We start from the raw sequence: 55,388 nt of genomic DNA on the forward strand, positions 1-55,388 counted from the left end.
CGCCAAAACGGGGGTAGGGGGAAAGAGCGAACCTCTCCAATTCCTCCCCCACGAAAAGAGGGGGGGGGGGCCCGCCGCTGAAAGCGGTGGTGGAGGGGAATTTCGGCGGTTGCGCCTCTTCCCCTCCACCCCGCTTCGCGCGGTCCCCCTCCCCACGCTGCGCGCAGGGAGGAATTAATGGCAGCTATTAGCCATTTCCAAACCCCAATAGGTAGCCCAACGGCCACACCCTCCCGAAGAACCATCCTATTCCCCCAACAGCCGTCCATTTCCCCTGTCCTATTCCCCGCCCATTGCTCATCCCTCTTCGAAATGCCCCCCTACGGCACCCCCTCGCACACGCGCGCTCAGGCACGCGCGCGCATACACTGTGAACTTCGACCCAAAACGCCCATAAAACCGCGCAATCCACTTCCCCCTTTCCCAAAGCCCCCGCCATTCACCACCAATTCAAACAGCCCGCCCTATGCATGGTGGATATGCATGATGAAGGAGAAGGGCGATGGCCTGGACCGGACAGAGTTTCCTCGCCGCGATCGGCCTAGCCGGTGCGCTGGCCTTGGGCGGGTGCGGCTATGACGACGGCTATTATGGCGGCGTCAGCGTCGGCACCGGCTATTATGGCGGCGGCTATTATGACGATGGCTGGGGGCGGGGCTATTACCGGCCGGGCTATTATAGCGGCTGGTATGACGGTTATTATTACCCCGGCAGCGGCTATTATGTTTACAATCGCAGCGGCCACCGCCAACGCTGGAACGAAGGCCAGCGCCGCTATTGGGAGGGCCGCCGCGAAGCCCGCCGGGACGATGGCAGGCGCAGCGACTGGAACAATGGCGCGCCGCGCCAAAGCTGGCGGGAACGGTCCGGCGGCGATGGCAATCGGTGGAACGGAAATTGGCGGAACGCCCGTCAGGGCAATCCCGCCGCGGGCGCCCCGGCGCCCCAGCCAGGAAGAGGGCAAGGGGATATGACGACGCCACGGACCGAACGAAATTGGGGCAACGCGCCCAGAGTGCGTTCCGATAATGGCGCGCGTTCCGACGGTGGCAGCCGGTCGCGTCGCGACGGCTGGCGGAGCCGGCGCGACTGATGCGGATTCGGCATAGCGCGGTCATTTCCCTGCTCCTCCTCGCGGCCTGCGACGGCCGGGAGGAGAGCGCGATCGACAATCTGGCCAATGGCGCGAACGCCGCGCAGGTCGAAAATAACGTCCGGGCCGAAGCGCAGGCGGCGCTGGAGCCGCTCAACCCGCCCGCGCCCGGCACGCCCGGCGGCCTGCCCATCGATCCGAAACCGGTGGCGGAGGAAGAGTCCATCGACCCCAAGGGCGCGCAGGGCGCCGCCCAGGTGGTGCAGGGCTATTACGGCCTGCTGGAGGAAAAGCGCTACGACGACGCGCAGGATCTGTGGAACGACAACAGCGCCATCGGCGCCGAGGATGACGTCCGCTTCGCCGCCCGCTTCCGCAATTTCAGCGAAGTGCACGCCCATGTCGGCGCACCGGGAGAGATGGAGGGCGCGGCGGGATCGCTGTTCGTGACCGTGCCGGTGCAGGTCTATGGGCGGCTCGCCGCCAATGGCAAGCCCTGGTATCGGCTGCGCCAGGTGACGCTGCGCCGGGTCAACGACGTGCCCGGTTCCAGCGAGGCGGACCGCCGCTGGCATATAGAGAGCATCGGTCCCTATACGCCGCCCACCGAAGAAGCGGCGGAGACGGGCAATGCCATCTCCGCCACCGACGGGCTGCTTAAGAAATAGTCGCCTTCACGATCTTGCCGGGGGTCTTGGGCGGTTCGCCCTTGGGCAGGGCGTCGACATGTTCCATGCCTGACGTGACTTCGCCCCAGACGGTGTACTGGCCGTCCAGGAAGGTGGCGTCGTCGAAGCAGATGAAGAACTGGCTGTTGGCGCTGTTCGGGTTCATGGCGCGGGCCATGGAGCAGACGCCCCGGACATGCGGTTCGCGGCTGAATTCGGCCTTCAGGTCGGGCAGCTTCGACCCGCCCATGCCGGTGCCGGTCGGGTCGCCGCCCTGCGCCATGAAGCCGGGGATGACGCGGTGGAACACGACGCCGTCGTAGAAGCCGTCCTTGGCAAGCTGGGTGATGCGCTCGACATGGCCGGGGGCGAGGTCCGGGCGCAGCTTGATGACGACGTCGCCGCCGCTGTCGAGGGAAAGGGTCAGGGTGTCGTCGGCCATGAAAAATCCTCTCTTGGGGGAAAAACGCGGATGACCGTCCATATAGAGGGTTGGGACGGGGATGGAAGCGTCTTGGGGCATTGCAATTATGACGGGCATCGGCAAAAGCGGGCAGATGCTACAGGAACCGGACAGTAGGGGACGCGATGAGCGAACGAGCCGATACGGCCGAACCCCGGCCGGACGAATTGGGCGATATCGCCGCTGAACAGGCCGAATCCCGCCATGACGAGGACGACCGGCTGAAGGGGCAATTCGTCTCCGCCGTGCTGGACGCGGTGGAGGCGGACGACCGCGACCGGGCGCGCGAACTGGTCTCGCCGCTGCACCCTGCCGACATTGCCGACCTTCTGGAACTCACCCCGTCCGAACGGCGCGGCGAGGTGGCGGCCGCGCTCGGCGATCTGGTCGGCGCGGAGGTTCTTTCCGAACTCAACGACTATGTCCGCGACGACCTGCTCGACGCGCTGCTGCCCGAACAGGTGGCGGAATTCGCCGCCGAACTGGACACCGACGACGCCGTCGCCATCATCGAGGATATGGAGGAGGCCGACCAGCAGGCCGTCCTCGACGCGATGGAGCCGGAAGACCGCGCCGCCATCGAAAGCGCGCTCTCCTACCCTGAGGAATCCGCCGGCCGCCTGATGCAGCGCGATCTGGTCGCTGTGCCGGAACATATGACCGTCGGGCAGGTGATCGACTATCTGCGCGACAACCGCGATCTGACGACGGATTTCTGGGAAATCTTCGTCGTCGACGAAGCGCACAAGCCGATCGGCACCTGCCAGCTAAGCTGGGTGCTGACCTGCCCGCGCAGCGTCGCCATGGCGGACCTGATGAAGCGCGAACAGACGCTGATCCCGGTCGACATGGATCAGGAAGAGGTCGCGCTGCGCTTCCAGAAATATGCGCTGATCTCCGCCGCGGTGGTCGACGGCAGCGGACGGCTGGTCGGCATGATCACGGTCGACGACATCGTCCACATCATCTCCGAGGAAGCGGGCGAGGACATACTCCGCCTGTCCGGCGCGGGCGAGGGCGATATCAACCAGCCGATCCTGGAAACGGTGCGCACGCGCCTCCAGTGGCTGGTGGTCAATCTGGGCACGGCGATCCTGGCGGCGTCGGTGGTCGGGCTGTTCCAGGCGACCATCTCCAAATATGTGGTGCTGGCCGTTCTGATGCCCATCGTGTCGGGCATGGGCGGCAATGCGGGGACGCAGACCATGGCGGTCGCCGTGCGCGCGCTCGCCACCAACCAGCTCACCAGTTCGAACACCATCCGCCAGATCGTCCGCGAATTCCGCATCGCCAGCGCCAACGGCACGGCGCTGGGCATATTGATCGGCGTCGCGGTGGGGCTGATCTACGGCAATCACGACCTGGGCATCGTCATCGCGCTCGCCATGCTGATCAACAATCTGGTCGCCGGGCTGGCGGGCATATTGGTGCCGGTGACGCTGGACCGGCTGAATGTCGACCCCGCCGTCTCCTCCGCCGTGTTCGTCACGACGATGACCGATGTGATGGGTTTCTTCTCCTTCCTCGGCCTCGCCACGGTATGGGGCCTGTAACGGGGTTTGTAATCCGACGGTCAGCGCCCATCTTCAAACCATGCCTCTCCATCTCACCAAGATCGCTTTCCGAAGCGAAAGCCCCGCCACCCTGCGGACCTGGCTGGAAGGCCATGCGGAGGAGGCGCGCCTCACCACCCGCTATCTGCCCAAGCGGATCGAGGAGCTGGCGGGCGGCTCGCTCTTCTGGATTCACGGGCATCAACTGGTGGGCCGCAGCCCGATATTGGGCTTTCAGGAAACCGGTCAGGGCCGCTACTGGATCAGGCTGGAGCCTCGCCTGATCCCGGTCCGCGCCCTGCCCAAGCGAGCGCATCAGGGCTGGCGCTATCTGGAGGACAAGGACGCGCCGGCCGATCTGGGATCGGGGGAGGCCAATGATCTGGATGCGATGTCGCCCAAATTGCTGGGCGAATTGTCGCGGCTCGGGCTGCTTTAACATCCGGTCGCGGCGCGCACCTTATATCAGCGCCTTCATCTGCTCTCCAATCTCCCGCAACTCCTCGACGAAGCGCTTCCTTTCCTCCGCTTTGCGCGCTTCATCGGGCACGCGCAGCAAATAGCTGGGATGCACCGTGATCCAGCCCTGAGCGCCGCCCTCCAACGCAATCGGCGCGCCGCGAACCCGGCTGATCGTCACCGCCTTGCCCAGCAGCGCGCGTCCTGCGGTAGCCCCCAAGGCGACGATGATCCGGGGCCGGATCAACTCCAACTCCTGCGTCAGCCACCAACGGCAGGCCTGGATTTCCGGCGTCTCCGGCGTCTGATGAATGCGCCTTTTGCCGCGCCTCTCATGCTTGAAATGCTTCACCGCATTGGTGACATAGGCCTGGCGACGGTCGATCCCGGCTTCCTCCAACGCCCGGTCGAACAACTGCCCGGCAGGCCCGACAAAGGGCCGCCCCGCCAAATCCTCCTGATCGCCCGGCTGTTCGCCGATGAACATCAGCGGGGCGTCGACCGGCCCCTCCCCGAACACCGTCTGCGTCGCATCCCGGTATAGCGGGCAGCGGGTGCAGCCCATCGCCTCCTCACGCAGCGCCTGCCAGGCGGGGGCGGCATTGCCGCGTCGGGCCGCAGGCCTGGCGGGGGTCGCGATCATGGCCGCCTCCCGCGCCTGCGCGCCCGCCACCAATTCCGGAATGAGGGTGGCTTCGGGCAGGTTGCGCCAATATTTGCGCGGCATTTCAGACAGCATGGCGCCAATCTTGAGCCGCGCCGGATTGAATATTGCCGCATAATAGCCCTTCCAGATGTCCTCGACCGGGTCGTCCGCCGGCACGTCGCCGCGGGTCGCGCCCGGCCCCTCGGTCAACGTCTCTCCATCCCAATGGATGCCGATCTCCGGCGTCAGGATCGACCAGCGCATGGATGCGAAGCGGCGGACGAAGAAGCCCGCATTGGCCCGGACGATGTGATGCTCCGGTTCGAACCAGGCGATGAAGCGCGGCCCTTCCGCATCCGCCAGTTCCCGGAAGCGGACGAAGGCGCGCATCTTGTGCATGTCCCGCCGCACGGCCTTTGCCAGCCCTTCCACCCGGCGGACCAACGGATCGGCGCGGTCCTCCAGGCTGGCCGGGCGCTCCCGCAACTGCATGAGCAGCGTGTAGAGCAGGGCAAAGCGTTGCGGGTCGCGATGCAGGATCGCTCTTTCCGCCAGTTCGACAAAGGCGCGTGGGACGGAAAAGCGGGCGTCGTCCGCAGTCGGCGGCGGTGCCCCAGCGGCGAAAAGATCGCCAGCCTCCGCATCCCCCTGCCAAACGATGTCGGCCGGAGCAATTCCCGCCAGCGCGAAGGCGCGGGCGGCGCGGCGCCATCCATCGAAATCGTCCGGGCCGTTCAGCCGAACGCGATACATGGCATGTCAATCGCCCGCATCGGCTTCCGCACGCTGGATTTCCGCCGGTTTGCGCTGGGCGAACAGGGCCGCCAGCTTATGCTCCTCCTCAGCCGTCAGTTCCCTCGCCGCGTCGGGAAACATCTCTTCCTCTTCCTCATCGATATGATGGAGGTAGCGCTTCTTGAGCTGGGCGAAGACGCCGTTCCATTCCTCGCCGTTGAAGGGGAGTTTCTCCAGTTCCTCCAGATAATCGTCGATTTCCTTATGTTCGGAAACGCTGTGCTGGGCGTCCTCGCGCAGGTCGGGGCGCGCCAGCATGGTGGCGTAGAGCGTCTCCTCTTCCGCCGCGGCATGCGCCGTCACCTCGACCTTGAACTGTTCGAACAGCTTTTCCAGCCGGTCGGGCTGGTCCTTCGCATCGGCCATCTTCTCGAAAAGCTGGCGATGCGCGTCGTGATCCTGTTTCAGTCGGTCGAAAATGCTGGTGTCGGCCATGAACTTGCTCCTTCTCGTCAGGAAGGAACAACGACGGATCGCCGCTTTGGGTTCAGCCGAAGATGGCGCGGAAGATGATCGAGACCGGAATCCAGAGCAGCCCGCCAATGATGCTGGCGGACCAGAGCTGCATCAGGTCGCGGCGGAACCGCAACGCCAGGCCTTGCGACGACAGGCCGCTGCGGTCGAGCATTTCCCAGCGCTGTTCCAGCCCCCGCGCCGCGACGGCGAAGCCGCCGATCGCGATGATGATGCCCAGATGCAGCAGCAGCGATCCGCCCATCTTGGCGACGATGAAGATCTGAAGCAGGCAGAAAATGACCAGCGCGGTAGCCAGATGGGTACTCATCCGTCGGGCATATCCCGTCCGGTGCGTTACGCCATCGTTCCACTGCGTCGCCAAAAAACCATCCCTTTCCTTGCGCCGGACAAGGAAAACATGAACCGCGGGTCCGATCAACGGCAAAATGGACGCGGCTCACCGAAAAAGCTCATATTGCGCGTCGGCTGGCGGAAGCTGCGGGCGCAGGTCGATCCGATCGGCCAACTGAACCGGCCGCCAGTCGGCCGCGATCAGAAAGGGGCGCAGTTTCGCGATGCTTTGCGTCAGCCGCGCGACATCGTCCAGACCGAGCCGCCGGTGGCGGCGGCTCACGATGATCCGGTCCACCGCCTTGACGCCCAGTCCCGGCACCCGCAGCAGCGCTTCGCGCGGGGCGCGGTTGACATCGACGGGAAAGGCTTCGCGATGCCGCAGCGCCCAGGCCAGCTTGGGATCGATGTCGAGCGGCAGGCAGCCGGTCTGCGGATCGGTGGCGCTCTCCAGCTCGACCGCCGAATAGCCGTAGAAACGCATCATCCAGTCGGACTGGTAGAGCCGATGTTCACGCATCAGCGGTGGTCGCTTCAGCGGCAATATGCTGCTGGGCGAGGGGATGGGGGAAAAGGCGCTGTAATAGACCCGGCGCAGTTTGTGACGGCTGTAGAGCGAACTTGCCCGCCGGATGATGGCGCAGTCATCGGCCTGATCGGCGCCGACGATCATCTGCGTCGACTGGCCGGCGGGGGCGAAGCGGGGCGCGTGGGCGTAGCGGCGGCTGGCGTCCGATCCATCCTCGATAGCGCTGCGCATCCCGGCCATGGCGGTTTCGATCTGCCGCCTGTTCTTTTCGGGGGCCAAAGTCCGCAGCCCCTGTTCGGTCGGCAGTTCGACATTGATCGACAGCCGGTCGGCATACAGCCCTGCCTGATGCGCCAGTTCGGGATCGGCGTCGGGAATCGTCTTCAGGTGGATATAGCCGCGAAAATCATGCTCCTCCCGCAGGCTGCGCGCGACCTCGACCATCTGCTCCATCGTATAGTCGGAGGAACGGATGATGCCCGACGACAGGAACAATCCCTCGATATAGTTGCGGCGGTAGAAGCTGATCGTCAGGTCGACCACCTCCCGCGCCGTGAAGCGGGCGCGCCGCACGTCGCTCGACCGGCGGTTGATGCAATAATGACAGTCGAAGATGCAGCTATTGGTGAGCAGAATCTTCAACAGCGAAATGCAGCGGCCGTCGGGCGCATAGGCATGGCAGATGCCCATGCCCTCGGTCGAACCGATGCCGCCCTTCCGCCCTGACGCGCTGTCGCGCTTCGCCGTGCCTGACGAAGCACAGGACGCATCATATTTCGCTGCATCGGCAAGGATTTCGAGTTTCTGACAAGTGGTGAGCGCAGCCATTTGTTCATGTTACGTTCCTGGGTTGCGCCTGTCCATAATCTCGATCAGTTTTTTCCTAGGCTGCGTGGACAAATTCAAAATTTGCCAAACGGAGGATTTGGGTGGAGAGCGAACCTCTCCTATTCCTCCCCATCGAAGATGGGGAGGGGGACCATGCGAAGCATGGTGGAGGGGAATGGGGCACGACCTGCGAATTTCCCCTCCACCATTCGCTTCGCGAACGGTCCCCCTCCCCACGCTTCGCGTAGGGAGGAATTGATGTCCGCTCATGGCCATTTCCCGACATCCCGAATTTGTCCACGCGGCCTAATCCCGCCAGCTTGGATCTATGCGGTCAATCAGGCGGACCAACGCCTCGAAATCCGGCACGCCGGGGCCGGTCGGCAATTGCACGCCGCTCAGGTCGCGCTGGTGCACGGCGATGACCTCCGGCGGGATGTCCACCGGCGTCCCGGCCGCGCCGGTCGCCACCTGAATCTCGCAGGCGCGCTGGAGCAGCCATTGCGTCAGGAAGGCTTCCGGTAGGGACTTCGCCATGACCAGCGTGCCATGGTTGCGCAGCATCATGATGCGCCGATCGTCCAGATGGGCGATCAGCCGCTCTCCCTCTTCGGGACGGATCGTGACGCCCTCGAAGTCATGATAGGCGATTCGGCCGATGAAGGCGGCGGCATAGAAATTGGTCGGCGTCAGCCCCTCCCGCGTGGCGCTGACGGCCATGCCCGCGGTGGTGTGGGTGTGGATGATGCAATGCGCGTCGGGCAGGTGGCGATGGAACAGGCTGTGCTGGGTGAAACCGGCGCGGTTGACCGGATAGGGGCTGCCGTCCAGCACATGGCCGTCAATGTCGATCTTGACCAGGTTGGACGCGGTCACTTCGCCGTAGAGCAGGCCGAAGGGATTGATCAGGAAGGCGTTCTCCTCATCCGGCACGCGCAGGGTGATATGGTTGTAGATCAGTTCCGACCAGCCCAGATGGTCGAAAATGCGGTAACAGGCGGCGAGTTGCTGGCGCGCTGCCCATTCCGCCGCCGACATGTCGGGACGTTTGCCGGTGGTCCTGGCGGCTGTTGCCATGGCGATCCTCCTTATCGTTGATGGGCGCGACTATCTGCCTATCCCGCGTCCGTGTCGAGAAAAACGGCTTTTGGGTTGAATTTGCGCGACTCTGCTGGTAGGGCGCGCCCCACACGGCGCAGGGTGACCTGCGGCGACTCACCGCTATTTCATTCGGGCGGCCCGTCGGGAAGGGTTATGTTTCCTGGCGATCCGTCCGTTTTCGACTGGAGTTTGACTGGCTTATGCAAATCATCGTTCGCGACAACAATGTCGACCAGGCCCTGCGCGCGCTCAAGAAGAAGCTGCAGCGTGAAGGCGTGTATCGCGAGATGAAGCTGCGCCGTCACTATGAGAAGCCCTCGGAAAAGCGCGCCCGCGAAAAGGCTGCCGCCGTTCGCCGCGCCCGCAAGCTGGAGCGTAAGCGCGCCGAGCGCGACGGCGTCCGTTAAGGATCGCCGTTTCGGGGCGGTCGCCCGGCCGTCCCCTTCTTCGCTGAAAACATCACCCGCACCAATTTGCGAGGCTTAAGCCATGTCGACCACGGCCGTTCCCCTTCGTCCTATCGCCAAGGGGTCGCTGACGCGTCTCTGGGTGGGCATCGCCGCGGTGGCTCTGGCGGCTGGCGGTCTGGCCTGGGCCGGGCAGCAGGGCGTGAAGTCCTCGCCCGCCGGCTTCCTCGCGCAGAATGGCGGCGAGGACGGCGTGGTGACGACCGAATCGGGCCTGCAGTACAAGGTGCTGGAGGAAGGCGCCGGTCCCAGCCCGACGGCCGCCGACGTGGCGCTGGTGGGCTATAAGGGCGCGCTGCTCGACGGCACCGTGTTCGACGAGAATCCGCAGACCGCCATGCCGGTGGACGGCGTGGTTCCGGGCTTCTCCGAAGGCCTGCAGAAGATGAAGAAGGGCGGCAAGTACCGCCTGTGGATTCCGCCGCAGCTTGGTTATGGCGAGCAGGCGGCGGGTCCGATCCCGGCCAATTCGGTGCTGGTGTTCGACGTCCAGTTGCACGACTTCAAGTCCAAGGCGGACATCATGCGCATGCAGCAGATGATGCAGCAGGGCGGAATGCCGCAGGGCGCGCCGGGGCGCTGAGTCCGGACATGGCGGAAAAGCAATTAGGGTCGGGATTTCCCGGCCCTTTTTGTTGAGCCAACGCCCCTCCGGCGCAACGTGCTCCTGCCTTCGCAGGAGCACGCAGCATATACTACCCCGCCACCGGAACCGCCGCGCTCCTGCCGTTCTCCGCCTCCAGCGCCTTCGACCGCTCCTCCAGATAGACCTTGATCATCGCGACGATGGGATCGGCCAGGAACAGCCCCATGATCCCGAACAGCGCGCCGAAGAGGATCTGCGCGGCCAGCACCAGCGCAGGCGCCAGGTCGGTCGCCCGCTTGGCGACCATCGGCACGATCAGATAGCCGTCGACGATCTGCACCGCCAGATAGACCCCGAAAGCGTAAAGCCCCGCATCCATCCCGGCGGAAAAGCCCACCAGCACGATCAGCACGCCCGAAATGATCGATCCGATATTCGGCAGGAAGGCGAACAGCCCGGTCAATATGCCCAGCAACCCCGCCATCGGCACGCCGCCCGCCCACAGCAGCAGCCAGGTGCCCACCCCTTCCACCGCCATGCCGATCAGCCGCCCGAACATCAGCCGCCGCAGCGTCCAGCCCATCCTGTCGGCAATGGCGTAGAAGCGGCCGCGCTTGTCCATCGGCAGCATCCAGGCGACGCCTCGCTCATAGATTTTGGGTTCTATCGCGATGAATATGGCCAGCACCAGCATCATGACGCCGCTGGTGACCGCGCCGACCATGGTTCCGACCGCCGCCGTCACCCGGCCGAGCGAGCTCATCGCCTGTTGCGCCAGGCTCTTGAAATCCTCCGGCGTGGTGGTGACGCCCAGTTGCTGGAGCCATTGGCCGATGCGGTTGACCTGCGTCTCGACGATCACCCGCATCGCCTGCGCCTGCGCGGCCAGGCTCGATCCGGTGAGGTAGAAGGTGTAGACCAGGAAGGTCAGCGCGGCGACCAATATGATGGCCAGCCGCCAGCCCCGCCCGATGGGCATCAGCCTGCCCAACAGCCGCGTGCCGCCGTCCATCATCGTCGCCAGCACCAGCGCGCCCATGATCAGCATGATCGGCTGGGCCAGCAGCACCAGCAGCGCGATGGCGATGCCCATGGCGAACCAAACGCCCGCCCGCTTGATCTCATGCTGGACCAGCGGGCTGCGCAATTCGCTGGGGCCGGGTTCCTCGATGTGGATTTTCGTCCCGCTCAACCCAGGCCCCTCTCCGAAAATGCTTATTTCGGAGGAGTAACGCCCTCCGGCCGCAGGCTGTTCCCCGCCCGCCCGCTACGGAAGGCGTGAAGCCAGCTCAGCGGATTCCAGGACGAATCGCCGTCCAGAGAGAAGGTGATGAACTCCGCCCGGCCACCGATCGCCTCCCACGGCACCGGCCCGCCCAGCCCGTTTTCCTCCAGCGGCGCGCGGCTGTCCGCGCTGTTGTCGCGATTGTCACCCATCAGGAAGACATGGTCCGCCGGAACCCGCACCGGCCCATACCAGTCCAGCGTGCTCGGCCCCATGTCGATGGTGACATAGCTTTTGCCGTTGGGCAGTATCTCCTGCCGCGCCGGCAATTCGCACCAGCTTCTGCCGCTCGCGTCCGTCATCAGCGCGCCCGGAAACTGCGCGGGCGGGCAGGGGGCATTGCCGTCGACGGGGATGCGGACGGGCTTCAGCACCCTTTGCCGCACCGGCAAGCCGTTCAGCACGACCTGGCCGCCGCGCACCTCCACTATGTCGCCGGGCAGGCCGATGACCCGCTTGATATAATCCTCCCGCTTGTTCTGGGGCGAGACGATGACGATGTCGCCGCGCTCCGGCAGGCGCCCGAAAATCCGCCCTTTCAGAAAGGGCAGCGGATGGAAGCTCGGCGAGACATAGGACCAGCCATAGGGGAATTTGCTCACCACCAGCCGGTCGCCCTTCAACAGCACCGGCATCATCGATTCGCTGGGAATGTAAAAGGGCTTGGCGACGAAGCTGTGGAAGGCCAGCACCGCCAGGATCAGCAGGATGATGCTCTTCACCTCCTGCCACCAGTTCACCGGCGTCTTTTCCGGTTCGGAAGCAGGGGTGCCGGGCTGATCGGATGGGGCGGACTGGTTTTCGGTCATGTCTGCTGCCGTCATGGGAAGGATTTCCGGCTGGATGATGCCGCGCTTATAGCGGAACGGCTTCGATGATGACAAAGGCCTGCGCCCAGGGATGGTCGTCGGTCAGCGTCAGGTGGACGATCGGCCGATGCCCCGCCGGGACCAGCGCTTCCAGCCGATCCAGCGCACCCCCCGTCAGCGCCAGCGTCGGCGCGCCGCTTGGGGCGTTGACGACGCCGATATCCTTCATGAACACGCCCCGCCGGAACCCCGTGCCGACGGCCTTGGAAAAGGCTTCCTTGGCGGCGAACCGCTTGGCCAGCGTGCCCGCCTTGGTGAAGGGGCGGCGATTGGCCTTGGCCTGTTCGACATCGGTGAACACGCGCTTTTCGAACCGCTCGCCGAAACGGTCGAGCGAATTCTGTATCCGCTCGATATTGCAGAGGTCGGAACCCAGGCCGACGATCAACGGGCCAGATCCATCTGGCGGCGCATCTCCCGAATGCTTCCCTCCAATCCGCCGAATATCGCCTCGCCGATCAGGAAATGGCCAATATTGAGTTCCGCGACCTGCGGAATGGCAGCGACGGGACCGACATTGTCGAAGGTCAGGCCGTGGCCCGCATGGGGTTCGATGCCGTTCTTCGCCGCCAGCGCCGCCGCGTCGGCCAGTCGGCGCAGTTCCTCGGCCCGTTCCGAACCCTCCAGATGCGCATAGCGGCCGGTGTGCAGTTCGACCACCGGCGCGCCCAGGCGAATCGCCGCCTCGATCTGCGCCGCGTCTGGTTCGATGAACAGGCTGACGCGCACGCCCGCCCCATTCAGCGCGCCGACAATGGGTCGCAGCGCTTCGATCTGCCCGGCCGCGTCCAGCCCGCCTTCGGTCGTCCGCTCTTCGCGCTTTTCCGGCACGATGCAGGCGGCATGCGGCCGATGCCTGAGCGCGATGCCCAGCATCTCCTGCGTCGCCGCCATCTCCAGATTGAGCGGCACGCTCAGCGCCGCCATCAGCGTGGCGATATCCTCGTCCCGGATATGCCGCCGGTCCTCGCGCAAATGGGCGGTGATGCCGTCGGCGCCGGCCTTGACCGCCAGCAGCGCCGCCTTGACCGGATCGGGATGCGCCCCTCCCCGCGCATTGCGGATGGTCGCCACATGATCGATGTTGACGCCCAGACGCAGGGGAAGGGGGGATTGGGGCATGATGGCCTACTGTTTCCGGCTGCCGGGCTTGATCGCCGGGATCTCCGCCAGTTCGGGCGGGATCTGGTCGGCTTCGTACACCGGGAAGTTGATGCTGACGAGCGGGTAGAAGGGCACGCCCAGCTCCACCTCTCCCGCCGAACGGTCGACCAGCGCGACTTCGGCGACGACGATGCCGCCCTCCGCCTCGACCGCCTCGATCGCCTGGCGGGAGGAAAGGCCGGTGGTCACGACATCCTCGACCATCAGCACCTTCTGCCCCGGCGCGATGGCGAATCCGCGACGCAGCTCGAACCTGCCTTCGGGCCGCTCCAGGAAGACGGCGTCCTTGTCCAGGGCGCGGCCGACCTCATGGCCGATGATGAGTCCTCCCATGGCGGGCGAGACCACCAGGTCGATCTCCTGCCGCAATTCGCGCGGCAGTTTCTGCACGGTGGCGCGGGCCAGCCGTCCGGCGCGCTCCGCATTCATCAGCACGCGCGCGCATTGAAGATAATTGGCGCTGCGGCGGCCGGAGGACAAAATGAAATGCCCCTCCAGCAACGCGCCCGCAGCCCTGAATTCCGCTAATACTTCCTCGTCGCTCATCCGTGCCTTCGATCCATTCGCCCATGCCGCCTGCCTGGATGCGATGCGGCATGGCATTCCCGTCATGGGTCGCCCCATGATCTAGCCCCATGTTGCGCGCCCCATGTGCACGGTTGCGCGCGGGGAGCGAGATAGGCTCACCAACTAGGCGTTGCAACAGCGAAGAAAATCTGGTTGGGGAACCTTGAGGCGTAAAAAAAGATGCTTATAAGCCGCGGCAGACCGAAACGGGCGGGGGATGCGTGTATGCGCGTGTCTTCGTTGCAGCGGCGCCAAGGGGTTACGGGGTAAGAAGACGCTTATGAACAAGGTGAAATCGCTCGTTCTCGCCGGGTTGTTGGCCTTTGCGCCCACGCTCGCCATGAACGGTACGGCACTGGCTCAGGAAAATGCCGCCGTCGCGGCTCCGGCCGCCGGGAATGAAGCTGCTGCCGCCGATTCGGCCAGCAACGCAGCGGCTCCGGCCGCGGATGCCGCGCCCGCCGCGAAGGTGGCCGCGCCGCCCCGTATGAAGCCGACGCCGGGCATCGGCATGCCCATGCCGGGTGAAATCACCCTCCAGAAGCAGTTCTCGCCCACCGGCCATACGGCCCGCTGGCTGCATGACGTGATGCTGCTGCCGATCATCACCATCATCTCGATCTTCGTGCTGATCCTGATGCTGTACGTGATGATCCGCTTCCGCCGCAGCGCCAATCCGACGCCGTCCAAAACCTCGCACAATACGGTGATAGAGGTGATCTGGACCGTGGTGCCGGTCGTGATCCTGCTGGCGATCGCGGTGCCGTCCATCGGCCTGCTCGCCGACCAGTACAAGCCCGCGCCGAAGGATGCGCTGACCGTCAAGGTCACCGGCTATCAATGGTATTGGGGTTATGAATATCCCGACAACGGCATTCCGGAATATGTTTCCAACATGCTGCCCAGGGACAAGGCTGAGGCGAACGGCGAACCCTATCTGCTCGCCCCCGACAATCGCCTCGTCCTGCCGGTCGGCCGTCCGATCAAGCTGATCATCACCGGCGCGGACGTCATCCACAGCTTCGCGGTCCCCTCCCTCTGGGTGAAGATGGACGCGGTGCCGGGCCGCCTCAATGAGAAGAGCTTCACCATCGAGAAGCCGGGCGTCTATTACGGCCAGTGTTCGGAACTTTGCGGCGCGCGCCACGGCTTCATGCCGATCGCGATCGAGGCTCTGGAACCCGCGCAGTTCGAACAGTGGCTGCTGTCGCAGGGCGGCACGCTGAAGGCGGCCGCCGCGACCACGGCCCAGGCCGCCGCGCCCGCCGCCGCTCCTGCCGCCAAGCTTTGATGTAAGGGCATAGACGCCATGACCACCATTACCGCAGATCATCACGGCGATCATGCTCATGATCATCATGACGCCGACCACAAGCCGGCCTTCTTCCAGCGTTGGTTCATGTCGACCAACCACAAGGATATCGGCACCCTCTATCTGATCTTCGCGATCATCGCCGGCATCATCGGCGGCGCGATCTCGGGCCTGATGCGCGCCGAACTGGCGCAACCGGGCATCCAGTATCTCCAGGCCTGGGCGCAATATAGCGACGGGCCGACCGCTACGCTGGACCAGGCCTATCACCTCTGGAACGTGCTGATCACCGCGCACGGCCTCATCATGGTCTTCTTCATGGTGATGCCGGCGATGATCGGCGGCTTCGGCAACTGGTTCGTGCCGATCATGATCGGCGCGCCGGATATGGCCTTTCCGCGGATGAACAATATCAGCTTCTGGCTGCTCATCCCGGCTTTCGCCCTTCTGCTCGGCTCCACCTTCTTCCCCGGCGGCACCGGCAACGGCGCGGGCACCGGCTGGACGGTCTATGCCCCGCTTTCGACCAGCGGTTCGGCGGGTCCGGCTGTCGACATGGCGATCCTGTCGCTCCACGTCGCGGGCGTCAGCTCGATCCTGGGCGCGATCAACTTCATCACCACCATCCTGAACATGCGCGCGCCGGGCATGACCCTGCACAAGATGCCGCTGTTCGTCTGGTCGGTGCTGGTCACCGCCTTCCTGCTGCTGCTCGCGCTTCCCGTGCTTGCCGCAGCGATCACCATGCTGCTGACCGACCGCAATTTCGGCACGACCTTCTACGATGCCGCCGGCGGTGGCGATCCCGAACTGTACCAGCATCTCTTCTGGTTCTTCGGCCACCCCGAAGTGTACATCATGATCCTGCCGGGCTTCGGCATCGTCAGCCAGATCATCTCGACCTTCAGCCGCAAGCCGGTCTTCGGCTATCTCGGCATGGCCTATGCCATGGTCGCGATCGGCGTGGTCGGCTTCGTCGTCTGGGCGCACCACATGTTCACCACCGGCATGTCGGTGAACGTGAAGATGTACTTCACCGCCGCCACCATGGTGATCGCGGTGCCGACCGGCATCAAGATCTTCTCCTGGATCGCGACGATCTGGGGCGGGTCGATCAGCTTCAAGACCCCGATGGTCTGGGCGCTGGGCTTCATCTTCCTGTTCACCGTGGGCGGCGTCACCGGCGTGGTGCTGGCCAATGGCGGCGTCGACGACGTGCTGCACGACACTTATTATGTGGTCGCGCACTTCCACTATGTGCTCTCGCTCGGCGCGGTGTTCGGCCTGTTCGCGGGCTTCTACTACTGGTTCCCGAAGATGTCGGGCCGGATGTACAACGAGTTCCTCGGCCATCTGCACTTCTGGGTGTTCTTCGCCGGCGTGAACCTGCTGTTCTTCCCGATGCACTTCCTGGGCCTGTCGGGCATGCCCCGCCGCTACCCCGACTATCCGGAAGCGTTCGCCTATTGGAACAAGGTCGCCAGCCACGGTTATGAGATCATGGCCGCCGGCATGCTGATCTTCTTCGTCAACCTCATCTGGTCGCTGGCTGCGGGCAAGAAGGCAGAAGGCAATCCCTGGGGCGAAGGCGCCACCACGCTGGAATGGACTCTGTCCAGCCCGCCGCCCTTCCACCAGTTCGAAACGCTGCCGGTCATCGACTGACCGCAGTCAGGGGCGTTCCGGTTTGCCGGAATGCCGGGATTGGCGTAAAGGCCGCCCAGTCCTGGAATCAGGCAATCCCGGCACGGTCGCCGCGCCGGGATGCCGCATGAGGAGACTATGGCAAGTTCGCCGTTCATGTCCGAAGGTCCGCTTCCCGTGATTCCCGCGCATTGGCGGGACTTTGTCGCGCTGACCAAGCCCAGGGTGATGACGCTGGTCGTCTTCACCGGGCTGTGCGGTCTGCTCGCGGCGCCGGGCCATATCCATCCGGTGCTGGGCTTCACGGCGATTCTCTGCATCGCGCTCGGCGCGGGCGCGGCGGCGGCGCTCAACCAATGGTATGAAGCGGATATCGACGCGAAGATGAAGCGCACGGCCAACCGCCCGCTGCCCGCGGGCCGGATGGACCGGCAATCCGCGCTGCATTTCGGCGTCGGCTTGTCCTTCTTCTCCGTGCTGCTGATGGGCGTCGCGACCAACTGGCTCGCGGCGGCCGTGCTGGCGGTGTCGATCCTCTTCTACGTCTTCATCTACACCATCTGGCTCAAGCCCCGGACCGCGCAGAACATCGTCATCGGCGGCGCGGCAGGCGCCTTTCCCCCGGTCATCGGCTGGGCGGCGGTGACGGGCGACATCGGCGCCCTGCCGGTCGCCTTGTTCATGCTGATCTTCTTCTGGACGCCCCCGCATTTCTGGGCGCTCGCCCTGTTCGTGAAGACGGATTATGCCGCGGCGGGCATTCCCATGCTGCCGGTCGTCTCCGGCGAAGTCGCGACTCGTCGCCAGATATGGTTCTACACCGCGATCATGGCGGTGGCGGCCATGACGCCCGTGCTCTTGCGCCTGACCGGCCCGATCTACGGCACGACGGCCCTGCTCGGCACGGCGCTGTTCGTCGCCATGGCCTTCCAGGTGCTGCGCCGGCGGGAAAGCGATCCCGCCCGCATGGCGCCCGAACGGCGGCTGTTCAAATATTCGATCCTCTATCTCTTCCTGCTCTTCGGCGCAGTGGTGGTCGACCGGTGGGTGTTCGCATGACCCCTGACGAAGACAAGCAGGTCCGCTCCCGGCAGAAATCCCGCGCCCTCGTGACCGGGTTGCTGCTGGGCGCCCTGGTCATCCTCTTTTACGCGATCACCCTCGCCAAGATCGGCGGCGGGCAGTGATGGCCAGCCTTCCTCCATCGCCCTTCGACCGGGATCGCCGCAACCGGCGGACCATGATCGGCATGGCGGCCGTCGGCCTGGCCATGCTGGGCCTGGGTTTCGCATCCGTGCCGCTCTACCGCATTTTCTGCGAGCGGACCGGCTTCGGCGGCACGACCCAGCGCGCCTCCGCCGATGTGCAGGTCAGCGAGGCGGCGGGGCACCGCATGTCGATTCGCTTCGATTCCAACGTGACGCCGGGCATGCCGTGGCAATTCTATCCCGAACGCCACACCCAGACGGTGACGGTCGGCGCCCGCAACATGGCGATCTTCGTCGCGAAGAACATGTCGGACCGGCCGGTCACGGGCACCGCCATCTTCAACGTCACGCCGACCCAGGCGGGCGTCTATTTCACCAAGATCCAATGCTTCTGCTTCACCCAGCAAACGCTTCAACCGGGGCAGCAGGTACGCATGCCGGTGATCTATTTTGTCGATCCGAAGATATTGACGGACACCGACAATAAGGACACCCAGGAAATCACGCTCAGCTACACCTTCTATCCTGTTGAGCAGGACAAGAAGCCAAGCTAAGGCACAATCATAACGCGAACGGGGATGAGAAACGTCATGGCAGGCGCCAAGAACCACGATTATCATATTCTTCCGCCCAGCATCTGGCCCTTTTTCGGCTCCATGTCGGTGCTGGTCATGGCTTTCGGCGCGATCATGTGGATGCATCCCGATGCCACGCCGGCCGGCGGCGGCTGGGTCTTCCTGGTCGGGCTCGCGGGCGTATTGTTCACCATGTATAGCTGGTGGGCCAATGTCATCACCGAAGCCCATGCCGGCGATCATACGCCGGTGGTGCAGCTCCACCTGCGCTACGGCATGATATTGTTCATCGCATCGGAAGTCATGTTCTTCGTGGGCTGGTTCTGGTCCTTCTTCGACTTCTCGCTCTTCCCCAGCCAGTTGGCGCCGATCGAGGGGATGTTCCCGTCGAAGGGCATAGAGGTGATGAACGCCTTCGAACTGCCGCTGCTCAACACGCTGATCCTGCTCTGCTCCGGCACCACCGTGACCTGGGCGCACCATGCACTGATCCACGGCGACCGCGATGGGCTGAAGAAGGGGCTGACGCTGACGGTCATCCTGGGCGCGCTCTTCTCCGCGATCCAGGCCTATGAATATGCCCATGCGCCTTTCCCCTTCGGCGGCAGCCCCTACAGCTCGGCCTTCTACATGGCGACCGGCTTTCACGGCTTCCACGTGCTAGTGGGCACGATCTTCCTGATCGTGAACCTGATCCGCGCGCATCGCGGCGATTTCACCCCGCGCCAGCATTTCGGCTTCGAAGCCGCTGCCTGGTACTGGCATTTCGTCGACGTAGTGTGGCTGTTCCTCTTCGTCGCCATCTATGTCTGGGGCGGTTGGGGCGCGCCGGTCCACGGCGGTTGATCCTGCTTCCGACGATTTCAGGAATGACGGCCGGACCTGTTCCGGCCGTTTTCTTTTTGGGCGACGGGCATTATGCCTGACGCCATGTCCGCCCCCGATCCTCAATCCTCCGCGCCGCAGCCCCTGTTGATCGGCGCGGCGACAGGCGCCTGCCCGCAATGCGGCGCGCCGACCCTGTTCTCCGGCCCGGTCCGCTTCGCCGCCTCCTGCCGCGCCTGCGGACTGGATTACGGCCAGTTCAATGTCGGCGACGGCCCCGCCGCCTTCCTGACGCTGATCATCGGCGCGCTGATGGTGGCGATGGCGCTGATATTGGAATTGAAGGTCCATCCGCCGCTCTGGCTGCACCTCCTGCTCTGGACGCCGCTGACCGTGGCGGCGGTGATGGGCAGCCTCCGCTTGGCGAAGGGCGCTCTGCTGATCCTCGAATATCGCAACAAGGCGCGCGAGGGCCGCTTGATCCCGAGGGACCGCGAAGCATGATCCGGCGCCTGCCCATCCTCCCCACGCTGATCGTCGCGGCGGCGGTTCTGGTCATGATCGGCCTCGGCATCTGGCAACTCCAGCGCCGCGCCGAAAAGGAATCGACGCTGGCCCTGGTCGCCGCCAATCCGGCCAAGCCGGCCGTGGCCTTTCCCGCCCATCCACCGGTACCGCCCGAACTTCTGTTCCGCCGCTCCTCCGCCCATTGCCTGCGCGTGGTCCACTGGCGCAGCGAAGCAGGGCGCGCCGCCGACGGATCGGTCGGCTACCGCTATATCGCCGAATGCGCGACCGGCGCGGAAGGCCCCGGCGTGCTGGTCGCGGCGGGGATCGCGAAAACGCCGGACGCCAGGCCCCAATGGCAGGGCGGCCAGATGCGCGGCTGGATCGGGGAGGAACCGGATCATCGATCCCTGCTGTCGCGCATCGGCGGCAAGGCCGTGCCGCTGCGCCCCATGCTGATCGCCGGGGAACCGGTGCCGGGCCTCAAGCCGCTTGCCCCGCCCACCGCTGCCGACGTACCCAACAACCATCTGGCCTATGCCGGCCAATGGTTCTTCTTTGCCGCCATTGCGGCGATCATCTACCTGCTCGCGCTGCGCAGACGGACGCCCCGACCTTAAAAGCTTGCCCGAAGCCGCGTCGGGCGTTACCGCGCTACCCCATCATGCAATATGTGAGCACCAGGGGGAGCGCGCCCGCGCTCGGGTTTGAGGATGTGACGCTGGCCGGGCTGGCGTCCGATGGCGGCCTCTATCTGCCGGAAAGCTGGCCCAGCTTTTCCGCCGACCAGATTCGCGCGCTTTCGGGCCTGTCCTATGTCGAAACGGCGGTGCGGGTCATGGCGCCCTTCGTCGCCGGATCGCTCAGCGAAGCGGAACTGCGCGAACTGTGCGCCGCCGCCTATGGCCGGTTCAGCCATGACGCGGTCACCCCGCTGGTGCAGCTCGACCATCGCCACTGGCTGCTGGAACTGTTCCATGGCCCCACACTGGCGTTCAAGGACGTGGCGCTGCAACTGCTCGGCCAGTTGTTCGAACGTTTTCTGTCGCGGCGGGACGATCATCTGACCATCGTCGGCGCGACCTCCGGCGATACCGGATCGGCGGCCATCGACGCGGTGGCGGGGCGAGAGAAGATCGACATCTTCATGCTGCATCCGGAGGGCCGCGTGTCCGACGTGCAGCGCCGCCAGATGACCACGGTGCTGGCGCCCAACGTGTATAATATCGCCATCGACGGCAGCTTCGACGACGCGCAGGCGCTGGTGAAGGCGATGTTCAATGACGCGGCCTTCGCCCGCCGCTTCAACCTGTCGGCGGTGAACAGCATCAACTGGGCGCGGCTGATGGCGCAGGTCGTCTATTATTTCTACGCCGCCGTGCGCCTCGGCGCGCCGGAGCGGGCCATCGCCTTCTCCGTCCCCACCGGCAATTTCGGCGACGTGTTCGCGGGCTATGTTGCGGCGAAGATGGGCCTGCCCGTCGCGAAGCTGATGGTCGCGACCAACGTGAACGACATCCTCCACCGCGCCCTGGCCGATGGCGACTACAGTCAGGGGCAGGTGGTCGCGACCGCGACCCCCAGCATGGACATTCAGGTCAGCTCGAACTTCGAACGACTGCTGTTCGACGCGGGCGGCCGTGATGGCAAGGCGCTGGCGGAACAGATGAAGGGCTTCGAAGCCAGCAAGGCGATGCGCCTCACCAACGCTCAGCGGGAGGGGGCCTCTGCGCTCTTCACCTCTGCGCGGGTCGATGCCGACGCCATGACCATGGCGATGCGCTGGGCTTATGACGCGGCGGGGCAGGTGATCGATCCGCACAGCGCCATCGGTCTGGCTGCGGCGCGCGCCATCGATCTCGACCCGGCGGTGCCCGTGGTCACGCTGGCAACGGCGCATGCGGCGAAATTCCCCACGGCGGTCGAGCGGGCCACGGGCATCCGTCCGTCGCTGCCTTCGCGGGTGGGCGACCTGTTCGCGCGGGAAGAGGCCTATGCCAAGCTGCCCGGCACGTTCGAAGCGGTCACCGCCTATGTCGCGGAGCGGGCGACGCCGAGGGCCTGAGGTGAACCTCCAGACCCTTCCCGGCGAACCCTGGTCCGATTACGGCCTGATCGATTCAGGCCACGGACGGAAGCTGGAACGCTACGGCCGTTTCCGCTTCATCCGGCCGGAGCCGCAGGCGATGTGGGTGCCCGCGCAGGACGACTGGCAGGCCGACGGCGAATTCATCCCCGGTTCCGATGAGGAAGGCGGCGGGCGCTGGTTTTACGAACGCCCCGTCCCGGCCGAAGGCTGGCCGCTGCACTGGAACGACGTGACGTTCCAGGCCAGTTGCACCCCCTTCCGCCATCTGGGTTTCTTTCCCGACATGGCGCCGGTCTGGGACTGGATGCGCGGCAAGATCGCGGACAAGGATCAGGCGCAGGTCATGAACCTGTTCGGCTATACCGGCGTCGGCACGCTGGCGATGGCGGCGGCGGGCGCGCAGATGGTGCATGTCGACGCCTCGAAAAAGTCGGTCGCCCAGGCGCGCGCCAATGCCGCGCTGTCGGGGCTGGAGGACCGCCCGGTACGCTGGATCGTCGACGACGCCGCCAAGTTCGTGGCGCGGGAAGTGCGGCGAGGGCGGCGCTATGACGGCATATTGCTCGATCCCCCCAAATATGGACGCGGCCCGGATGGCGAGGTCTGGCGGCTGGAAGAGGATCTACCCGGCCTGATCGCCCATTGCCGCCAGTTGCTGGATGCCGACAGCCGCTTCCTGTTCCTGACCGTCTATGCCGTGCGCATGTCGGCGCTGGCGATCGGGGAATTGCTAAAACAGGCCTTTGCTGATCTGCCGGGAACGGTGGAAGCGGGCGAACTGACCGTCCGTGAAGAAGCGCGTGGCCTGATGCTGCCGACCGCCATCTGGGCGCGCTGGAGCCGCTGAGCTGCAATAGGCGGCAGCTATTAGCCAGTTCTAGCCATCCCTTAACGAGGGAACTGGATTCGTGCCGATTACTTAAGAGTTTAGCCACGGTTATTAATCGGTCCTTCTCCGCCGCCTCCTGTCATCCATCAATCGGCGTCCGGATCGCGGAAGTTGAGGCGGCGGGTCACGGTGTAATCCAGCACGCCGACCAGGAAATAGCTGATCCACTGCTTGACCAGCGTCGGCAGGCTGCGTTGGGCGCGGTGGGTTTCCAGCGTGACCTGTCGGCTTTCCGCGGCGCGCCGGTCGATGAAGGCGCGCATCGCCTGGGCGAAGCCCGCATCCTCCACCCGCAGCATCACCTCCAGGTTGAGGAACAGGCTGCGCATGTCGAAATTGGCCGAGCCGATATAGACCGCGTCGTCCACCACGATCAGCTTCATATGCAGCTTGCAGGGCTGATATTCCCATATCTCCACGCCCCGTTTGAGCAGCGGGCCGTAGAGCAGGCGCGCCGCCGCGACGGTCGCGCCATTGTCGGATTTTGAGGGGAGGATAAGGCGCGCGCCCTTGCGCCGGGCGGCATTGGCCAGCCGTTTCAGCATCCCCCGACCGGGCGAGAAATAGGCCGCCACCATGTCCAGCCGCCGCGCCTTTTCCAGATCATGCTTCACCATCTGCGCCCAGGGGCTGAGCCGCCGGGTCGGGCCGCCGATCACCCAGCGGATCGGCTCGCGCACTGGATCGCCCGGCGCGGCATGGAGGGGGTTGTGCCAGTTGCGCACCATGCGGCGCAGCGTGCGGAAGCGCTGCTTGCGGGTCGACACCCAGCGCCAGAGCTGGCCGTACCAGCTCGTCATCGCCTGCACCTGCGGCCCTTCGACCAGCAGGCCCAGGTCGTGCCAGCAATCCTCCGCCGGAATGCCGAAATAGCCGTCCTCGACATTGAAGCCGCCCATCAGCAGCCGCCGGTCGTCGGCAATCGCCAGTTTCTGATGGTTGCGTATCAGATATCGGGTGGAGCGGCGCGCGCCGAAGCGTCCGAAATGCCCCCCCGCCGCCAGCAGCGGATCGAAGAAGGCAGGCGGCGTCGCTCCCGACCCGAAGGCGTCGATCATCAGCGTGACCGCAACGCCGCGCCCCCGCGCCGCGATCAGCCGGTCGAGGACAAGTTGCCCGCTGCCGTCCGCGGCGAAGATATAATAATAAAGTTTCAGGCTTTCCTGCGCGCCGTCGATCAGGTCGACCAGCGCCTGACGCAGCGCCGGTCCCGTCTCTATCACGCGCAGCCGGTTGGCGTGCAGCGACAGGGCGATCTGCCCTTCACCTGGCCCCGGCTCTGCCTGCTGGATGCTCGCCATACTCCGTTCATGCCCCCATTCGGGGCGGCTGGCCATGACTTTATGGGCTTTTCATTGACTCTTAAGGTCTGCGCTGTTAGGCGCGCCTTTCACCATTTCTCTTGGTTCAGGAGCGCCCGTTTGGCCCGCGTTACCGTCGAAGATTGCGTCGACAAGGTTACCAACCGTTTTGACCTCGTCCTGCTTGCCGCGCAGCGCGCCCGTGAGATTTCGGGCGGCGCCGAACTGACGCTGGACCGGGACCGCGATAAAAATCCGGTCGTCGCCCTGCGCGAGATCGCGGAAGAGACCGTCCTGCCGGTGGATCTGCATGATTCGCTCGTCGCTTCGCTGCAGAAGGTGCAGATTGACGACGACGACACGCCGGACGAAATCGGTTCGATCGCCCAGTCGGCGGAGGCCCTGCGCCTGACCGCCGCCGCCCCGCCGCGCAACCAGAATATCGGCGGCGATTACGACGGCTGATCCGCTTACCAGTTTGGAGAGGGAATGAGGCTCGGCCTGCGCAAGCAGGACCGGGCCTCACCGTTTTCAGGCCGTTTCAAAGTGCCGGCTGACGCGGCCCCCCGATATTTGCTATCGGTCGCGTCATGCTCCGTTATGAACCGCATTTCCGCAGGCTGGCATTTGCCCTGGCCGCTCTGGCGGGCTTTGTCGACGCCATGGGCTTTCTGAAGTCCGGCGGGCTGTTCGTGTCCTTCATGAGCGGCAATTCCACCAGATTGGCGATTGGCGTCGCCCAGTCGGCCACCGCCGCCCTGGCCGCCGCAGCCCTGATCGTCCTGTTCGTGACCGGCGTGATCCTGAACCTGCTGGTCGTCGACCGCTTCGCGTTCGCCCATCGCAAGGTGATCGCGATGATGGGCGTCTGCATATTGTTGATCGCGGCGGCCATATTCCAGAGCCTGGATATTCCCCTCCTGACCATCGGCCTGCTGTGCATGGCGATGGGCGCGTTGAACACGATATTCAGGCGGGAGGGCGAGGTGAGCATCGGCCTGACCTATATGACCGGCACCCTGGTCAAGCTGGGCTACAGGCTGGCCGAAGCAGTGCGCGGCGGCGACCGGACAGGCTGGCAACCCTATCTGCTGCTATGGCTGTCGCTGATCTGCGGCGGGATTGCGGGGGCGATCACCTATGGCTGGTCGCCGACGGCCTGTTTCTGGACGGCGGCGGGGATCGCGCTTCTGTCGCTGCTGTTCATGCACAGAATGATCCCCAACCGATAAAAGTTCAAAGCTGCACCTCTTGCAAGGGCATGGCTTCGGCGCAGGCTGCGGCATCGCGTGGCGCGGGTTTCGCGCTGTTCCGCCTGCGCCGCCGCGTCTTCGTCGCCGCGCTGCCCGGTCCGCCGCCGACCAGCTTTTGCAGGTCGATCATGGCGCGGGACAGGGATATGCCGCGTGGCCCGGCGATGAAGCGCGGTTCCCAGCGCGGCGCATATTTGTCCTTATAGGCGCGCAGCCCCTCGAAACCGTAGAAGCTCTCGCCATGGCGGAAGAAGAAGGCGCCTGCCTTGGCCCAGAAGGGCGAAAGGCGGCGCGCCTCTATGCCCGATAGTGGGGCCAGGCCCAGGGTGAACCAGTCATAGCCCTGGTCCCGCCCCCATTGCATCAGGCGGATGAACAGGAAATCCATCGTGCCATAGGGCATCTCGCCCAGGTGGCGCATCAGGTCTACCGACAATTCGCGGCGGTTGGCGGTGGCCCAGATATTGGCGAAGGCGACGATGCGCCCATCCTGCCGGACGAGGGCGCAGTCGCACACGGCGATATAGGCTGGGTCGAAGCGGCCGACGCTGAACGCCTTCTCGCCATGACCCTTGGCGGCGAGCCACTGGTCGGAAATCTCCTCCAGTTCCTCCAGCAGCGGGGGCACTCGCTCCGCCGGGACGATCTCGAAAGTCGCGCCTTCCCGCATGGCGCGGCGTTCGGCATAGCGCAGCGGCTTGGCGTCCGGGCCGTCGAGCGTGAAACGGTGCAGGTCGACGCGGGCTTCCTCGCCATATTTGACGATGGCGAGGCCGAGGTCGATGGCCAGCGGCAAGGCGTCGAGGCTCAGTTGATAGAGCAGCAGGCGGCCCTGTTCGGCGTCGGCCCGCTCGCGCAATTGCCAGAGCAGGTCGGGCCATTCCGCCCGATCGCCGACAGGGTCGCCCATGACGATCCAGCTATGCCCCTGCACCTGATACATGACGAAGGCGCGGCCCGTGTCGGAGGTCAGGAACAGCTTGTCGCCGGTGGTCGCCAGCAGGGCGTCGGTCCGTTCCGCCAAAGCCAGTGCATCGGTGCTGGCGGTGGCGGACGGGTGGTCGGCGGGCCGGGGCGCGGTCGCGGGTCGGAACATGCGCCAGAATGCCGCGCCCACCGCCAGCACCGCGCTGGCGAGCCCTGCGCGCAGGAAGCGGGCGGCATTGGCGTGCGGGCCGAAATGCCACCACAGGTCGTTCTGATAATCGACATGCTTATAGGCGAAGAAGCCGATCCAGATCGATAGGCCGACCGCCACCGCCAGCGTCGCGATCCAGCCGGGGGTCAGCGCCTCCGCCGTGAAGCTGGTGCGGCGATAGAAGGCCCCCCGCGTCCATTGCAGCAGCGCGGCGATCAGCAGCAGCGTGCCCGCTTCCTCATAATCCAGCCCCTTGATCAGCGAGAAGAGCGCGCCCGCCAGCAGCAGCGCCCGCGTCATCCAGAAGGCCGCGTCCAGCCTGCGATAGAGGCCGGAGGCAAGCAGGATCAGCAGCGTGCCGATGATGCTGGCGGCGAAATGGGACGCCTCTATGAAGGTCAGCGGCAGCCAGCCGGTGACGATGCGCATCCGGTGCTGGATCGCGGGCAGCGCGCCGGAGATGAGCAGGATCACGCCGCCCACCGCCACCAGCAGCGACAGCATGACCGGCGCCATGCCGGACGCGGCGGCCTGCGCCCCGTCCAGCACGCGGCTGACAGGGTGACGCCAGCCATTGCCCTCATGCAGGGCGATGGCGATTACGCCCAGCAGCAGCGGGATCAGATAATAGATCAGCCGATAGGCGATCAGCGCGGCGAGCAGGCTGGGCCTGTCCACATCGGGCAGGGTAGCGACGATCACCGCCTCGAATATGCCCAAACCGCCGGGGACATGGCTGACCAAAGTGACGATGATCGCCAGCGCATAGGCCAGGAACAGCGTGGGATAGAGGGTCGGGGCAATGCCGGGGACCAAGATGAACAGGGCGGCGCTGGCGGCGGCGAGGTCGATGCAGGCGACGCCGATCTGGGCGAGCGCCTGCCCCTGCGTCGGCAGCGCCAGCCGCCATCCGAACAGGCGCGGGGCGCGGCCGGGGCGGGCGAGGAGCAACAGGACCGCCACCGCCAACAGCAGGATCGCCCCGCCCGCCAGCCTTTGCACGGGCAGGCCCAGCGTCCAGCCCATGATGCCGATGGCGGCGGGATGGACCAGCATCAACGCGCCCGCCATCACGAACACCCCGCCCCAGAAGGACAGGCCCGCCGATGCGATGATGCGCGCTATGTCGCCGCCCTCCAGCCCGGCGGCGGTGTAGATGCGGTAGCGCGCCGATCCGCCGGTCAGCAGCGAAAGGCCCAGATTATGGCTGAGCGTATAGCTGCAAAAGGAGGCGAGCGCCGCCGTCCGCCACGGCAGGGGCCGCCCGACGATCCGCAGCGCGACATAGTCGTAGAAGGTGAGCGCGATGTAGCTCGCCGCCGTCAGCGCCAAGGCCGCCGCCAGCCGCCAGCCCGCGATCAGGTGCACGGCATGGTGGATGTCCTTCAGCCGCACCTCCGCCAGCAGGCCGTGCAGCGCCGCCAGCCCCAGCGCCGCCACCACCAGCGTGACGGCGGCGGTCAGGGGCGCCTTCCATGTAATGATGCGGTCAGCCATGGTCATATCGTCAGACCTTGCAGCATATGGTTCACCAGCAGCGGGGCGTTGCGGCCGAAATGATGGCCGCCGGGCACGACCGCCATCTGCGCCAGCCCGGCGGGGATGGCGGGGCAGGCGCTGTCATTTTCCAGCGTCCCGCGCACGCAGAGCATGGGCAGGCCGCGCAGCCGGGCTATGGCCGGAATGGTGGGATATTGGCGATCGGAATAGAGGTTCAGCCAACTGCTCAAATGGAACTGGAAATCGGCATGGGGGCTGAGGCCCAGCAGCGACAGGCGCTGCACCTGGGCGCGCTGGGATGCGGGCAAACCGCCGACGATATAGGGCAGCACGTCCGCGCCGAAGCTGTAGCCGACCAGCAGCACGCGGGGTCGTTGCCAGCGGCGACCATAGCCCCGAATGATGGCGCTCAGATCTTGCGCCGCGCCCTGTGGCGTGCGCTGGCTCCAGAAATAGGACAGGCTGTCCATGCCGACGACCGGGATGCCCGCATGGGCAAGCTGGCCCGCGACATCCTTGTCCAGCCCGACCCAGCCGCCGTCGCCCGAATAGAGGACCGCCATCATGTCGGTGCGCGGCGCGGCGGCATCCGTGACGATGGTGAGCGGCAATCCGCCGGGCAGCGCTACGTCGGCGGGCGGCGCGGCGAGGAAAGGCCGGATGCGGGAAAGCAAGGCGACCTCCCCCTGCCCCCTTGCCGCCGTCACCAGCCTGCCGCTGCCGGTGCGGGCGACGAAGCGTTGCAAGGCGGGGCTGGCGCGGCCCTCGGTCATCGCGATCCAGGGCGAGGGCAGGCGGCGGCTGGGTGCGAAGGCGAAGCCATGACGGACGGCGGCGGCCTTCAGGCTGCCCGACCGGCACCATGTCCGCCCGCCATGGAGAAGCGGGGTGAAATCCTGCGAGAATACTGCCTTATATGCGCCATCGGGTCCGGCGGCGAGCGTTGCATAGGCCAGCGCCGCCCCTTCGCCCCGGCCGATCAGGATCGGCTTGTCATAGATGGGCAGCGTCAGCCGGTGTTGCAGGTCGCGGGCCAGCGCGACGATGCCGTAATTGGGGTTGATGCAGCGGCGGGACGCCTGCAACGCCGTCAGGAAGGCGGGGGTGGAGATGCCCGCGACCAGCGCGCCCCGCGCCGCCAAAGCGCGGGCGGTGTCGGCGCTGCCCTCGTCCCAGCCGTCGCTGTCCGACAGCGCCAGCACCACGCCGCTGGGCACGCCAGCGGGCCGGTAGACCGCAATCGGCCCCATGGGCGGCAGGCTGTAGCGACTTTCCGCGACCGGGGCCGGATCGGCCGCCGCCCGCGCCGGGTTCATGGCGTTGGAGGTCGACAGCAACAGCCCCGCCACGGCCAGCAGGCCCGGCGTCAGCCAGAGACGGGCGCGGCGGAACGGGGTCATGACTGCCCCGGCAAGTGTTCGATCCGGGTCCAGAGCTGCGACTTGCAGATCAGGCCGCCCAATATGCAGCCCCTGACCCGCAACCGGCCCGGCGAAAGCTGGCTGATCTGCGAGGCGAAGCGGCGGCCCATGTCGGGGACAAAGACGGTGCCGCGCCATTGGCCCCGGCCCTCCGCCCGATAATCCTCCAGCAATTCGGTGCCGACCAGCCGGGGAGTGCCGCCGTCGCGAGCGTCGGCCTGCGCCTCGCCATCGGCCCAGACGATCCAGCCGCACAGCCGGTCGCCGCACGGCCCGGTGCGCACGGCGACATTATGGTGGGGGCTGAGCCATAAACCTTCAGGCTGCGGCGCGGGGACGTTCGCGGCTGTCGCGAGAAACGCCAGCGCCGCCCAGAGCCTCCCCATCGCCATATCGCCCTTCCTTTCGGGGAACGGTCTAGGCCGCTTCAGATTGCGGGAGGCTCTGCGCAGTCTGAATTTTTGGCAATGTTGGGCGGAGGGGGAGGCAGGGCGCGCAGCAGCGTCTTCGCCACCAGCGCCGAATCATCCTCCAGGAAATGGCCGCCGGGCAGGGCGACGACGCGCACATTGGGCTGCCGCCAGCCGGGGCAGAGGCTGCCGCTTTCCCTGACGCCATGGACGCACAGCACCGGCGCCCAGTCGAGCGCATGGGCGGCGGGCGCGGCGGGGCCGTCGTCGCCGAAATCGAACACCCCGCCCGGCGTGGCGCGGAACGACATGGTGCCAGCGGGCACGATCAGCGCGACCATCGCGACGCGCGCGCGCAGCGCGGGCGGCAGGCGCTCCAGGCCCGCAAGCAGCATGTTCGCGCCGAAGGATTGCCCAGCCAGCACCAGCCTGCGCGCGCCGGGCAGGGCCATGGCGCGGCGGGCGGCCTGCTCCACCAGGGCGGAGCTTTCCTCCGGCGAGCGGCGACGGGCGAAGGCGGCCAGCGAATTGACGCCGATCACCGGGACGCCCCGCTGCGCCATATGACCGGCGATCACCGGCCCCATCCCCGCATTGAACCCCATGTCGCCGGAGAAGAAGACCGCGACCGTTCCATCCTGCCGGGGCGCGGCGGCGGGAACGGGGGTGAATACGCGCCCATCGGGATAGCCGAGATGGCGGCAATAGACCGCGCCCGCGACCAGCGCCGCGAGCAAGGCCAGCGCCGACATCCAGCGAAACCGGATCAGCGGCTGTCTCAGGCCGGGAAATTGCCCGCCGTCACGAATTCCGAAATATCCTTGCGGCCGCTCGGCGCTTCGCGGGCCTGGAGCGCTTCGGGCAGGATCGCCTTGTCGCCGATGCGGCCGATGGCCACGGCGGCCTCTATGCGGAAACGGTCGGGCACGCCCAGTTCCGCCTGCGCCTTGTCGAACTCCACGCCGCTCATGGCGTGGGTGTGATAGCCCAGTCGCGTCGCCTGCAGCGCCAGCAGCGCCCAGGCCGCGCCCGCGTCGAAGCTGTGGCTGTGCGAAGGCTTGTAATCCTCCGAACCCGGCGCGGCGATCAGCGTGTCGGACAGGATGTAGACCAGCGCCGATGCGTTCTGCACCCAGCTTTGGTTGAAGGGCAGCAGCAGGCCCAGGAAGCGGTTCCAGTCGGCGCTGTCGCGGGTGGCGTAGAGCAGGCGCCAGGGCTGATAGTTGAAGGCCGAGGGCGCCCAGCGGGCAGCGTCGAAGATTGTGTCCAGATCCTCCTGCGGGATGGCGGAGGAATCGAAGGCGCGGGGCGACCAGCGGTCGAGGAAGAGCGGTTCGACGGCACGGGTCGCGACGCGGGGCCTGGCTGACATGGAAACTCCCTGAAAATCATGGAACGGTGCGGAAACGATCCGGACGATGGCGGCGATATCGGATGCCGGACGATGAAGGGCAAGACCGCCCGCGCATTTTCACCGCAGAATGCCGGCCGATTGCCGACCGCCATGTCATGTCTTCGCTCTCCCTGCCGAATCGGGAGGGCTATTGTGTGATCAAGGGGCAAATGAAAGGGGGCCGCGACCCAATGGATCGCGGCCCCCTTCATGACTTTTTCAGACGATCAGAAGGACGCGGTGAGCGAACCGACCACGCCGGCCTTGCTGATATTGTGGCCCGCCGACGAATAGAGAGACTTGTTGGTGTCGACATAGGAGACGCCGAAGGTCAGGTGGCTCCAGGTATAGGTCGCGCCGATGCTCCAGTCGGTATATTCCTTGCCGATGGTCAGGTAGCTGGGACCGAAGCTGTGGCCCAGATGCGCCGACACGCCCAGCGGGGTGTTCGGGATGCTGGCCGACAGGTCGCCCGCGACGTACAGATTGTCTTCCTTGCCGTTGCCGACGGTCAGGGCCTTCGCCTTGGGCGCGTAGGCGGCGCTCAGCTTGGCGGTCGCCGGGCCGAACGTGCCCTTGATCGAGGCATAAGGCTCAACGAAGTCGGTGTTCGCTCCGGCATTGCCCGGATAGTAATAATAGAGGACGCCGACGTCGATCGTGGCTGCGCCGACGGTCGTCGAATAGCCGCCGATCAGATCCAGTTCCTGATCCGAACCGCTGGCGACATATTCATCGATCGAAGAACCCCAGGTGGAGACATAGAAGCCGGACGAATGCGTCACGGTGATGCCGCCCTGCAGCGCGATCTTCTTGTTGGTCTGCGAAATGCCGCGGAAGCGATAATCGCTGACCACGGCCGCATTGCCGGTGACGGTCAGTGCCGGAGTGGGCTCGTCCTGGGCGAAGGCCGGCGCAGCGAGCGCGGCAAGAGCAACAGCCGAGAGGCCGAGAATGGACTTACGCATATGGTTTCCCCTTAATGGTTCTGCGATCGTCCCACCTGCGTCATGGTCCCCGGTCTCTTGTCGCCCTGTGCGGGATGGACGGGGTTGCCTCAACGCGTGAGGAAATGCCCGTCCCCGCTGCGGCGCACAAGAAATTATTGCCGTTGCGTGTCGTTTGCTTCCCTAATGTTGCTGGTCTGCAACAAAATCAGGCATGATTGTGGCGCGGCGCGGCGCGATGCGCGCTTTTCGCCGCAATTGCCGGGCCGTTATCGCTGCGGCGTGACGTCGCGGGACGCGTGAATGACGCGCTGCGGATAGGGGATGGCGATGCCATGTTCGCGGAACAGCAGCCACAACCGGCCAAGGACATCGGACTTCACATTGCCGACGCCGCTTTCCGGATCGCTGATCCACACCAATATGTCATGTTCGACGCGATTCTCGCCAAAGGCGGTGAGCCAGACATTGGGCTTGGGATTGCGCAGCACGCGGGGGCTTTCCTGCGCGGCGCGCAGCATCAGTTCCTGCGCCAGCTTCAGGTCGCTGTCGAAGCTGATGCCGACGGGAATGCGGATGCGGACGTTGCGGTCGGAATAGGACCAGTTCTCCACCTCCTGCGTCATGAGGTTCTCGTTCGGGATCAGATGTTCCTTGCCGTCGCGGGTGATGACGCTGACGGCGCGCACGCCGATCTTGTTCACCCAGCCGAAGCTGTCGCCCACCACGATCACGTCGCCCGGCTTGATCGACCGGTCCATCAGCAGAATGATCCCCGCGATCAGGTTGCCGAACGTCTTTTGCAGGCCAAAGCCGACCGCCAGCCCCAGCGCGCCCGAAAAGACGGCGAAGGCGGTCAGGTCTATGCCCAGCAGGTCGACGCCGACGAAGAAGGCCGCGACCACCACGGCGATGGCCGCCAGCTTCTGCGCCAGCAGCTTCTGCGTGGCGTCCAGCCCATGGGCGCGGGTGATGCTGCGCCCGACGATGCGGTTGGCGAGCCGCACCAGCGCGAAGAGCGCGACGCAGATCGCCGCCATGTTGACCAGTCCCAGCAGCGTGACGCGCCGCTTGCCAAGGTCGATGCCCACGCCGTCGAGCATGTCGGCCACCGGCGCGAAACCGCCGCTGCTGCCCGACAGGACCATGACGAAGACCAGCAGGGCGATGGGCAGCACGGCCAGCCTTGGGATGGCGAGGCTGCGTAATATATGCACCGCCAGCAGGGAGAGCGACAGGGCCAGCGCCGCGCCCAGGATCAGATGCGCGAAATCCCCCACCGGCCAGAAGGCGATGGCGAAGGCCATCAGGACGGCGGCGATGATATGATGCAGGATCGGCCGCAAATGGCCCGCCAGCGCATCGCCCAGACCCCGGAACCGGTGGCGCAGGCGGGGCGAGGCGAAGCGGGAGAGGGCACTGGCCACCAGATAGAGGGCGACGGCCAGCGCCAGCGCGATCAACGGATGGACGATGGCAGGATCGCCCGGCAGCCGGGACAGCAGCGCGGGCAGGCCCGGCATCATCCGTGCGCCGCCCGGAAACGGGCAAGACCCGCGTCAAGGTCGGCGATCAAATCGTCCGGGTCTTCAAGGCCGATCTGGAGCCGTACGAGCGGCCCCTCCGCCTGCCATTCGGTGGCCGTGCGGTATCGGGCCGGGTCGACCGGCAGCGCGAGGCTTTCGAACCCGCCCCAGCTATAGCCGATGCCGAAATGGGCGAGGCCGTCGATCAGCGCGGCGCGGGCCTTTTCATCGCCCCCCTTCAGGACGAAGCCGAACAGCCCGCTGGAGCCGGAAAAGTCCCGCCGCCACAGCGCATGGCCGGGGCAGGAGGGCAGCGCCGGATGCAGGACGCGAGCGACATCGGCCTGCTGCGACAGCCATGTCGCGATCCGGAGCGCGCTCGCCTGATGCTGGTTCAGCCGGACGCCCAATGTGCGCAGGCCCCGCGCCGCCAGCCAGGCGTCATCGGGGCTGGTCATCTGGCCGAACAGATGAGCGGCCTGACGGATTTTCGGGAACCAGGCCGGGGTGGCCGTCACCGATCCCATCATCACGTCGCTGTGGCCGACGATATATTTGGTGCAGGCGAGAATAGTGATGTCGACGCCATGGGCCAGCGCCGGGAAGAAATAGGGGGTGGCCCAGGTATTGTCGATCAGGGTGACGATGCCCCGTTCCCGCGCCAGCGCGGTGATGGCGGGGACATCCTGCACTTCGAAGGTCAGGCTGCCGGGGCTTTCCAGGAAGATGGCGCGGGTGGCGTCGGTGATCAGGTCCGCTATGCCCGCGCCCATAGTCGGGTCGTAATAGACGGTCTCGATGCCCAGCGGGCGCAGCATCTGCTCGCAAAAATTGCGGGTCGGGTCATAGGCGCTGTCGACCATCAGCAACTGGTCGCCGGGTTTCAGCACCGCCATCAGCGCGCAGGCGATGGCCGCCACGCCGGAGGGGTAAAGCATCGTGCCCTCCGCGCCCGGCTCCATTTCGGTCAGCGCATCGGCCAGGCTCCAGGCCGTCGGCGTGCCCTTGCGGCCGTAGAACAGCCGCTCATGGGTGCTGCGGCCCGCCGCGCTGCGTAGATGCGCGACATCGTCGTAGAGGATGGTCGATGCGCGCCAGACCGGCGGATTGACGATGCCGCCGGGCTGGCCGGGCATGCCGGTCCATTCGGGCTTGCGGCCCGCCTGCGCGAGTTGGGTGAGGGGCTTGCGATCGCCCGGCTTATCCGAATTCTGGCTCATGCGGCGGGGCCGGTCGCTTTCGGCGTGGCGGGGTCCAGCCCCCATTCAGACCAGCTTCCGTCATAGAGGGTCACGTCGGTCTTGCCGATCAGTTCCAGCCCCGCGAGGATGATCGCCGCCGTCACGCCGCTGCCGCAGCTCGTGATGATGGGGCGGTCGAAATCGGTTCCGGCGTCCAGAAAGAGGCGGCGAAGCTCCTCGCCCTGCTTCATGCTGTTGTCGGCATTGTAGAAAGCGGAAGAAGGGATGTTGCGGCTGTGCGGGATATGGCCGGACGCCATGCCGGGGCGGGGTTCCTTTTCCTCACCGGTGAAGCGGGGCGCGCCACGGGCGTCCAGCACCTGTTCGGCCCGGCTTTCCAGATTGGCGAGCAGATCCTCCTTGGTGCGGACCTGCCCGGCGGCACGCTTCGCGACGGCGTTGCCGGGCGCGGGCGTCGGCATGCCGCTTTCCGTGGGCCGCCCCTCCGCCAGCCATTTGGGAAGGCCGCCGTCCAGGATCGCCGCGCCCTTGCCCACGCCGTAGAGGCGCATCATCCACCAGCCGCGCGCGGCGCTGTGGGTGGGGCTGTTGTCATAGACGACGATGCGGCTGTCCGCGTCGATGCCCAGCGCCCGGCAGCGCTCGGTCATGAAGGCGTCGGTCGGCAGCATGCCGGGGCGCGGATCGTCCGCATCGGCCAGCGTGGGCAGGTCGAGGAAGGTGGCGCCGGGGATATGGGCGGCTGCAAACTCCGCCTTCGGATCGCGGGGGGTGCCGGGCAGGAAAAGGCTGGCGTCGACGATTTTCAGATCGGCCTTGCCGATTTCCCCGGCAAGCCAGTCGGTGGATACCAATATGTCCATGTGGTGCCTTTTCCTTTGCGCTTGCGCCCTTTTTAGGGGCGGCGGGCAAAGGTGGAAAGGGCCGATTGGCGCTAGGCCGCGTGGACAATTCGGAATGTCGGGAAATGGCCAAATGGCGAACTTTAAATCCTCCCTACGCAAAGCGTGGGGAGGGGGACCGCGCGAAGCGTGGTGGAGGGGAAGCTTCGGAGGTCGTGCCCCTTTTCCCCTCCACCAGCCTTCGGCCGGTCCCCCTCCCCATCTCTCGATGGGGAGGAATAGGATGGGTCCGCAAACCACCCAAATCCCCCCGTCCGGCAAGTCTTGAATTTGTCCACGCTGCCTAGCTGGCGAGGGATAGTGCGGTCGCTCTGCTGCCGGGGGTGCGATATTGGCGCGGGCCGAGGTCGAGGCGGAAGGGGGACAGGCGCTCGACCGGCGGCGACTGCTCCTCACCCACGATGAAGGCGCATCCGGTGCGGCCGATCCCTTCGTTCTCGCCCGCCCAGCGATATTGCGCGTCGAAGGCGATGACCGGGATCAGCAGGGCGCGCTGGCCCATCTGGATCGCGGCGATGGCCTGCGCGTCGAGGCGCATCTCGCCGGTCAGCTTCTGCGTCTGGCCCGGCGCGATCGAGACGATGGAATGGACGGGCAACCCGGTTTCGCCCGCGAAAAATTGCTGGAACAATGCCTGTTGCTGCGCATCGGCGTTCGCGATCAGGCTGCGGACCAGAATATCCTCCGCCGCCTGCGCGCCGCGGTTGTGGATCGTCAGCGCATAACCGATGGTCGCGCCCATCAGCGTCAGCCGGGCGGCCTGCACTTCCATCGCTAGGTCCAGCCAGGGGCGGTCGGCGGTGGCGGGCTTGGCCGGGGCCGGAGCGGGTGCTGGAGCCGCCTTGGGCTGGGCAGGCGCGGGTTCGGCTTCGGGTTCGAAATAGGATGACTCGTCCTCCTCCGGCTTGCGACGGCGTAGCCAGAGGAAAGCGCCGATCAGCAGGACGGCGCCTGCGGCTGCGGCGGCGATCCAGGGCCAGCGGAAAGCGGGTTCTTCCTTCGCAGGCGTCAGCGGAGCAGCTTCGGGCGAGGGCGCGGTGCCATTGTCGGCGCTATTCTCCACCGCCTGCGGGACTGGCGCGGCTTCGCTGAGCGGAGCGCTCTCTGGCGGTGTCTGCGCAGGCTGGGGAGCAGGCCGTGTTTCCACCGGGCGGGACTGCGACGGCTGGCGCGCGGGTTGGGGCGCGGGCGTGACGGGCGGCGGAACCTGGATCGTCGGGACCACGACCGGCGGCGGCGTCACCGTCGCGGGCGCGCCGCGAAAGACGTCCAGTTCGGGGCCTTGCTTGTCGGTGGGCGTCTGGGGCTGGCTGCGCGGCAGGTTGAACACCGGCTCCGCGCCATTGTCCTGCTGGGCGAAAGCGGGCGCGGCCAGCAGCAGCGGCGCGGCGAACAGAGACAAGAAACGGAACCCCATGGGTCGCAGCCAAGGCATAAGCCCCAGTGAACCCGCCATGAACGAAAGGCAAGAGAGGCGCGACGATGACATCTGCCGTGTAATGGCGTAGACGGCCTGCCCATGACTGACATGCCGACTCCGATCCATTTGGGCCAGACCAGCGCCCTGCCGACCCGTCCCGAAGAGGCCGTGCTGGACTATGTGCCCAATCCCCGGCCGGGCAAGCCCTATCTGGTCCGCTTTGCCGCGCCGGAATTCACCTCGCTCTGCCCGGTGACGGGTCAGCCGGATTTCGCCCATCTGGTGATCGACTATGCCCCCGCCGCGACCATCGTGGAATCCAAGTCGCTGAAGCTGTTCCTGGGCTCGTTCCGCAACCATGCCGCCTTTCATGAGGATTGCACGGTGGGGATCGGCGAACGTCTGTTCGCGGAGATGAACCCGGTCTGGCTGCGCATCGGCGGCTACTGGTATCCGCGCGGCGGCATTCCCATCGACGTGTTCTGGCAATCGGGCGAGCCGCCTGCGGGCCTCTGGCTGCCGCCGCAGGACGTGCCGGGCTATCGCGGCCGGGGGTGATTAGGCCGTCATGCCAGCGAAGGCTGGCATCTCAGGAGGCGATGCGTGACCGAGAGGCGAAGCTGGACCTACATCATGACCTACATCATGACCGACAAGCCGCATGGCGTGTTGTATGTGGGTGTCACCAGCAGCCTCGCAATCCGGAGTGGCGGGATTTGTTCGACCTTATCGTGTGGCGGCCTGAGATCCCAGCCTTCGCTGGGATGACGGGAGGGGTGCTGGTGCGACGGCATCGCTTTGTTTGACAAACGAACAACAAGATTCGACCAACGACATCGGCGGCGGAGCGCCCGGCTTGACCGGTGGGCGGAAAGGGACGATCCCCCTTTCATTCGGGCGCGCGCGTTTTCGCCGTGCCGTTCCAACCTGTCGGAGTTGCGAACCTCATGTCCTTTTCGAAGATTCTCCCGCTGATGCTGGCGGCCGCGCCCCTTGCCATGGTGGCGCCCGCCCTGGCGCAGACGGCGCCCGCAGGCGTCACCACCCAATTGCCCCGCGGCGCCGTGCCCAGCCATTATGCGATAGAGGTCACGCCCGATGCGGTGAACCTGAAGTTCACGGGCAAGGTGAAGATCGACCTCGCCGTGGCGCAGGCCATGCCCGCGCTGGTGCTGAACGCCGCCGATCTCACCGTGAGCAGCGTCACCCTGACCCCGGCCAAGGGCAAGGCGATCAAGGGAACCGCCAAGGTCGACGCCGACGCCCAGACCGTGACATTCGATTTCGGCAAGCCGGTCCAGCCGGGCGGCTACACGCTCGCCATCGATTATGCGGGCGTCATCAACACGCAGGCGAACGGCCTGTTCGCGCTCGACTATAGCGACAATGACGGCAAGGCGAAGCGCGCCCTCTTCACCCAGTTCGAGGCGCCCGACGCCCGCCGCTTCGTGCCCAGCTTCGACGAGCCGAGCTACAAGGCGACCTTCGACCTTTCCGCCGTCATCCCCGCCGATCAACTCGCCGTCAGCAACATGCCGGTCAAGGGCAGCGCCGACGCCGGGCCGGGCAAGAAGCGGGTGACGTTCAGCACCAGCCCCAAAATGTCCTCCTACCTGCTGTTCTTCGGTCTGGGCGAACTGGAGCGCGCGACGAAAATGTCCGGCGCGACCGAAGTCGGCGTGATCACCGGCAAGGGGAATACCGGCAAGGCGCAACTGGCGCTGGACGCATCGGCCGCGATCCTGCCCTATTATAACGATTATTTCGGCGTCCCCTTCCCCCTGCCGAAACTGGATAATGTCGCCGGACCGGGCCAGAGCCAGTTCTTCTCCGCCATGGAGAATTGGGGCGCGATCTTCACCTTCGAACGCGCCTTGCTGGTCGATCCGCGCTTCACATCGGAAAGCACGCGGCGGACCATCTATTCCATCGTCGCGCATGAAATGGCGCATCAATGGTTCGGCGACCTCGTCACCATGGCCTGGTGGGACGATCTCTGGCTGAACGAAGGCTTCGCAAGCTGGATGGCGACCAAGGTCACGGACAAGCTGAACCCCGAATGGGAAATGCTGCTGAGCCGCGTCAATGGCCGCGAGCGGGCGATGAGCCTGGATTCGCTGGTGACGACCCACCCGATCCTCCAGAAGATTCACACCGTCGATGAAGTGAACCAGGCGTTCGACGACATCACCTATGAAAAGGGTGAGGCGGTCATCACCATGCTGGAGGGTTTCGCCGGGGAGGATGCGTGGCGATCCGGCATCCGCGCCTATATGAAGCAGCATGCCTATGGGAACACCGTGACCGACGATCTGTGGAAGGCCGTCGAGGGCGCGGGCGCGAAGGGCGTGGTGGGCATCGCCCATGATTTCACCAGCCAGCCGGGCATTCCGCTGGTGAAGGTGGACAGCGCCCAATGCCAGGGCGGATCGACCATTCTGTCGCTGTCGCAGGGCGAATTCAGCCGCGACCGCAAGGATAAGGCGCCGCTCAAATGGAATGTGCCGGTCATGGCGCAGACCGTTGGCGGCGCGCAGCAGCGGCTGATCCTGAACGGGTCGGCGCAGGTCACCTTGCCGGGCTGCGGCGCCTATGTGATCAATGCGGGCCAGACCGGCTATTATCGCTCGCTCTATCCGGAAGCGAATGTGAAGGCGCTGGCGAAGGACTTCACCCGCCTCGCGTCCATGGACCAGATCGGCCTGCTCGCGGATAATTTCCAGCTAGGGCTGGGCGGCTATCAGCCCATGGGCCTCGCGCTCGATCTGGTGGAGGCCGTGCCCGTCAATGCCAGCCCCGCCGTGCTGGCCGAGGTGCCGGACTATCTCGACAGCGCCCACACCATGTTGGAGAGCGACAAGGCGGCGCAGGCGCGGGTCGCGGCCTATGCCTCGAAGAAGCTGAGTCCGGTGCTGGCGACGGTCGGTTTCGACGCGAAGCCGGGCGAAAATCCGCAGGTGCCGGTGCTGCGCTCCTCGCTCGTCTCGACGCTGGGCGGCATGGGCGACAAGGCCGTGGTGGCGGAGGCGAACAAGCGCTTCGCCGCGCTGGCGTCCAATCCGGCGGCGCTGGACGGGCCGCTGCGCAATGTCTGGCTGCGGATCATCGCCGAAAATGCCGATGCCGCGACCTGGGACAAGCTGCGCGCCATGGCCAACGGCGCGAAGTCGGACCTGGAAAAGAGCACGACCTTCGCGCTGCTGGGCGTGGCGAAGGATGAGGCGCTGGCGAAAAAGGCGCTCGACCTCGCCATGACCGACGAGCCGGGCAAGACCACCAGCGCCGCCATCATCTCCGCCGTGGGTGGGGAGCATTCGATGCTGGCGGTCGACTATGTGCTGGCCCATCGGCAGCAATATGAGGCGATGATCGACGTGTCGGCGCGGTCCCAGGCGATTGCGCGGCTGGGCGGCAATTCGGCCGATCCGGCGATGGCGACGAAGCTGGACGCCTATGCGACCCAATATCTGACGCCGGAATCGCGCAAGGTGGTGGACCGCTCCATCGCCGCGATAAAGACGCGGATCGAGACGCGGGCGCGGCTGAAACCGGCGCTGACCGCCTGGTTCACCAGCAAGTGAAAAAAGGGGCGGTGGAGCGATCCACCGCCTTTTCCTATTCCTCCCTACGCGCAGCGTGGGGAGGGGGACCGCGCGAAGCGGGGTGGAGGGGAAGCTGCACAGGTCGCGCCCCCTTCCCCTATCTTCCGATGAAAAGAATTCACCCCAGCGGCGCGCTCGCCCAACGCCGCAGCCGTCCGTACAGCGCCGCGATCACGCCGAAGAAGGCGATCACCGAAAGTATCACGGCCCAGGGATTTTCCGCGACCAGCGCCAGCGGCGCATCGCTGTCGGTCGCCGCGACCATCCCTGCGAAGGCCACGCCGAACAGGCTCTCACCCACAATGAAGCCGGTCGCCATCAACACGCCCATCCGCTCGGCAAATTCGGGATTGCTCTGGCGCAGCGCCCAGCGATTATAGAGATGCCCGATCACAGCCCCGACCGGGATCAGCAGCGTCAACGCCATCGGCAGATAAATGCCCATGCCCACGGCCAACGGCGGCAGCCGCAGCTTGCCCGCCTTGCCCAGCGCTTCGTCGATGGCGATGACAACCACGCCGATGCCCGCGCCGAAACCGATCAGGCCCCAGTCGAGATCGCCGCCCAGCACGCCCTTTGCCAGCGCCGAAATCAGCGCCGCCTGCGGGGCGGGCAGGGCGGTCGCCTTGGCGCCCGGCGCGCCCGCGAAACCGAAGGCGCTGTTGAGCAGGTCCAGCACCGGCGGGATCACCAGCGCGCCGAAGATCACGCCCAGCACCAGCGCGACCTGCTGCTTCCAAGGGGTCGCGCCGACAAGCTGGCCGGTCTTCAGGTCCTGCAGGTTGTCGTTGGAGATGGTCGCGACGCCAAAGACGATGGCGGTCGTGAACAGCGCATAGGCGATCAGCGCCTGGGCTTGCTTCGGGTCGCCGCCCGACCCGTAGATCGCGGCCAGGATCAGCGAAGCGCCCAGCACCGCAAGGATACCTACGCCGGAAATCGGGCTGTTCGACGCCCCGATCAGGCCCGCCATATAGCCGCAGACCGACGCGATCACGATGCCCGCGACCAATATATAGGCCAGGGTCAGGGCGATGATCGGCACCGGATTGGCCGCGATCGGCCCGCCCTGCGCGAACACCCACAACAGGATGGCGATGGGGATGAGCGATGCCAGGATGGTGCCGCCGACGATGCCGATGGGCAGGTCGCGCTCGGTCAGTTCCAGCAGCCCGGCATTGCCGCCCTTTCGCACCTTGGCGGCGGCCAGTGCGGAACGGATGCCGCTGACGATGGGGCCGAGAATCTTGAGCAGCGTCCAGATCGCCGCGACGCCGATGGTGCCCGCGCCGATGAAGCGCGCCTTCATGCGGAAGGTGGTGCCGACGATCTCCGAAAGGTCCGCGCCGGAGGGGATCGGCGCGGTGAGGTAGGGCACCAGCCCGACCCAACTGATCAGCAGGCCGAAGAACATGGCCACGCCCACCGACAGGCCGACCAGATGGCCGACGCCGATCAGCGCCATGGAAAAGCTGGTGGAGACGCTCGTCGCGCCCGCGCCGAATTTGAAGAAGGTCGCGGCTTCCTCCGCGATCAGCTTCGTCTTGGCGAGGATGGAAAAGGCGGCGGCGGCAATCGAACTGGCGACGATGGCGGCCAGCCCGCGCTTATTCTCGTCCAGCCCTTCGCGGGAGCCTGCGCCCACTTTCAGCACTTCGGCGGCAGCCACGCCTTCGGGATAGGGCAGGTCCGATCCCGTCACCAGCGCGCGGCGCAGCGGCACCGAATACATGACGCCCAATATGCCGCCCAGCGCGATGGTGAAGGCGCTCAGCCAATAGGGAAAGCCCTGCCACCAGCCGATGATGACCAGCCCCGGCAGCACGAAGATGATCGCGGACAAGGTGCCCGCCGCCGACGCGATCGTCTGGACGATGTTGTTTTCCAGGATCGTGCCCGTCGCGAACAGCCGCAGCACCGCCATGGAAATGACGGCGGCGGGGATGGAGGTGGCGAAGGTCAGGCCGATCTTCAGCCCCAGATAGACGTTGGCCGCCGTGAACAGCAAAGTGATGAGCGCGCCCAATATCACGCCGCGAAGCGTCAGCTCCGCCATCGGGGCCGCTCTGGCCGAATCACTTGTCACTGGTCTGTCCCCTTGCCTGCGGCTGTTATATCAATGTCCGGTAATAATGTTGCTTGCGCGTGGATCAATCGGAAAGTGTCAGGAAGGGGAAACCGGTTTGCGGTCGGCGGCGACGGCCTCGTCCAGATAGGCGTCGACCAGCCGGGTCCAGAGCGTATAGCCACGCGGGTTCATGTGCAGCCCGTCGGGCCGGAACAGCGATGCATCGGGCAGACCGTCGGGCGCGAGCAGCACTCGACCGACATCCAGATAATCGAAGCGCGTCACCCGCGACCGCGCCGCCACCGTCATGTTGACCGCCGCCATTTTCGGCCAGAGCGTCCAGCGGATCGGGCTGGGCTTCAACGAAAGATAGGCGATATGCGCCCTGGGGTAATCGGCGCGAAGCTGCTTGAGCAGGGTCAGCACATTGTTCGCGACCTCGCCCGGCGATGCGCCCGCCGCCAGATCATTCTCTCCGACATAGACCAGAATGGAGCGCGGTTTGGCCTTGGGCAGCAGGCGCTTGTAATAGCGTAGCACGTCCGGCGTCGTCGCGCCGCCGAAGCCGCGATTGACCGTGCCGATGTCCGGGAAACTTCCGGGAATGTCCCACAGGCGGATGCTGGAACTGCCCAGAAACAACGTGGCGTCGGCGACAGTCGGTCCCGCCTCATTGGCCTTGGCGAAGGCCTCGATCTCGCGGGAGAAGGGGAAGGCGGGGTCGGCGTTGACCTGGGGCGCCGGAACCCGCGGCTCGGCGGCGCGCAGCGCCCAGCCCGGCGTGAGCAGCAGGGCCAGGCCGAGCAGGGCAGATGCGGCCTTAATGCCGGTGCAGCGGGCGCAGTTGATATTTACCGTTCGCATAGGTGCCGAACATGTCGGAAATGGCGGGATGGTCGACAGGTTCCTCGCTGTCGTCCGCGACCAGATTCTGCTGGCTGACATAGGCGACATAGCTGCTTTCGCCATTTTCGGCGAGCAGGTGATAGAAGGGCTGTTCCTTATGCGGCCTGACTTCTTCGGGAATGGCCTGATACCATTCTTCCGTATTGGCGAAGACGGGGTCGATATCGAAAATCACGCCGCGAAAACCGAAGCGCCTGTGCTGCACCACATCGCCGATGCTGAAGCGGGCGTGGACGATGGGGGGGGCGGTGACATCCTGTCCGAAAATCTGAATCATGTCGTTCATATGAACAATTTAGGATGCTTGCGCCCCGACACAAGAAAAATGCTCACCGCCGCTTGGCAAGGCGGAAATCATTCGCTAATGGCCGCCGCTCGACCGGGACGGCACGCGCCAACCCATCTGCGGAGAGGTGGCAGAGTGGTCGAATGCACCGCACTCGAAATGCGGCGTGCCGGCAACGGTACCGAGGGTTCGAATCCCTCCCTCTCCGCCATATTTCCCTTCATCACCCTCGGCTTCCTCACCCCATCCGCTGATCGGGCAGTGCGTGGGTCGGCCTTGATCCCCACAGCGCGTAGAAGAGGATGTAGAGTTCGCACAGCGCCGTCAGCAGGAAGCTCGCCTGCAACCCGAAACGGTCCGCCAGATAGCCCTGCACCACCACCAGCGCGCCGCCCGCGATCGCCATGATCATCAGGCCGGACCCTTCCTCCGTCAGCGGTCCCAGGCCCCTGATGCCCAGGGTGAAGATGGTCGGGAACATAATCGAATGGAACAGGCCCACCGTGATCAGCGACCACATGGCCACCGGCCCATGGGCGAACACCGTGAACGTCACCACGACGAACGCGCCGATCGCAAAGGCGGCGAGCACTTTGCCCGCGTCGAAACGCTGCATGATCGCTGACCCGGCGAAGCGGCCCACCATCATCCCGCCCCAGAGGAAGCTCAGGTAACGGCCGGCCTGCTCATGGGTCAGGTTGGCGATGGCGGGCTGGCTGACGAAGTTCACGAACAGGTTGGCGACGCCGATTTCCGCGATCAGATAGATGAAGATAGCCGGAATGCCGAACACCAGATTGCGGTGCGACCAGAGCGAATGCTTCCTGCGTTCCTCCCTGGCAAGGCGCCGGGCCGACGCGCCCATGGCGGGCAGCGGGAAGCGGGCGATCACGAGCGCCAGCACCACCAGCGCCGCCGCCACCAGGCCATAGGGCAGGATCACCGACTGGGCGTCGGCCAGGCGGTCGGCCTGGCTGATGACCGCGCCTGCCTCCGCCGTGCCGCTCTTCGACCGGCCCAGGATCAGATAGGCGCCGAACATCGGGGCCAGCATGGTGCCCGCCGAATTCATCGCCTGCACCAGGTTGAGGCGGGAGGAGGCTGTTTCCGGCCTGCCGACCACCGCGACATAGGGGTTGGCCGCGACCTGGAGCAGGGTGATGCCGCTGGCGATGACGAACAGCATGACCAGCGTCACGCCATAGGAGGGGATGGACGCGGCCAGCATCATGCCCGTCGCCCCCGCGGCCATGACCAGCAGCCCCAGCACCATCGACTTTTGATAGCCCAGCCGCTCGATCAGCTTGGCCGACGGGATGGAGGCGAAGAAATAGGCGATGAAGAACACCGATTCGACCAGCGTCGTCTGGGTGTAGCTGAGGTCGAACACGCTGCGCAGATGCGGCAGCAGCGTGCCGTTGATGACGGTGATGAAGCCCCACATGAAGAAGAGGCTGGCCAGCAGCGTCAGGGCAGGGCCGTAGCGCGTGCCGGGATGGTGGGCTGCGATGGGGGCCGCGACGGGGGCCGTGGTGGGGGAAGCGGGTCCTGCCATTCATCCTTCTCCGGAAAAGTCGAAAACGGGGCGTCGTTGGAATTGGGCGCGCGCCCGATACATGCCTTCATAATTGATTGGCAACGTTGTCATAGGAGGACCATTGCGCGATGACAAGGCAGACGCTCCTCAATCCTCCCTGCGCGCAGCGTGGGGAGGGGGACCGCGCGAAGCGTGGTGGAGGGGAAATACGCAGGTCATGCCCCATTCCCTCCACTGGCCTGCGGCCACCCCCCATTTAAACTGGGGCCGGACCAGAACTGTCGCGCCGGACCAGCTTGAAGGTGAATTGCGGCGCGTCCACCGCGCCTCCCGCCAGCGCATCGACCACTGCCCTGCCCATCGCTTCCAGCGGCTGGCTGACGGTGGTGAGCGGCGGCCAGGCGGTCAGCCCGGCGGGGGTGTCGTCGAAACCGACCACAGACAGATCCTCCGGCACCCGCAGGTTCAGGCGATGCGCGACGGTCAGCGTGCCCAGCGCCATGTCGTCATTGGTGGCGAAGATCGCGGTGGGGCGATCGCCGCGGGCCAGCAGATATTCGCCCGCCCTGATCCCGGATTCGAAATCGAACGCGCCTTCCACGAACAGCCCCTCGTCCAACGCGCCGTTCGCAGCGCTAAGGCCGTCGCGGAAACCCTCGACGCGCTGCATCGCCGCCTTGTGGCTGGCGGGCGGGGTGATGACGCCGATGCGGCGATGGCCGAGGCCGATCAGATGATCCGCGACCATCCGCCCGGCCGCGCGTTCGGGCGTTGGGATGTTGAAGCTCTCCGCCATCACCGATCCGGCGATGCGGGCGCAGGGCAGCTTCAGTTCGGACAGGCGGTGCAGCAGGGGCGCGTCGTCGGACAGCGGCGGCACCAGAAAGACGCCGTCGGGCCGCAGCGCCGCGACCAGCCGGTCGAGAATGGCGAACCGTTCCTCGCCCGCCAGCGGCATGGGTTCGACCACCAGATGATAGCCAAGGTCGCGGCACCGGTTCGCCGCGCCCGACTGGATGCCGCCATTATAGGAGGGGGCCGGATTGTTGTAGAGGAAGGCGATCATGAACGACCGCCCGCCCGCCAGCCGCCGCGCCGACTGATTGGGGCGATAGCCGAGCTGGCGGATCGCGGTGGTCACGCGCTCCCGCAATTCCTCGCTGACATTGGGCGCCTTGTTGACGACGCGGGAGACGGTCTTGATGGAAACGCGGGCCAATGCCGCGACGTCATGAATGCTGGTCATCGGCGGCGATGAAGGGAATTGCGGTCGAACATGCGCCGGTCTTGCCATGGAAGCGGGGCGGAGGAAACAACGTTTACCTGAGGAGAGTGCAGAATTGTCATGCTTTTTCGTGCCGGGCGCGAAAAAAGGCTGATTTTGTGGCGATCCTTGCGCATTAGGTCGGAAGAAATGCCTTGATCGGTCATCGGTCGGGCGTTAGGAGGTAAGGACAACGTTGTCATAGTTTCCAGACAGGACAACGGTTGCATCCCGGACGTCGGCCTGATGACTGCACGCTTCAGGCTTCCGTCCGGGATGCGCTTTTCCGGCTGAATCCGGGATCCCCTTGTCGGGCTGAGCGAGGGTCCGTTCCTGTCCCAAGGAGCCGCCCCATCCTATTCCTCCCCATCGGGAGATGGGGAGGGGGACCGCGCGAAGCGTGGTGGAGGGGAATGGGGCACGACCTGCGTATTTCCCCTCCACCATTCGCTTCGCGAACGGTCCCCCTCCCCACGCTTCGCGCAGGGAGGAATTGGTCATTGCCCGACATTTCGAATTTGTCCACGCAACCTAGGGCCGCCGCAAGCTCAGCATGACGCGCAGCCCCGGCCCATTGTCCGCTAGCGTCACCGCGCCATGGTGCAGCCGCGCCACCGCCTCCACCAGCGATAGGCCCAGTCCCGATCCGGGCTTGCCCCGCGCCGGGTCGAGCCGCCCGAAACGCTTGAGCGCGGCGGCGTGGCTTTCCGCCGGGATGCCGGGACCATTGTCCGCCACGACGATCAGCAAATGGCCGTCCTCCAGCGCGGCGCTTAGCGCGATGCCGTCGCCGCCCTCTGCATAGTGAAGCGCATTTTCGATGAGGTTGGCGAGCGACTGGCTCACCAGTTCGCGGTGCAGCGGAAAGACCAGGGCATCGGGCGCGGCAATCGTCAGGGCAAAGCCGCTATCCTCCACCAGCGGGCCATATACCTCCCCCACGTCGCGCAGCAATTCCCCGACATCGGTGTCGCGCAGCAGATCGCCGCCGAAGCCCGCCTCGGTCCGGCTGAACAGCAGCGCGGTGGTCAGCATGGAGCGCAGCGTCTGCGCCTCCTGATGCACCCTTTCCAGCGCGTCGAGCGCCGTGTCGTCGCGGGTCTGGGCGCTGGCCTGCTCCACGACGGAGATCAGGCGCGTCACCGGGGATTTCAGGTCATGGGCCAGCCCGTCGGTCATCATGCGAAGCTGCGTCACCAGCGCGTCGATCCGTTCCAGCATGGCGTTGATCGACGCGCCCAGCCGGTCGAAGGCGTCGCCGCTGCCGTCGGTCGGCACTCGCCGGTCGAGCGCGCCGACCGCGACGTCATTGGCGGTCTGCGCGATGTCCGACACCTGCCGCGCCAATATGCGGCCCAGCATGATCGCACCGCCCAGCGCCAGCACCAGGCTCATGATGAAGGCGACGCTCAGCGCCTCTTCATAGATGCGGGCCAGTTGCAGGCTGTTGGAAATGACCATGCCGGTCAGCAGCCGGTCGCCGTTTTTCAGCCGCACGGGGATAACGCCGGTCGGCTCCGGCTCGTCGCGGCCGACGCGGTAGAGCGACATTATCCGCCAGCGCCCGTCGGCGGACAGGCCCGCGGGCCATGCGCCCAGATTGCCGCCCGCCGGCCGCCCCGCCGCGTCGGTCAGCAGCAGCACGGCGCGCTCCCCCTCCACGCTGCGGAAGCGGCGCGCCATCTCGCCCCGCAGCGCCGCCGCGCCGCCGCTGTGGTAGAGGGAGAGCAGGTCGTCGCGGGCATCCTCCACCGCCTGCCGGTCGGCGGCGACGACGGTGCGCTGGCTCGCCTGCTGGACGAACAGGAGCACGCCCCCCGTCACCAGAAACTGGCAGAGAAAGGCCAGGCCGACGAAACGCCCGATGGTCGAGCGGGCAAAGCCGAACCGGCGGCGGGAGGGAGGGGGCTTAGCGATTGCTAACGGGCCTTTTTGGGGAAGAGCGTGCCTATCCTATTCCTCCCCATCGGTAGATGGGGAGGGGGACCGCCGCTGAAAGCGGTGGTGGAGGGGAAGGGGCACGACCTCCGATTTTCCCCTCCACCACTCGCTTCGCGAGCGGTCCCCCTCCCCACGCTTCGCGTAGGGAGGATTGAGAACGTCCGCCATTAGCCACACCCTAACTCTCCGGCCCCAGCCGATACCCCATGCCGCGCACCGTATGCAGCAGCGGCTTGCCGCCGCCCTCATCCAGCTTGCGGCGCAGGCGGCTGACATGGACGTCGATGACGTTGGTGCCGGGATCGAAATGATAGTCCCACACCCCCTCCAGCAACATGGTCCGCGTCACCACCTGATCGGGATGGCGCAGGAAGAATTCCAGCAGCCGAAATTCGCGGGGTTGCAAGTCGACGGTGCGCGACCCCCGCTTCACCCGGCGGGACAGCAGGTCCATCTCCAGATCGTCATGGCGCAGATGGGTGACCACCGCGCTGCCGCTGCCGCCCCGGCGCAGCAGCAACTGCACCCGCGCCAGCAACTCCGCAAAGGCGAAGGGCTTCACCAGATAATCGTCCGCGCCGCTGGTCAGCCCCTCCACCCGGTCCTCCGGCGTGCCGAGGGCAGACAGGATGATGACGGGCGTCTCTATCCCGGCGGCGCGCAGGGCCTTCAGCATCGCCATGCCGTCCATCGCGGGCATCATCCGGTCCAGAATGATCGCGCCGAAGCTGCCGTCGCTCGCCAGGAACAGGCCGTCGCGACCATTGTCGGCCCGGTCGACGGTGAAGCCCGCCTCGCCCATGCCCTTGGCGACATAGGCGGCGGTGTCCGCATCATCCTCCACCACCAATATCTTGTGGCTCATCGTCCCCCTTCCGGCCGGTCCAGCATCACCACGCGCATCCGGTCCGCATGTTTCAGCCCCAGCGCTATGCGCGGCTGGCTATGGTGTAACAGATAGGCGCTGGCCTGATCCAGCGACCTGATCGGCATGCCGTCCAGGCTGACGACGCCGTCGCCGACGCTGATGCCCAGCCGCGCCGCCTGGCCGTCCGTCTCCATGCTGGTGACGATGACGCCCGGACGCCCCTCCGCCGGATCGCCATCCATAAGGGTCACGCCGGGCAGGGCGCGGGCCTTGGCCGCCATCGCCTCCATCCGCTCCTCCGCCGCGTGGCGCGCATGCAGGAAGAAGGCGCTGCTCATCGCCATGGCGCAGAGCGCAAGGGCGGCCAGCAGCGCGCCCGATGCGGCGTTGCTCAGTCTCTGCCGGGCCATGGCGTGGCTTTCATGGGGTGCAGGATGGGCGATGGGCCGGGCCAAGTCATGTTAAGCTTTGTTCATGCCCCGGATGGAACGGCCGGGGCCGCGACCCGCCCGCTCCGCTCCAGCTTGCCCCAGCCCACGACCCAGCCGCCAATGGCCGACGCGATGGCCCGCACCACCACCCAATACATGATCTGGCGATAGACGAAGCGCTGCGCCACCAGCAGATGCGGCGGATAGCGCGCATCCCGATTGTCGAGCGCGTAGGCGACCCAGCCGCAAAGGACGTCGATGCCGGTGAAGGCCAGCCAGTAAACGCCCATGGTCCACACGTCGTTGCTGGTCTGCGCCCAGCCATGCTGGTTCACCCGGACGATGGTGCCGACGATCGACGTGATCAGCGCCAGATCGATCAGCGGGGAAATGGCGGCGAACATGATCTGGAACAGCCACGCCTGCGGCAGTCCCACCAGCGCAAGGCCGGTGGGCCGCCGGTCGCGCAGGATGCGGCGATGCTTCCACAGGCATTGCAGCGTGCCGAACGCCCAGCGATAGCGCTGCTTGGCGAGCGCCCGGAAGCTTTCCGGCGCTTCGGTCCAGGCGACGGCTTCGGGATCGAAGGTGACGCGCCAGCCCGCCCGCTGGATCGCGATGGTCAGGTCCTGATCCTCCGCCAGCGTATTTTCGGGATAGCCGCCGACCGCGTCCAGCGCCGCCCGCCGCCACGCGCCGACCGCGCCCGGCACTACGGTCATGGCGTCGAACCCGGCCAGCGCCCGGCGCTCCAGATTCTGCGCCGTGATATATTCCACCGCCTGCCAGCGGGTGACGAGGTTGACGCGATTGCCCACCCGCGCATCGCCCGCGACCGCGCCGATGGCCGGGTCCGCGAACCAGCGGGCCAGACGGGCGATGGTTTGCGGCTCGAACTGGGTGTCGGCGTCCAGCGCGATGACGATCTCTCCCGTCGCCTGCGCCAGCGCCCGGTTCAGCGCCGCCGCCTTGCCGCCATTCTGGAGCGTCAGCAGCGTCACGCGGGGATCGTCGGCAAAGGCCCGCGCCACGATGGCGCTGGTGGCGTCCTTCGACCCGTCGTCCGCGACGATCAGTTGCAGGCCCGGATAGTGGCTGGCCAGCACCCGCCGCACCGAGGATTCGATGACCCGCGCTTCATTATAGGCGGGGATGATGACGGAGACGGTCGGCTGATGGTCCGGCGGCACGGGGCGGCCGCGCCGCGCCTGGAACCAGGCAAGGAAAGTCATCAACACCGCCCGCGCCAGCCCCAGCGAAATGGCGACATAGAATATCCACCCCAGCAGCGCGGACAGCGCCGCCAGCCCCACGAACACGGCGACGTCGACCCGCACCGCCAGCAGGTCGTCGGCCCTGACCGGCGGCATGGCGGCGTCCTGCGGAAGCCCGGCAAGCTGCGACACCGGCACGAAGCGATAGCCCTCCGCCCGAAGCTGCGCGATGATGCGGGGCAGCGCCGTCACCGTCTGCGACCGTTCGCCGCCGCCATCATGCAGCAGGACGATATTTTCGGAGCGGTCTGCACTGGCCGCATGCACCTGATCGATCACCTGCCGCACGATGGCGTCGGCGCCGGGGCGCTGCCAGTCATTGGGGTCGACGTGCAGGCCGACCACCGTATAGCCCAGTTTCTGCGCGGCCAGCGCCGGTTCCAGTTCGTCCGCCGTGGTCGGCTCCGCATCCCCGAAATAGGGTGCGCGGAACAGCCGCATGCCGCGCCCGGTATAGGCCTGCACCAGCCGCTGCGTGGCGTTGAGCTGCAACCGGGTCGGCTCCTCCGACCAAGTGGCCAGATTGGGATGGTCGTAGGTGTGGTTGCCGATCTCATCCCCGTCCGCGACGATCCGTTGCAGCAGCCCCGGATGTTCCAGCGCATTTTCCCCGATCACGAAGAAGGTCGCGGGCGTGCGCGTGCGTTCCAGCACCTTCAATATCTGCGGCGTCCATTGCGCGTCCGGCCCGTCGTCGAAGGTCAGCGCCAGCATCCTGCGGTCCTGCCCGCCGGTGCGCCGCACCTGATAGGGCGTCGGCATCGCGCCGTAGCTTTCATGCTCGATCGCCCCCTGCGGTCCGAAGGCGATGGCGCGACGCCCCTCCGTCGGGGTGGCGGTGATGCGCAATATTTCGCCCGATCCCTCGACATCGGTGGTGAGCGTGCTGGCCATGGCGCCCAGCTTCGGGCGGCCGCCATTGCGCCAGGCGGTCAGGTCCGCCCAGATGCCGGGGTCTTCGCTGCCCAGCCGCCACAGCGCGACGCTCTCTATGCCCAGCCGCTTCAGCACCAGCAGTTGGTTCCAGTTTGCGGCGGCGTCCAGCATCCAGATCCGGTGGCGCTGCCCCGCCTCGTCATAGGCGAAGCCCGCATTGCCGCTGGCCGTGTCGTAGAGCGGGCGCGCATCGCTGTCATGCGCGGCCAGCCAGGCTTCGTCCAGCGACAGCGCGTCGGCGGTTCCGCCATGCCAGTCATAGGCATAGCTGCCGAGCGCGACGACGATATGATCTGCGCCGATTTCCCGCAGCGCGGCCTGGGCCTGCCGCGCAAACCAGTCCTGCGCGGCGATGGGGCCGGGCTGGCCGCCCTGCCAATGCTGGTCGTAATCCATCAGGATCACCCGATCCGCCACGGCGGCGAAACGGGCCAGCGGCCACCCCTCCTCGCCCGCCGGGACGGTCAGCGCGATCTTCGCGCCATGCGGCAGGGCGGCGCGCAGCATGCGCAGGAAGCGCAGATAGGCGGGCATGGCGCCGGGCGGCAGCGCTTCGAAATCCATGACCGCGCCCGCCTCATGCCGCCGGGCGACGAGCGCGCCGATCTGCCCGGCCAGCGCCTGCGCCGCGGCGGGATCGCGCAACAGTCGCTCCGTCCCCGCGCCGTTCCATCCATCCTGCCCCAGATTCTGGACCATCGGCAGCACTTTGGGCGGATGCGGCATGGCGGCGATCATGCGGTCGAACGCCGGATCGGCAACGACATGGACCGGCCTACCCGGCCCCGCCACATTGACGAGCGCGGGCACCACCCAGTCAAGCTGCCCGACATGGCGGCGCAGCGACGCGATGCTGCTTTCCTCCCCCGGCACATAGAATCCGACATTCAGCGGCTTGGCCTGGGTGGGATGCCTGCCCCAATGCGGCAGCCATCGGGCGATATCCCGGCGCAGGCTGGAAATGCCCGACAGGCGCGCCGCGTGCGGCTGGGGAAGGGGCAGGGCCAGGTCGCCTTCCGAAGGCACGGCGACCAGCGTGGTGGCAAAGGCGATGGCGGCCAGCAGGATCAGCAGCAACCCGCCCGCCAGCAGACGCCGCGCCCAAAGCCCCCTGCGGCCGGTGGGATCGAAGAAGATCGGTCTGCTCATGCCTAGCGCCATCACCCTGTTTCGCAGCGCCGCCTTTACGCGCCGCCGCCTGCCGAGCCGATGAGCCGTTCATGAAATATCGGTCATGTAGGACGTGGACGGGATTCGGCGCCCATCCTCCCGTTTCGAACCTCAGGCCGCATGGGGCTGTTCCAGCCCTTTTCACCCCCAAGAACCAGTAAAGCCCGAAGACAAATTTCCAATTGCCTTTGCGGGTCGCCTGATCAGGGGCCTCGTCCTATAAGGGGTCGCATGACCGCCCTGCCGCTGATCCTGATCTTCCTGACCACCGTCGCCGCGATGGAGGGTTTCGCCTATGTCATGCACCGCTGGGTGATGCACGGGCCGGGCTGGTTCCTGCATGCCAGCCACCACCGCCCGCGCAATGGCCGGTGGGAAGCGAACGACCTTTATTTCGTGATCTTCGCCATGCCCTCGATCCTGTTGCTGCTGGGCGGCGTGCAATGGCATTGGGGCGACTGGGCGACCGCTTGCGGCGCGGGGATCGCGGCCTATGGCGCCATTTATCTCGGCTTCCACGACATCATCGTGCATCGCCGCGTCGCGCACCGCTATGTCCCGCGCTCTTCCTATATGAAGCGGATCGTCCAGGCCCACCGGCTGCATCATGCGGTGGAAAGCAAAGAGGGCTGCGTCAGCTTCGGCTTCCTGATGGCGCCCCGGCCGGAAGCGCTGAAACGGGAACTGGGGAGGAAAGGCGAGGCTGTCCTGCGCGGGGCCAAGGGGGGCTGAATGGGTGAAATGGGTGGAGAGCGGACCTATCCTGTTCCTCCCCATCGATAGATGGGGAGGAACAGGATAGGTCCGGTAACCACCCAAATCACTCAGTCCGGCGAATCTTGAATTTTTCCACGCGGCTTAGCGAACGGGGAGTTGCACTGAAAAAGGCAGCGATTCGACATAAGAGCTTGCAGTCATCTCATGTATCTCAGCGGCGACCGCCAATATATTACGATATTCCCTGCCACGCGAAACGCCCAACAACATGGTCAGAACGCTCATGACCAGTTCGTCGACGAAATGCGCATCGGATATTTCGCCCTTGGCCCATTTGGCGGCGATGAGCATCCGTTGTTCGTCCAGCGATTCTATCAGCCTCCCGCCTTCCACCCAGGAATGCAGGCTGGACGAGGCGACCAGCGATTCGATGTAGGGCGCTTGTATCAGGCTGAAAATATCATGCAGCGTCCTGCGTAAACCGGGGTTGGCGCTCGCGCCGAAATAGAATCCGGTTATCGCCTTGATATAATTGGGGATGGCCAGATTGCGCGTGCCGACCGCCACCATGCGTTCGATCAGCCGATTGAGCGTGCCGGTCGCGCTGCGATAGGGGATGTGGCTTTCATAATCCTCGAAATAATCGAGGATGGCGGCCGCGATCAGGTCATCCTTGGCGCCGAAGGCATTGTATAATGTCTGTTTGGCGACCTCCGCCCGCTGGCACAGCGCGTCGATGCTGAAACCGTCAATGCCCTGTTCCGCCACCAGTTCGCGGGTCACGGCCAATATGCGCTTGCGCCGTTCCAGCATCGTGGCGCTGGCGTAGCGGTCCCCCCCCTGTTCCCGGATGGCCTGTCCCCGGCTGGCTCTCTTTTTGCCCGTCATGGTCATGATTCATGGCGCAGTTTTCCGCGTTTGGCCAGTGGCGGAAGACTGAAAATCAGAACGAAGTCTAATTTTCATTGCGAGGGAGGCGTTAGGGGCATAGAAGCAGAGGGAACGAAAAAAGATGGGAGAGCGATATGGCAGGTCCGCTGGAGCAT

Annotated in this window: 55 protein-coding genes and 1 tRNA gene (1 of these 56 running past the window's edge); 23 read left to right on the forward strand and 33 right to left on the reverse strand. The window is 65.9% G+C overall.

From position 1 onward, the window contains the following. The first annotated feature begins 502 nt into the window (after positions 1 to 502). Both BV95_RS11485 and BV95_RS11490 read left to right on the forward strand, forming a co-directional pair. A complete protein-coding gene (locus BV95_RS11485; protein ID WP_037451681.1) occupies positions 503 to 1,093 on the forward strand; it encodes a hypothetical protein in 591 nt (196 codons plus the stop codon). Next, positions 1,093 to 1,761, forward strand: coding sequence for a hypothetical protein (locus tag BV95_RS11490; RefSeq protein ID WP_037451684.1), 669 nt, complete (start codon positions 1,093 to 1,095; stop codon positions 1,759 to 1,761). The genes BV95_RS11485 and BV95_RS11490 overlap by 1 nt, the downstream gene beginning before the upstream one ends. Here the strand turns inward: BV95_RS11490 and BV95_RS11495 are convergent. After that, entirely contained in the window at positions 1,751 to 2,203 is a 453-nt protein-coding gene (locus BV95_RS11495) for a peptidylprolyl isomerase (protein WP_013039184.1), read from the reverse strand. The two genes, BV95_RS11490 and BV95_RS11495, sit on opposite strands and share 11 nt — an antisense overlap. Positions 2,204 to 2,349: 146 nt before the next feature. On the opposite strand from BV95_RS11495, the gene mgtE reads away from it, so the two are divergent. Beyond that, complete coding sequence (mgtE, locus tag BV95_RS11500; RefSeq protein ID WP_037451687.1) at positions 2,350 to 3,777, forward strand: magnesium transporter; 1,428 nt, start codon at positions 2,350 to 2,352, stop codon at positions 3,775 to 3,777. A gap of 40 nt (positions 3,778 to 3,817) precedes the next feature. After that, positions 3,818 to 4,216, forward strand: a complete 399-nt coding sequence (locus BV95_RS11505) for a DUF1489 family protein (protein ID WP_037451689.1) — start codon at positions 3,818 to 3,820, stop codon at positions 4,214 to 4,216. A 21-nt stretch (positions 4,217 to 4,237) separates the two neighbouring features. Here the strand turns inward: BV95_RS11505 and BV95_RS11510 are convergent, their stop codons facing one another. The 5 genes from BV95_RS11510 to BV95_RS11530 form a co-directional block, all read right to left on the reverse strand. Further along, the gene (locus BV95_RS11510) at positions 4,238 to 5,635 is read right to left on the reverse strand and encodes a UdgX family uracil-DNA binding protein (RefSeq protein ID WP_037451692.1); all 1,398 of its coding nucleotides are present in this window, start codon (positions 5,633 to 5,635) and stop codon (positions 4,238 to 4,240) included. A gap of 6 nt (positions 5,636 to 5,641) precedes the next feature. Next, positions 5,642 to 6,112, reverse strand: a complete 471-nt coding sequence (locus tag BV95_RS11515) for a hemerythrin domain-containing protein (RefSeq protein WP_037451698.1) — start codon at positions 6,110 to 6,112, stop codon at positions 5,642 to 5,644. Positions 6,113 to 6,164: 52 nt separating this feature from the next. After that, on the reverse strand, positions 6,165 to 6,461 hold the full coding sequence (locus BV95_RS11520) for a hypothetical protein (RefSeq protein WP_156028640.1): 297 nt from the start codon (positions 6,459 to 6,461) through the stop codon (positions 6,165 to 6,167). Between the two features lie 129 nt (positions 6,462 to 6,590). Further along, positions 6,591 to 7,841 (reverse strand): putative DNA modification/repair radical SAM protein, encoded by a 1,251-nt coding sequence (locus tag BV95_RS11525; protein ID WP_037451703.1) that lies wholly within the window; start codon positions 7,839 to 7,841, stop codon positions 6,591 to 6,593. A 306-nt stretch (positions 7,842 to 8,147) separates the two neighbouring features. Next, entirely contained in the window at positions 8,148 to 8,918 is a 771-nt protein-coding gene (locus BV95_RS11530; protein ID WP_037451707.1) for a class II aldolase/adducin family protein, read from the reverse strand. Positions 8,919 to 9,142: 224 nt separating this feature from the next. Here BV95_RS11530 and rpsU point away from each other — a divergent pair, with 224 nt between their 5' ends. Next, entirely contained in the window at positions 9,143 to 9,349 is a 207-nt protein-coding gene (gene rpsU / locus BV95_RS11535; protein WP_004208618.1) for a 30S ribosomal protein S21, read from the forward strand. An 82-nt stretch (positions 9,350 to 9,431) separates the two neighbouring features. Beyond that, positions 9,432 to 9,992: an FKBP-type peptidyl-prolyl cis-trans isomerase gene (locus BV95_RS11540; protein ID WP_037451711.1), complete on the forward strand. Its 561-nt coding sequence runs from the start codon at positions 9,432 to 9,434 to the stop codon at positions 9,990 to 9,992. A 112-nt stretch (positions 9,993 to 10,104) separates the two neighbouring features. On the opposite strand, the gene BV95_RS11545 is transcribed toward BV95_RS11540, so the two are convergent. The 5 genes from BV95_RS11545 to pyrE are packed head-to-tail and all read right to left on the reverse strand — an operon-like array spanning position 10,105 to position 13,859. After that, positions 10,105 to 11,187 (reverse strand): AI-2E family transporter, encoded by a 1,083-nt coding sequence (locus tag BV95_RS11545; RefSeq protein WP_174544475.1) that lies wholly within the window; start codon positions 11,185 to 11,187, stop codon positions 10,105 to 10,107. 23 nt (positions 11,188 to 11,210) lie between these two features. After that, the gene (lepB, locus tag BV95_RS11550; RefSeq protein WP_037451715.1) at positions 11,211 to 12,104 is read right to left on the reverse strand and encodes a signal peptidase I; all 894 of its coding nucleotides are present in this window, start codon (positions 12,102 to 12,104) and stop codon (positions 11,211 to 11,213) included. A 31-nt stretch (positions 12,105 to 12,135) separates the two neighbouring features. Continuing rightward, entirely contained in the window at positions 12,136 to 12,537 is a 402-nt protein-coding gene (gene acpS / locus BV95_RS11555; RefSeq protein ID WP_037451719.1) for a holo-ACP synthase, read from the reverse strand. Then, positions 12,534 to 13,271 (reverse strand): pyridoxine 5'-phosphate synthase, encoded by a 738-nt coding sequence (locus BV95_RS11560; protein ID WP_037451724.1) that lies wholly within the window; start codon positions 13,269 to 13,271, stop codon positions 12,534 to 12,536. The genes acpS and BV95_RS11560 overlap by 4 nt, the downstream gene beginning before the upstream one ends. A 6-nt stretch (positions 13,272 to 13,277) precedes the next feature. After that, positions 13,278 to 13,859 (reverse strand): orotate phosphoribosyltransferase, encoded by a 582-nt coding sequence (gene pyrE / locus BV95_RS11565; RefSeq protein WP_013848349.1) that lies wholly within the window; start codon positions 13,857 to 13,859, stop codon positions 13,278 to 13,280. 301 nt (positions 13,860 to 14,160) lie between these two features. Between pyrE and coxB the strand changes: the two genes are divergently transcribed. The 10 genes from coxB to BV95_RS11610 all read left to right on the forward strand — a co-directional run bounded on the left by coxB (position 14,161) and on the right by BV95_RS11610 (position 22,887). Further along, positions 14,161 to 15,171, forward strand: a complete 1,011-nt coding sequence (gene coxB / locus BV95_RS11570) for a cytochrome c oxidase subunit II (RefSeq protein WP_037451736.1) — start codon at positions 14,161 to 14,163, stop codon at positions 15,169 to 15,171. An 18-nt stretch (positions 15,172 to 15,189) separates the two neighbouring features. Continuing rightward, positions 15,190 to 16,857 carry a cytochrome c oxidase subunit I gene (ctaD, locus tag BV95_RS11575; RefSeq protein ID WP_037451738.1) on the forward strand — a complete coding sequence of 556 codons (1,668 nt, stop codon included), beginning with the start codon at positions 15,190 to 15,192 and terminating at the stop codon, positions 16,855 to 16,857. Between the two features lie 117 nt (positions 16,858 to 16,974). Then, on the forward strand, positions 16,975 to 17,895 hold the full coding sequence (locus BV95_RS11580; protein WP_037451829.1) for a heme o synthase: 921 nt from the start codon (positions 16,975 to 16,977) through the stop codon (positions 17,893 to 17,895). Then, the gene (locus BV95_RS24750) at positions 17,892 to 18,023 is read left to right on the forward strand and encodes a hypothetical protein (protein WP_013848353.1); all 132 of its coding nucleotides are present in this window, start codon (positions 17,892 to 17,894) and stop codon (positions 18,021 to 18,023) included. The genes BV95_RS11580 and BV95_RS24750 overlap by 4 nt, the downstream gene beginning before the upstream one ends. Continuing rightward, complete coding sequence (locus BV95_RS11585; RefSeq protein ID WP_037451741.1) at positions 18,023 to 18,598, forward strand: cytochrome c oxidase assembly protein; 576 nt, start codon at positions 18,023 to 18,025, stop codon at positions 18,596 to 18,598. Before BV95_RS24750 ends, BV95_RS11585 begins: the two co-directional genes overlap by 1 nt. Before the next feature lie 36 nt (positions 18,599 to 18,634). Beyond that, positions 18,635 to 19,465 carry a cytochrome c oxidase subunit 3 gene (locus BV95_RS11590; protein ID WP_013848355.1) on the forward strand — a complete coding sequence of 277 codons (831 nt, stop codon included), beginning with the start codon at positions 18,635 to 18,637 and terminating at the stop codon, positions 19,463 to 19,465. 72 nt (positions 19,466 to 19,537) lie between these two features. Further along, entirely contained in the window at positions 19,538 to 19,948 is a 411-nt protein-coding gene (locus BV95_RS11595; RefSeq protein ID WP_037451744.1) for a DUF983 domain-containing protein, read from the forward strand. Next, positions 19,945 to 20,571, forward strand: a complete 627-nt coding sequence (locus tag BV95_RS11600; protein ID WP_037451746.1) for an SURF1 family cytochrome oxidase biogenesis protein — start codon at positions 19,945 to 19,947, stop codon at positions 20,569 to 20,571. The genes BV95_RS11595 and BV95_RS11600 overlap by 4 nt, the downstream gene beginning before the upstream one ends. 44 nt (positions 20,572 to 20,615) lie before the next feature. After that, entirely contained in the window at positions 20,616 to 22,016 is a 1,401-nt protein-coding gene (gene thrC, locus BV95_RS11605) for a threonine synthase (protein WP_037451748.1), read from the forward strand. A gap of 1 nt (position 22,017) precedes the next feature. Beyond that, entirely contained in the window at positions 22,018 to 22,887 is an 870-nt protein-coding gene (locus BV95_RS11610) for a class I SAM-dependent methyltransferase (RefSeq protein ID WP_037451750.1), read from the forward strand. Between the two features lie 128 nt (positions 22,888 to 23,015). Here the strand turns inward: BV95_RS11610 and BV95_RS11615 are convergent, their stop codons facing one another. Further along, positions 23,016 to 24,230 (reverse strand): phospholipase D-like domain-containing protein, encoded by a 1,215-nt coding sequence (locus BV95_RS11615; protein WP_409372095.1) that lies wholly within the window; start codon positions 24,228 to 24,230, stop codon positions 23,016 to 23,018. Between the two features lie 120 nt (positions 24,231 to 24,350). On the opposite strand from BV95_RS11615, the gene rpoZ reads away from it, so the two are divergent. Both rpoZ and BV95_RS11625 read left to right on the forward strand, forming a co-directional pair. Further along, on the forward strand, positions 24,351 to 24,695 hold the full coding sequence (rpoZ, locus tag BV95_RS11620) for a DNA-directed RNA polymerase subunit omega (RefSeq protein WP_007688625.1): 345 nt from the start codon (positions 24,351 to 24,353) through the stop codon (positions 24,693 to 24,695). Between the two features lie 125 nt (positions 24,696 to 24,820). Further along, entirely contained in the window at positions 24,821 to 25,462 is a 642-nt protein-coding gene (locus BV95_RS11625; RefSeq protein ID WP_037451754.1) for a YoaK family protein, read from the forward strand. A gap of 4 nt (positions 25,463 to 25,466) precedes the next feature. On the opposite strand, the gene mprF is transcribed toward BV95_RS11625, so the two are convergent. The 10 genes from mprF to BV95_RS11675 all read right to left on the reverse strand — a co-directional run bounded on the left by mprF (position 25,467) and on the right by BV95_RS11675 (position 37,339). Beyond that, positions 25,467 to 28,118 (reverse strand): bifunctional lysylphosphatidylglycerol flippase/synthetase MprF, encoded by a 2,652-nt coding sequence (mprF, locus tag BV95_RS11630; RefSeq protein WP_156028646.1) that lies wholly within the window; start codon positions 28,116 to 28,118, stop codon positions 25,467 to 25,469. 2 nt (positions 28,119 to 28,120) lie between these two features. Beyond that, on the reverse strand, positions 28,121 to 29,521 hold the full coding sequence (locus BV95_RS11635) for a virulence factor family protein (protein ID WP_051749730.1): 1,401 nt from the start codon (positions 29,519 to 29,521) through the stop codon (positions 28,121 to 28,123). Further along, positions 29,518 to 29,934 (reverse strand): DUF2147 domain-containing protein, encoded by a 417-nt coding sequence (locus BV95_RS11640; RefSeq protein WP_037451757.1) that lies wholly within the window; start codon positions 29,932 to 29,934, stop codon positions 29,518 to 29,520. Before BV95_RS11640 ends, BV95_RS11635 begins: the two co-directional genes overlap by 4 nt. Positions 29,935 to 29,969: 35 nt before the next feature. Then, positions 29,970 to 30,704 carry an AcvB/VirJ family lysyl-phosphatidylglycerol hydrolase gene (locus tag BV95_RS11645; RefSeq protein ID WP_037451760.1) on the reverse strand — a complete coding sequence of 245 codons (735 nt, stop codon included), beginning with the start codon at positions 30,702 to 30,704 and terminating at the stop codon, positions 29,970 to 29,972. 26 nt (positions 30,705 to 30,730) lie between these two features. Further along, a complete protein-coding gene (locus BV95_RS11650) occupies positions 30,731 to 31,324 on the reverse strand; it encodes a nitroreductase family protein (RefSeq protein ID WP_037451763.1) in 594 nt (197 codons plus the stop codon). Between the two features lie 248 nt (positions 31,325 to 31,572). After that, positions 31,573 to 32,313 (reverse strand): TorF family putative porin, encoded by a 741-nt coding sequence (locus BV95_RS11655; RefSeq protein WP_037451766.1) that lies wholly within the window; start codon positions 32,311 to 32,313, stop codon positions 31,573 to 31,575. 248 nt (positions 32,314 to 32,561) lie between these two features. Continuing rightward, entirely contained in the window at positions 32,562 to 33,818 is a 1,257-nt protein-coding gene (locus BV95_RS11660; protein WP_037451769.1) for a mechanosensitive ion channel family protein, read from the reverse strand. Beyond that, positions 33,815 to 35,038: a cystathionine beta-lyase gene (metC, locus tag BV95_RS11665; protein WP_037451836.1), complete on the reverse strand. Its 1,224-nt coding sequence runs from the start codon at positions 35,036 to 35,038 to the stop codon at positions 33,815 to 33,817. The genes BV95_RS11660 and metC overlap by 4 nt, the downstream gene beginning before the upstream one ends. Next, on the reverse strand, positions 35,035 to 35,883 hold the full coding sequence (locus BV95_RS11670; protein WP_037451772.1) for a sulfurtransferase: 849 nt from the start codon (positions 35,881 to 35,883) through the stop codon (positions 35,035 to 35,037). Before BV95_RS11670 ends, metC begins: the two co-directional genes overlap by 4 nt. A gap of 322 nt (positions 35,884 to 36,205) precedes the next feature. Then, positions 36,206 to 37,339: a hypothetical protein gene (locus BV95_RS11675; RefSeq protein WP_037451775.1), complete on the reverse strand. Its 1,134-nt coding sequence runs from the start codon at positions 37,337 to 37,339 to the stop codon at positions 36,206 to 36,208. Positions 37,340 to 37,441: 102 nt separating this feature from the next. Here BV95_RS11675 and queF point away from each other — a divergent pair, with 102 nt between their 5' ends. Both queF and BV95_RS11685 read left to right on the forward strand, forming a co-directional pair. After that, positions 37,442 to 37,900: a preQ(1) synthase gene (gene queF, locus BV95_RS11680; RefSeq protein WP_037451778.1), complete on the forward strand. Its 459-nt coding sequence runs from the start codon at positions 37,442 to 37,444 to the stop codon at positions 37,898 to 37,900. 389 nt (positions 37,901 to 38,289) lie between these two features. Beyond that, positions 38,290 to 40,923 (forward strand): M1 family metallopeptidase, encoded by a 2,634-nt coding sequence (locus BV95_RS11685; protein WP_037451781.1) that lies wholly within the window; start codon positions 38,290 to 38,292, stop codon positions 40,921 to 40,923. A 139-nt stretch (positions 40,924 to 41,062) separates the two neighbouring features. Here the strand turns inward: BV95_RS11685 and BV95_RS11690 are convergent, their stop codons facing one another. From BV95_RS11690 to hspQ, 3 genes are all read right to left on the reverse strand, one after another. Further along, complete coding sequence (locus tag BV95_RS11690; protein WP_234703163.1) at positions 41,063 to 43,000, reverse strand: OPT family oligopeptide transporter; 1,938 nt, start codon at positions 42,998 to 43,000, stop codon at positions 41,063 to 41,065. A gap of 108 nt (positions 43,001 to 43,108) precedes the next feature. Continuing rightward, positions 43,109 to 43,876: a GDSL-type esterase/lipase family protein gene (locus BV95_RS11695; RefSeq protein ID WP_037451786.1), complete on the reverse strand. Its 768-nt coding sequence runs from the start codon at positions 43,874 to 43,876 to the stop codon at positions 43,109 to 43,111. Continuing rightward, positions 43,833 to 44,204, reverse strand: a complete 372-nt coding sequence (gene hspQ / locus BV95_RS11700; RefSeq protein ID WP_013848370.1) for a heat shock protein HspQ — start codon at positions 44,202 to 44,204, stop codon at positions 43,833 to 43,835. The genes BV95_RS11695 and hspQ overlap by 44 nt, the downstream gene beginning before the upstream one ends. 121 nt (positions 44,205 to 44,325) lie before the next feature. On the opposite strand from hspQ, the gene BV95_RS11705 reads away from it, so the two are divergent. Then, positions 44,326 to 44,415, forward strand: a tRNA-Ser gene (locus BV95_RS11705). 27 nt (positions 44,416 to 44,442) lie between these two features. On the opposite strand, the gene BV95_RS11710 is transcribed toward BV95_RS11705, so the two are convergent. The 7 genes from BV95_RS11710 to BV95_RS11735 all read right to left on the reverse strand — a co-directional run bounded on the left by BV95_RS11710 (position 44,443) and on the right by BV95_RS11735 (position 53,604). After that, complete coding sequence (locus BV95_RS11710; protein ID WP_037451788.1) at positions 44,443 to 45,759, reverse strand: sugar MFS transporter; 1,317 nt, start codon at positions 45,757 to 45,759, stop codon at positions 44,443 to 44,445. A 238-nt stretch (positions 45,760 to 45,997) separates the two neighbouring features. After that, the gene (locus tag BV95_RS11715; protein ID WP_037451790.1) at positions 45,998 to 46,987 is read right to left on the reverse strand and encodes a LacI family DNA-binding transcriptional regulator; all 990 of its coding nucleotides are present in this window, start codon (positions 46,985 to 46,987) and stop codon (positions 45,998 to 46,000) included. After that, positions 46,984 to 47,172 (reverse strand): hypothetical protein, encoded by a 189-nt coding sequence (locus tag BV95_RS24420; protein ID WP_214442607.1) that lies wholly within the window; start codon positions 47,170 to 47,172, stop codon positions 46,984 to 46,986. Before BV95_RS24420 ends, BV95_RS11715 begins: the two co-directional genes overlap by 4 nt. Before the next feature lie 364 nt (positions 47,173 to 47,536). After that, the gene (locus BV95_RS11720; protein ID WP_037451793.1) at positions 47,537 to 48,829 is read right to left on the reverse strand and encodes a sensor histidine kinase; all 1,293 of its coding nucleotides are present in this window, start codon (positions 48,827 to 48,829) and stop codon (positions 47,537 to 47,539) included. Between the two features lie 295 nt (positions 48,830 to 49,124). Next, positions 49,125 to 49,811: a response regulator transcription factor gene (locus BV95_RS11725; RefSeq protein ID WP_037451796.1), complete on the reverse strand. Its 687-nt coding sequence runs from the start codon at positions 49,809 to 49,811 to the stop codon at positions 49,125 to 49,127. Continuing rightward, entirely contained in the window at positions 49,808 to 50,224 is a 417-nt protein-coding gene (locus tag BV95_RS11730; protein WP_013848383.1) for a PDZ domain-containing protein, read from the reverse strand. Before BV95_RS11730 ends, BV95_RS11725 begins: the two co-directional genes overlap by 4 nt. 62 nt (positions 50,225 to 50,286) lie before the next feature. Beyond that, positions 50,287 to 53,604: a trifunctional glycoside hydrolase family 18/polysaccharide deacetylase/glycosyltransferase family 2 protein gene (locus BV95_RS11735; RefSeq protein ID WP_037451838.1), complete on the reverse strand. Its 3,318-nt coding sequence runs from the start codon at positions 53,602 to 53,604 to the stop codon at positions 50,287 to 50,289. Between the two features lie 252 nt (positions 53,605 to 53,856). Here BV95_RS11735 and BV95_RS11740 point away from each other — a divergent pair, with 252 nt between their 5' ends. Beyond that, positions 53,857 to 54,357, forward strand: coding sequence for a sterol desaturase family protein (locus BV95_RS11740; protein ID WP_037451798.1), 501 nt, complete (start codon positions 53,857 to 53,859; stop codon positions 54,355 to 54,357). Between the two features lie 126 nt (positions 54,358 to 54,483). Here BV95_RS11740 and BV95_RS11745 read toward each other — a convergent pair whose 3' ends face one another. Further along, positions 54,484 to 55,230, reverse strand: coding sequence for a TetR/AcrR family transcriptional regulator (locus BV95_RS11745; protein WP_162179744.1), 747 nt, complete (start codon positions 55,228 to 55,230; stop codon positions 54,484 to 54,486). A 137-nt stretch (positions 55,231 to 55,367) separates the two neighbouring features. Between BV95_RS11745 and BV95_RS11750 the strand changes: the two genes are divergently transcribed. After that, positions 55,368 to 55,388, forward strand: partial view of a CoA transferase gene (locus BV95_RS11750; RefSeq protein WP_037451801.1) — the start only. Its footprint extends 312 nt past the window's final position; 21 of the gene's 333 nt are visible here — the first part of the coding sequence; it begins with the start codon at positions 55,368 to 55,370; the stop codon falls past the right edge of the window.

The organism is Sphingobium chlorophenolicum (genome assembly GCF_000722875.1).
GTDB lineage: Bacteria > Pseudomonadota > Alphaproteobacteria > Sphingomonadales > Sphingomonadaceae > Sphingobium > Sphingobium chlorophenolicum.

Excerpts from the sequence above, each read along its gene's own strand:
- BV95_RS11655 (WP_037451766.1), bottom strand. The coding sequence starts at position 32,313 with ATGCGTAAGTCCATTCTCGGCCTCTCGGCTGTTGCTCTTGCCGCGCTC.
- coxB (WP_037451736.1), top strand. The coding sequence starts at position 14,161 with ATGAACAAGGTGAAATCGCTCGTTCTCGCCGGGTTGTTGGCCTTTGCG.
- BV95_RS11595 (WP_037451744.1), top strand. The coding sequence starts at position 19,538 with ATGCCTGACGCCATGTCCGCCCCCGATCCTCAATCCTCCGCGCCGCAG.
- BV95_RS11675 (WP_037451775.1), bottom strand. The coding sequence starts at position 37,339 with ATGGGGTTCCGTTTCTTGTCTCTGTTCGCCGCGCCGCTGCTGCTGGCC.
- BV95_RS11600 (WP_037451746.1), top strand. The coding sequence starts at position 19,945 with ATGATCCGGCGCCTGCCCATCCTCCCCACGCTGATCGTCGCGGCGGCG.
- BV95_RS11615 (WP_409372095.1), bottom strand. The coding sequence starts at position 24,230 with ATGGCGAGCATCCAGCAGGCAGAGCCGGGGCCAGGTGAAGGGCAGATC.
- BV95_RS11560 (WP_037451724.1), bottom strand. The coding sequence starts at position 13,271 with ATGCCCCAATCCCCCCTTCCCCTGCGTCTGGGCGTCAACATCGATCAT.
- BV95_RS11485 (WP_037451681.1), top strand. The coding sequence starts at position 503 with ATGGCCTGGACCGGACAGAGTTTCCTCGCCGCGATCGGCCTAGCCGGT.
- BV95_RS11645 (WP_037451760.1), bottom strand. The coding sequence starts at position 30,704 with ATGTCGGCGCTGGCCTTGCTCGCGGCGCTGGTCGCGGGCGCGGTCTAT.
- ctaD (WP_037451738.1), top strand. The coding sequence starts at position 15,190 with ATGACCACCATTACCGCAGATCATCACGGCGATCATGCTCATGATCAT.
- lepB (WP_037451715.1), bottom strand. The coding sequence starts at position 12,104 with ATGACGGCAGCAGACATGACCGAAAACCAGTCCGCCCCATCCGATCAG.
- BV95_RS11635 (WP_051749730.1), bottom strand. The coding sequence starts at position 29,521 with ATGACCCCGTTCCGCCGCGCCCGTCTCTGGCTGACGCCGGGCCTGCTG.
- BV95_RS11660 (WP_037451769.1), bottom strand. The coding sequence starts at position 33,818 with ATGATGCCGGGCCTGCCCGCGCTGCTGTCCCGGCTGCCGGGCGATCCT.
- BV95_RS11710 (WP_037451788.1), bottom strand. The coding sequence starts at position 45,759 with ATGGCAGGACCCGCTTCCCCCACCACGGCCCCCGTCGCGGCCCCCATC.
- thrC (WP_037451748.1), top strand. The coding sequence starts at position 20,616 with ATGCAATATGTGAGCACCAGGGGGAGCGCGCCCGCGCTCGGGTTTGAG.
- BV95_RS11730 (WP_013848383.1), bottom strand. The coding sequence starts at position 50,224 with ATGGCCCGGCAGAGACTGAGCAACGCCGCATCGGGCGCGCTGCTGGCC.
- mprF (WP_156028646.1), bottom strand. The coding sequence starts at position 28,118 with ATGGCTGACCGCATCATTACATGGAAGGCGCCCCTGACCGCCGCCGTC.
- BV95_RS11745 (WP_162179744.1), bottom strand. The coding sequence starts at position 55,230 with ATGACGGGCAAAAAGAGAGCCAGCCGGGGACAGGCCATCCGGGAACAG.
- BV95_RS11670 (WP_037451772.1), bottom strand. The coding sequence starts at position 35,883 with ATGGACATATTGGTATCCACCGACTGGCTTGCCGGGGAAATCGGCAAG.
- BV95_RS11580 (WP_037451829.1), top strand. The coding sequence starts at position 16,975 with ATGGCAAGTTCGCCGTTCATGTCCGAAGGTCCGCTTCCCGTGATTCCC.
- BV95_RS11685 (WP_037451781.1), top strand. The coding sequence starts at position 38,290 with ATGTCCTTTTCGAAGATTCTCCCGCTGATGCTGGCGGCCGCGCCCCTT.
- metC (WP_037451836.1), bottom strand. The coding sequence starts at position 35,038 with ATGAGCCAGAATTCGGATAAGCCGGGCGATCGCAAGCCCCTCACCCAA.
- BV95_RS11520 (WP_156028640.1), bottom strand. The coding sequence starts at position 6,461 with ATGAGTACCCATCTGGCTACCGCGCTGGTCATTTTCTGCCTGCTTCAG.
- BV95_RS11740 (WP_037451798.1), top strand. The coding sequence starts at position 53,857 with ATGACCGCCCTGCCGCTGATCCTGATCTTCCTGACCACCGTCGCCGCG.
- BV95_RS11525 (WP_037451703.1), bottom strand. The coding sequence starts at position 7,841 with ATGGCTGCGCTCACCACTTGTCAGAAACTCGAAATCCTTGCCGATGCA.
- BV95_RS11725 (WP_037451796.1), bottom strand. The coding sequence starts at position 49,811 with ATGAGCCACAAGATATTGGTGGTGGAGGATGATGCGGACACCGCCGCC.
- BV95_RS11695 (WP_037451786.1), bottom strand. The coding sequence starts at position 43,876 with ATGCGAACGGTAAATATCAACTGCGCCCGCTGCACCGGCATTAAGGCC.
- pyrE (WP_013848349.1), bottom strand. The coding sequence starts at position 13,859 with ATGAGCGACGAGGAAGTATTAGCGGAATTCAGGGCTGCGGGCGCGTTG.
- BV95_RS11590 (WP_013848355.1), top strand. The coding sequence starts at position 18,635 with ATGGCAGGCGCCAAGAACCACGATTATCATATTCTTCCGCCCAGCATC.
- BV95_RS11505 (WP_037451689.1), top strand. The coding sequence starts at position 3,818 with ATGCCTCTCCATCTCACCAAGATCGCTTTCCGAAGCGAAAGCCCCGCC.
- BV95_RS11585 (WP_037451741.1), top strand. The coding sequence starts at position 18,023 with ATGGCCAGCCTTCCTCCATCGCCCTTCGACCGGGATCGCCGCAACCGG.
- BV95_RS24420 (WP_214442607.1), bottom strand. The coding sequence starts at position 47,172 with ATGACCGATCAAGGCATTTCTTCCGACCTAATGCGCAAGGATCGCCAC.
- mgtE (WP_037451687.1), top strand. The coding sequence starts at position 2,350 with ATGAGCGAACGAGCCGATACGGCCGAACCCCGGCCGGACGAATTGGGC.
- BV95_RS11640 (WP_037451757.1), bottom strand. The coding sequence starts at position 29,934 with ATGGCGATGGGGAGGCTCTGGGCGGCGCTGGCGTTTCTCGCGACAGCC.
- BV95_RS11625 (WP_037451754.1), top strand. The coding sequence starts at position 24,821 with ATGCTCCGTTATGAACCGCATTTCCGCAGGCTGGCATTTGCCCTGGCC.
- BV95_RS11510 (WP_037451692.1), bottom strand. The coding sequence starts at position 5,635 with ATGTATCGCGTTCGGCTGAACGGCCCGGACGATTTCGATGGATGGCGC.
- BV95_RS24750 (WP_013848353.1), top strand. The coding sequence starts at position 17,892 with ATGACCCCTGACGAAGACAAGCAGGTCCGCTCCCGGCAGAAATCCCGC.
- queF (WP_037451778.1), top strand. The coding sequence starts at position 37,442 with ATGACTGACATGCCGACTCCGATCCATTTGGGCCAGACCAGCGCCCTG.
- BV95_RS11735 (WP_037451838.1), bottom strand. The coding sequence starts at position 53,604 with ATGAGCAGACCGATCTTCTTCGATCCCACCGGCCGCAGGGGGCTTTGG.
- BV95_RS11515 (WP_037451698.1), bottom strand. The coding sequence starts at position 6,112 with ATGGCCGACACCAGCATTTTCGACCGACTGAAACAGGATCACGACGCG.
- BV95_RS11495 (WP_013039184.1), bottom strand. The coding sequence starts at position 2,203 with ATGGCCGACGACACCCTGACCCTTTCCCTCGACAGCGGCGGCGACGTC.
- BV95_RS11690 (WP_234703163.1), bottom strand. The coding sequence starts at position 43,000 with ATGGCGGAGCTGACGCTTCGCGGCGTGATATTGGGCGCGCTCATCACT.
- rpsU (WP_004208618.1), top strand. The coding sequence starts at position 9,143 with ATGCAAATCATCGTTCGCGACAACAATGTCGACCAGGCCCTGCGCGCG.
- BV95_RS11715 (WP_037451790.1), bottom strand. The coding sequence starts at position 46,987 with ATGACCAGCATTCATGACGTCGCGGCATTGGCCCGCGTTTCCATCAAG.
- hspQ (WP_013848370.1), bottom strand. The coding sequence starts at position 44,204 with ATGAACGACATGATTCAGATTTTCGGACAGGATGTCACCGCCCCCCCC.
- BV95_RS11490 (WP_037451684.1), top strand. The coding sequence starts at position 1,093 with ATGCGGATTCGGCATAGCGCGGTCATTTCCCTGCTCCTCCTCGCGGCC.
- BV95_RS11540 (WP_037451711.1), top strand. The coding sequence starts at position 9,432 with ATGTCGACCACGGCCGTTCCCCTTCGTCCTATCGCCAAGGGGTCGCTG.
- BV95_RS11530 (WP_037451707.1), bottom strand. The coding sequence starts at position 8,918 with ATGGCAACAGCCGCCAGGACCACCGGCAAACGTCCCGACATGTCGGCG.
- BV95_RS11650 (WP_037451763.1), bottom strand. The coding sequence starts at position 31,324 with ATGTCAGCCAGGCCCCGCGTCGCGACCCGTGCCGTCGAACCGCTCTTC.